General features: G+C 68.4%; 47 protein-coding genes, 8 pseudogenes and 1 riboswitch (1 of these 56 only partly in view). Of the genes and pseudogenes, 27 read left to right on the top strand and 28 right to left on the bottom strand.

Features of this window, described 5'->3' with window-relative positions; translation table 11 throughout:
* Positions 1-1779, top strand: partial view of an ATP-binding cassette domain-containing protein gene (locus tag ACFWSK_RS25825; protein ID WP_383790625.1) — the 3' portion only. The gene continues 495 nt to the left of window position 1, outside the view; the window shows 1779 of its 2274 coding nt (coding positions 496-2274); its start codon lies beyond the left edge, outside the window; its stop codon occupies positions 1777-1779.
* A gap of 113 nt (positions 1780-1892) precedes the next feature.
* Positions 1893-2114, top strand: a complete 222-nt coding sequence (locus ACFWSK_RS25820; protein ID WP_383790622.1) for a DUF6480 family protein — start codon at positions 1893-1895, stop codon at positions 2112-2114.
* Positions 2115-2218: 104 nt separating this feature from the next.
* Here the strand turns inward: ACFWSK_RS25820 and ACFWSK_RS25815 are convergent, their stop codons facing one another.
* Positions 2219-2605, bottom strand: a complete 387-nt coding sequence (locus ACFWSK_RS25815) for a VOC family protein (protein ID WP_383790620.1) — start codon at positions 2603-2605, stop codon at positions 2219-2221.
* A 234-nt stretch (positions 2606-2839) separates the two neighbouring features.
* Between ACFWSK_RS25815 and ACFWSK_RS25810 the strand changes: the two genes are divergently transcribed.
* Both ACFWSK_RS25810 and ACFWSK_RS25805 read left to right on the top strand, forming a co-directional pair.
* The gene (locus ACFWSK_RS25810; protein WP_383790617.1) at positions 2840-3796 is read left to right on the top strand and encodes a metallophosphoesterase family protein; all 957 of its coding nucleotides are present in this window, start codon (positions 2840-2842) and stop codon (positions 3794-3796) included.
* Entirely contained in the window at positions 3793-4488 is a 696-nt protein-coding gene (locus ACFWSK_RS25805) for a 4'-phosphopantetheinyl transferase (protein WP_383790614.1), read from the top strand. The genes ACFWSK_RS25810 and ACFWSK_RS25805 overlap by 4 nt, the downstream gene beginning before the upstream one ends.
* A gap of 28 nt (positions 4489-4516) precedes the next feature.
* Here the strand turns inward: ACFWSK_RS25805 and ACFWSK_RS25800 are convergent, their stop codons facing one another.
* Positions 4517-5104 carry a histidine phosphatase family protein gene (locus ACFWSK_RS25800; protein WP_383790611.1) on the bottom strand — a complete coding sequence of 196 codons (588 nt, stop codon included), beginning with the start codon at positions 5102-5104 and terminating at the stop codon, positions 4517-4519.
* Between the two features lie 86 nt (positions 5105-5190).
* A riboswitch (adenosylcobalamin (AdoCbl) riboswitch) is annotated at positions 5191-5338 on the top strand.
* A 3-nt stretch (positions 5339-5341) separates the two neighbouring features.
* Between ACFWSK_RS25800 and ACFWSK_RS25795 the strand changes: the two genes are divergently transcribed.
* Entirely contained in the window at positions 5342-5557 is a 216-nt protein-coding gene (locus tag ACFWSK_RS25795; RefSeq protein ID WP_383790608.1) for a CbtB-domain containing protein, read from the top strand.
* Positions 5558-5583: 26 nt separating this feature from the next.
* A complete protein-coding gene (locus ACFWSK_RS25790) occupies positions 5584-6357 on the top strand; it encodes a CbtA family protein (RefSeq protein ID WP_383790605.1) in 774 nt (257 codons plus the stop codon).
* Between the two features lie 142 nt (positions 6358-6499).
* Here ACFWSK_RS25790 and ACFWSK_RS25785 read toward each other — a convergent pair whose 3' ends face one another.
* Entirely contained in the window at positions 6500-7003 is a 504-nt protein-coding gene (locus tag ACFWSK_RS25785) for a GNAT family N-acetyltransferase (RefSeq protein WP_383790602.1), read from the bottom strand.
* Positions 7004-7193: 190 nt separating this feature from the next.
* Here ACFWSK_RS25785 and ACFWSK_RS25780 point away from each other — a divergent pair, with 190 nt between their 5' ends.
* The 3 genes from ACFWSK_RS25780 to ACFWSK_RS25770 all read left to right on the top strand — a co-directional run bounded on the left by ACFWSK_RS25780 (position 7194) and on the right by ACFWSK_RS25770 (position 8970).
* Positions 7194-7943, top strand: coding sequence for an SDR family oxidoreductase (locus ACFWSK_RS25780; RefSeq protein WP_383790599.1), 750 nt, complete (start codon positions 7194-7196; stop codon positions 7941-7943).
* 99 nt (positions 7944-8042) lie between these two features.
* The gene (locus ACFWSK_RS25775) at positions 8043-8201 is read left to right on the top strand and encodes a short-chain dehydrogenase/reductase (RefSeq protein ID WP_383790596.1); all 159 of its coding nucleotides are present in this window, start codon (positions 8043-8045) and stop codon (positions 8199-8201) included.
* Between the two features lie 34 nt (positions 8202-8235).
* On the top strand, positions 8236-8970 hold the full coding sequence (locus ACFWSK_RS25770) for a TetR/AcrR family transcriptional regulator (protein ID WP_383790594.1): 735 nt from the start codon (positions 8236-8238) through the stop codon (positions 8968-8970).
* Positions 8971-9026: 56 nt separating this feature from the next.
* Here the strand turns inward: ACFWSK_RS25770 and ACFWSK_RS25765 are convergent, their stop codons facing one another.
* Entirely contained in the window at positions 9027-9380 is a 354-nt protein-coding gene (locus tag ACFWSK_RS25765; RefSeq protein ID WP_383790591.1) for a tetratricopeptide repeat protein, read from the bottom strand.
* Between the two features lie 153 nt (positions 9381-9533).
* On the opposite strand from ACFWSK_RS25765, the gene ACFWSK_RS25760 reads away from it, so the two are divergent.
* The gene (locus ACFWSK_RS25760; protein ID WP_383790588.1) at positions 9534-10499 is read left to right on the top strand and encodes a pirin family protein; all 966 of its coding nucleotides are present in this window, start codon (positions 9534-9536) and stop codon (positions 10497-10499) included.
* 494 nt (positions 10500-10993) lie between these two features.
* Here the strand turns inward: ACFWSK_RS25760 and ACFWSK_RS25755 are convergent, their stop codons facing one another.
* The 3 genes and pseudogenes from ACFWSK_RS25755 to ACFWSK_RS25745 form a co-directional block, all read right to left on the bottom strand.
* Positions 10994-11785, bottom strand: a complete 792-nt coding sequence (locus ACFWSK_RS25755) for an ABC transporter permease (RefSeq protein WP_383790584.1) — start codon at positions 11783-11785, stop codon at positions 10994-10996.
* A pseudogene (locus ACFWSK_RS25750) lies at positions 11782-12342 on the bottom strand (ATP-binding cassette domain-containing protein); the annotation flags it as partial. The gene ACFWSK_RS25755 and the pseudogene ACFWSK_RS25750, both read right to left, overlap by 4 nt.
* 120 nt (positions 12343-12462) lie before the next feature.
* A complete protein-coding gene (locus tag ACFWSK_RS25745; RefSeq protein ID WP_383790581.1) occupies positions 12463-12786 on the bottom strand; it encodes an ATP-binding cassette domain-containing protein in 324 nt (107 codons plus the stop codon).
* 105 nt (positions 12787-12891) lie between these two features.
* Here ACFWSK_RS25745 and ACFWSK_RS25740 point away from each other — a divergent pair, with 105 nt between their 5' ends.
* Entirely contained in the window at positions 12892-13044 is a 153-nt protein-coding gene (locus ACFWSK_RS25740) for a hypothetical protein (RefSeq protein ID WP_383790578.1), read from the top strand.
* A gap of 54 nt (positions 13045-13098) precedes the next feature.
* Here ACFWSK_RS25740 and ACFWSK_RS25735 read toward each other — a convergent pair.
* The 3 genes and pseudogenes from ACFWSK_RS25735 to ACFWSK_RS25725 all read right to left on the bottom strand — a co-directional run bounded on the left by ACFWSK_RS25735 (position 13099) and on the right by ACFWSK_RS25725 (position 14104).
* Positions 13099-13424 (bottom strand): annotated as a pseudogene (locus tag ACFWSK_RS25735) (DUF1048 domain-containing protein).
* 1 nt (position 13425) lies between these two features.
* Positions 13426-13781, bottom strand: a pseudogene (locus ACFWSK_RS25730) (DUF1048 domain-containing protein).
* Positions 13778-14104, bottom strand: a complete 327-nt coding sequence (locus tag ACFWSK_RS25725) for a PadR family transcriptional regulator (protein WP_383790575.1) — start codon at positions 14102-14104, stop codon at positions 13778-13780. Before ACFWSK_RS25725 ends, ACFWSK_RS25730 begins: the two are co-directional and overlap by 4 nt.
* Before the next feature lie 239 nt (positions 14105-14343).
* Between ACFWSK_RS25725 and ACFWSK_RS25720 the strand changes: the two are divergent.
* Positions 14344-14460, top strand: a pseudogene (locus ACFWSK_RS25720) (hypothetical protein); the annotation flags it as partial.
* A 10-nt stretch (positions 14461-14470) separates the two neighbouring features.
* Here ACFWSK_RS25720 and ACFWSK_RS25715 read toward each other — a convergent pair.
* Positions 14471-15202 (bottom strand): MerR family transcriptional regulator, encoded by a 732-nt coding sequence (locus ACFWSK_RS25715; RefSeq protein ID WP_383790573.1) that lies wholly within the window; start codon positions 15200-15202, stop codon positions 14471-14473.
* Positions 15203-15256: 54 nt separating this feature from the next.
* Here ACFWSK_RS25715 and ACFWSK_RS25710 point away from each other — a divergent pair, with 54 nt between their 5' ends.
* From ACFWSK_RS25710 to ACFWSK_RS25695, 4 genes are all read left to right on the top strand, one after another.
* Entirely contained in the window at positions 15257-15547 is a 291-nt protein-coding gene (locus ACFWSK_RS25710) for a hypothetical protein (RefSeq protein ID WP_383790571.1), read from the top strand.
* 357 nt (positions 15548-15904) lie between these two features.
* Positions 15905-16240: an ArsR/SmtB family transcription factor gene (locus tag ACFWSK_RS25705; RefSeq protein ID WP_383790568.1), complete on the top strand. Its 336-nt coding sequence runs from the start codon at positions 15905-15907 to the stop codon at positions 16238-16240.
* Positions 16240-16962 (top strand): cation transporter, encoded by a 723-nt coding sequence (locus ACFWSK_RS25700; RefSeq protein ID WP_383790565.1) that lies wholly within the window; start codon positions 16240-16242, stop codon positions 16960-16962. The genes ACFWSK_RS25705 and ACFWSK_RS25700 overlap by 1 nt, the downstream gene beginning before the upstream one ends.
* A 560-nt stretch (positions 16963-17522) precedes the next feature.
* The gene (locus ACFWSK_RS25695) at positions 17523-19478 is read left to right on the top strand and encodes an amino acid transporter (RefSeq protein ID WP_383790562.1); all 1956 of its coding nucleotides are present in this window, start codon (positions 17523-17525) and stop codon (positions 19476-19478) included.
* Between the two features lie 486 nt (positions 19479-19964).
* Here ACFWSK_RS25695 and ACFWSK_RS25690 read toward each other — a convergent pair whose 3' ends face one another.
* The 8 genes from ACFWSK_RS25690 to ACFWSK_RS25655 form a co-directional block, all read right to left on the bottom strand.
* On the bottom strand, positions 19965-22478 hold the full coding sequence (locus tag ACFWSK_RS25690) for a DUF4118 domain-containing protein (RefSeq protein ID WP_383790559.1): 2514 nt from the start codon (positions 22476-22478) through the stop codon (positions 19965-19967).
* A 34-nt stretch (positions 22479-22512) separates the two neighbouring features.
* Entirely contained in the window at positions 22513-23196 is a 684-nt protein-coding gene (locus ACFWSK_RS25685) for a response regulator (protein ID WP_383790697.1), read from the bottom strand.
* 98 nt (positions 23197-23294) lie between these two features.
* A complete protein-coding gene (locus tag ACFWSK_RS25680) occupies positions 23295-23975 on the bottom strand; it encodes a potassium-transporting ATPase subunit C (RefSeq protein WP_383790556.1) in 681 nt (226 codons plus the stop codon).
* Between the two features lie 6 nt (positions 23976-23981).
* Positions 23982-26090: a potassium-transporting ATPase subunit KdpB gene (kdpB, locus tag ACFWSK_RS25675; RefSeq protein ID WP_383790553.1), complete on the bottom strand. Its 2109-nt coding sequence runs from the start codon at positions 26088-26090 to the stop codon at positions 23982-23984.
* Complete coding sequence (gene kdpA / locus ACFWSK_RS25670; RefSeq protein ID WP_383790550.1) at positions 26087-27751, bottom strand: potassium-transporting ATPase subunit KdpA; 1665 nt, start codon at positions 27749-27751, stop codon at positions 26087-26089. Before kdpA ends, kdpB begins: the two co-directional genes overlap by 4 nt.
* 8 nt (positions 27752-27759) lie before the next feature.
* Positions 27760-27849 carry a K(+)-transporting ATPase subunit F gene (gene kdpF / locus ACFWSK_RS25665; protein ID WP_010058599.1) on the bottom strand — a complete coding sequence of 30 codons (90 nt, stop codon included), beginning with the start codon at positions 27847-27849 and terminating at the stop codon, positions 27760-27762.
* A complete protein-coding gene (locus ACFWSK_RS25660) occupies positions 27846-28103 on the bottom strand; it encodes a hypothetical protein (protein ID WP_383790547.1) in 258 nt (85 codons plus the stop codon). Before ACFWSK_RS25660 ends, kdpF begins: the two co-directional genes overlap by 4 nt.
* A gap of 95 nt (positions 28104-28198) precedes the next feature.
* Positions 28199-28303 (bottom strand): K(+)-transporting ATPase subunit F, encoded by a 105-nt coding sequence (locus ACFWSK_RS25655; protein ID WP_383790544.1) that lies wholly within the window; start codon positions 28301-28303, stop codon positions 28199-28201.
* 240 nt (positions 28304-28543) lie between these two features.
* Between ACFWSK_RS25655 and ACFWSK_RS25650 the strand changes: the two genes are divergently transcribed.
* Complete coding sequence (locus ACFWSK_RS25650; protein ID WP_383790541.1) at positions 28544-30427, top strand: APC family permease; 1884 nt, start codon at positions 28544-28546, stop codon at positions 30425-30427.
* A 1819-nt stretch (positions 30428-32246) separates the two neighbouring features.
* On the opposite strand, the gene lysA is transcribed toward ACFWSK_RS25650, so the two are convergent.
* Together lysA and ACFWSK_RS25640 are read right to left on the bottom strand one after the other, a co-directional pair.
* The gene (gene lysA, locus ACFWSK_RS25645; protein ID WP_383790538.1) at positions 32247-33581 is read right to left on the bottom strand and encodes a diaminopimelate decarboxylase; all 1335 of its coding nucleotides are present in this window, start codon (positions 33579-33581) and stop codon (positions 32247-32249) included.
* A gap of 38 nt (positions 33582-33619) precedes the next feature.
* Positions 33620-33955 (bottom strand): SAV_915 family protein, encoded by a 336-nt coding sequence (locus tag ACFWSK_RS25640; protein WP_383790535.1) that lies wholly within the window; start codon positions 33953-33955, stop codon positions 33620-33622.
* A 198-nt stretch (positions 33956-34153) separates the two neighbouring features.
* On the opposite strand from ACFWSK_RS25640, the pseudogene ACFWSK_RS25635 reads away from it, so the two are divergent.
* Both ACFWSK_RS25635 and ACFWSK_RS25630 read left to right on the top strand, forming a co-directional pair.
* Positions 34154-34576 (top strand): annotated as a pseudogene (locus ACFWSK_RS25635) (universal stress protein); the annotation flags it as partial.
* Positions 34577-34854, top strand: a pseudogene (locus tag ACFWSK_RS25630) (transposase); the annotation flags it as partial. It lies immediately after the preceding pseudogene.
* Positions 34855-35877: 1023 nt separating this feature from the next.
* Here ACFWSK_RS25630 and ACFWSK_RS25625 read toward each other — a convergent pair.
* The 3 genes from ACFWSK_RS25625 to ACFWSK_RS25615 form a co-directional block, all read right to left on the bottom strand.
* Positions 35878-36459 (bottom strand): suppressor of fused domain protein, encoded by a 582-nt coding sequence (locus ACFWSK_RS25625; protein ID WP_383790532.1) that lies wholly within the window; start codon positions 36457-36459, stop codon positions 35878-35880.
* Between the two features lie 644 nt (positions 36460-37103).
* Positions 37104-37946 carry a fumarylacetoacetate hydrolase family protein gene (locus tag ACFWSK_RS25620; protein WP_383790529.1) on the bottom strand — a complete coding sequence of 281 codons (843 nt, stop codon included), beginning with the start codon at positions 37944-37946 and terminating at the stop codon, positions 37104-37106.
* Positions 37943-39088, bottom strand: coding sequence for a VOC family protein (locus tag ACFWSK_RS25615; RefSeq protein ID WP_383790527.1), 1146 nt, complete (start codon positions 39086-39088; stop codon positions 37943-37945). The genes ACFWSK_RS25620 and ACFWSK_RS25615 overlap by 4 nt, the downstream gene beginning before the upstream one ends.
* Positions 39089-39224: 136 nt before the next feature.
* Here ACFWSK_RS25615 and ACFWSK_RS25610 point away from each other — a divergent pair, with 136 nt between their 5' ends.
* Positions 39225-39863 (top strand): TetR/AcrR family transcriptional regulator, encoded by a 639-nt coding sequence (locus tag ACFWSK_RS25610; protein ID WP_383790524.1) that lies wholly within the window; start codon positions 39225-39227, stop codon positions 39861-39863.
* Positions 39864-40180: 317 nt separating this feature from the next.
* On the opposite strand, the gene ACFWSK_RS25605 is transcribed toward ACFWSK_RS25610, so the two are convergent.
* Both ACFWSK_RS25605 and ACFWSK_RS25600 read right to left on the bottom strand, forming a co-directional pair.
* Positions 40181-41227, bottom strand: coding sequence for a zinc-binding dehydrogenase (locus ACFWSK_RS25605; protein ID WP_383790521.1), 1047 nt, complete (start codon positions 41225-41227; stop codon positions 40181-40183).
* Positions 41228-41360: 133 nt separating this feature from the next.
* Complete coding sequence (locus ACFWSK_RS25600) at positions 41361-44582, bottom strand: bifunctional cytochrome P450/NADPH--P450 reductase (RefSeq protein ID WP_383790518.1); 3222 nt, start codon at positions 44580-44582, stop codon at positions 41361-41363.
* Between the two features lie 174 nt (positions 44583-44756).
* Between ACFWSK_RS25600 and ACFWSK_RS25595 the strand changes: the two genes are divergently transcribed.
* Positions 44757-45392: a TetR/AcrR family transcriptional regulator gene (locus ACFWSK_RS25595; protein WP_383790515.1), complete on the top strand. Its 636-nt coding sequence runs from the start codon at positions 44757-44759 to the stop codon at positions 45390-45392.
* Between the two features lie 48 nt (positions 45393-45440).
* Positions 45441-45572: pseudogene (locus tag ACFWSK_RS25590) on the top strand (IS5/IS1182 family transposase); the annotation flags it as partial.
* On the opposite strand, the gene ACFWSK_RS25585 reads toward ACFWSK_RS25590, so the two are convergent.
* On the bottom strand, positions 45532-45654 hold the full coding sequence (locus tag ACFWSK_RS25585) for a hypothetical protein (protein WP_383790702.1): 123 nt from the start codon (positions 45652-45654) through the stop codon (positions 45532-45534). The pseudogene ACFWSK_RS25590 and the gene ACFWSK_RS25585 sit on opposite strands and share 41 nt — an antisense overlap.
* Positions 45655-45881: 227 nt before the next feature.
* On the opposite strand from ACFWSK_RS25585, the pseudogene ACFWSK_RS25580 reads away from it, so the two are divergent.
* A pseudogene (locus tag ACFWSK_RS25580) lies at positions 45882-47699 on the top strand (S8 family serine peptidase); the annotation flags it as partial.
* 720 nt (positions 47700-48419) lie between these two features.
* Positions 48420-50174, top strand: coding sequence for a beta-galactosidase family protein (locus ACFWSK_RS25575; protein ID WP_383790513.1), 1755 nt, complete (start codon positions 48420-48422; stop codon positions 50172-50174).
* Between the two features lie 278 nt (positions 50175-50452).
* On the opposite strand, the gene ACFWSK_RS25570 is transcribed toward ACFWSK_RS25575, so the two are convergent.
* Positions 50453-51454: a LacI family DNA-binding transcriptional regulator gene (locus ACFWSK_RS25570; RefSeq protein WP_383790694.1), complete on the bottom strand. Its 1002-nt coding sequence runs from the start codon at positions 51452-51454 to the stop codon at positions 50453-50455.
* 272 nt (positions 51455-51726) lie between these two features.
* On the opposite strand from ACFWSK_RS25570, the gene ACFWSK_RS25565 reads away from it, so the two are divergent.
* The 3 genes from ACFWSK_RS25565 to ACFWSK_RS25555 all read left to right on the top strand — a co-directional run bounded on the left by ACFWSK_RS25565 (position 51727) and on the right by ACFWSK_RS25555 (position 55038).
* Positions 51727-52653: a carbohydrate ABC transporter permease gene (locus tag ACFWSK_RS25565; protein ID WP_383790510.1), complete on the top strand. Its 927-nt coding sequence runs from the start codon at positions 51727-51729 to the stop codon at positions 52651-52653.
* A 3-nt stretch (positions 52654-52656) separates the two neighbouring features.
* Positions 52657-53628: a carbohydrate ABC transporter permease gene (locus ACFWSK_RS25560; protein ID WP_383790508.1), complete on the top strand. Its 972-nt coding sequence runs from the start codon at positions 52657-52659 to the stop codon at positions 53626-53628.
* A gap of 75 nt (positions 53629-53703) precedes the next feature.
* A complete protein-coding gene (locus tag ACFWSK_RS25555) occupies positions 53704-55038 on the top strand; it encodes an ABC transporter substrate-binding protein (protein WP_383790505.1) in 1335 nt (444 codons plus the stop codon).
* Positions 55039-55107 lie beyond the last annotated feature (69 nt).

Raw genomic sequence — 55107 nt, 5'->3', positions numbered from 1 at the left:
CGGGAGAAGTCGCTGAACGAGGGGGCCATCACCGTTCCCAACTTCGCGGTGGACTCCTGGTACTGGCAGATCATGGCCCACTCCGGTTTCTACGACCCGGACAAGAAGCTCAAGGACTTCACCGAGCAGGAGTGGGCGGACTTCCTCCACAAGCCGCAGGTCAAGGTGAAGGTGGGCAGCAACAACTTCACGTACGAGGGCCTGCTCCTGAAGGTTCAGCGGACCATGCTCAGCAAGGACCGCGACGCCATGCAGTCCCACATCCGGGCCTTCGTCGACCGCGCGGTGGTCTTTTGCGACTGCCCCGACTGCGGAGGCACCAGGCTGACGGCCGCGGCTCTGTCGTCGACGATCGACGGGGTGAACATCGCGGAGTGCTCCGCCATGCAGATCAGCGATCTGGCCCTGTTCGTGCGGGAGATCGACGACCCGGGTGTGGCCCCGCTGCTGGCCGGTCTGCGGGATCTGCTGGATTCCCTCGTCGAGATCGGCCTCGGCTACCTCAGTCTGGACCGGCCCTCCGGCACGCTCTCCGGCGGTGAGGCCCAGCGGGTGAAGATGGTGCGGCACCTCGGCTCCAGCCTGACGGATGTCACCTACGTGTTCGACGAGCCGACCATCGGCCTCCACCCCCACGACATCCAGCGGATGAACGCGTTGCTGCTGCGGCTGCGCGACAAGGGCAACACCGTGCTCGTCGTCGAGCACAAGCCCGAGGTGATCGCCATAGCGGACCATGTGGTCGATCTGGGACCGGGCGCGGGCACGGACGGCGGACACATCTGCTTCAGCGGAGACGTACCGGGGCTGCGCGCCTCCGGCACCCTGACCGGGCGGCATCTGGAACACCGGGCGGGCCTCCGGGACGCCGTGCGGAGACCGCACGGGCAGCTGTCCATCAAAGGCGCCGACAAGCACAACCTCCAGGACGTGAGCGTCGACATCCCGCTCGGTGTCCTGACCGTGGTCACTGGGGTCGCCGGATCGGGCAAGAGCTCACTGATCCACGGCAGCCTGCCCGCCGGGCAGGGCGTCGTGGTCGCCGACCAGTCGCCCATCCGTGGCTCGCGGCGCTCGAACCCGGCGACGTACACGGGACTGCTCAATCCGATCCGCACGGCCTTCGCCAAGGCCAACGGCGTCAAGCCGGCTCTCTTCAGCGCCAATTCGGAGGGTGCCTGCCCCAAGTGCAACGGCCTCGGGCTCATCTACACCGACCTCGCCATGATGGCGGGCGTGGCATCGGTGTGCGAGGAGTGCGAAGGCAAGCGGTTCACCCCCGAGGTCCTCACCTACACGCTGGACGGCAGGAACATCAGCGAGGTGCTGGGAATGTCGGTGGCGGAGGCCCGCGACTTCTTCCCTTCCGGCCAGGCGCACACCATCCTCGGGCGGCTGCGTGACGTCGGGCTCGGATACATCAGGCTCGGGCAGCCGCTCAACACGCTCTCGGGCGGGGAGCGCCAGCGCCTCAAGCTGGCCATCCACATGGCCGAGAAGGCGGCGACGTACGTACTCGACGAGCCGACCACCGGTCTGCACATGGCCGACGTGGACCAGTTGCTCGCGCTGCTCGACCGGCTGGTGGACGCGGGCAACACCGTGATCGTCATCGAGCACCACCAGGCGGTGATGGCCCATGCGGACTGGCTCATCGACCTCGGACCCGGGGCCGGGCACGACGGCGGCCGCGTGGTGTTCGAAGGGACGCCGGCAGACCTCGTCGCGACGGGGGACACCCTCACCGCCCGGCATCTGCGGGATTACGTCGCGGCCTGAGCCGTACGCCGGCGGCCCACACGCGGCCGCGCGGGCCCCGTTCTCCGTGCGGCCGCTCAAGGAAGATACCGGATATTCGGTGTATTCCCGTCCATATGGGTACGTGAAGAGGTATGAGCATTGGAAATCCCGACCCGGACCCGCGCAACACGCCCGGCCTGGAGCCCGGAGGGGGTGTCCCTACGGGCGACACGCCCCCGGGCGAAAGCAGCACGTCGGAGGCGGGGCCGTGGAACGAACCACCCAGGGGATGGGCGATGGGACCTCTCATCGCCATCCTTGCCCTCGCGGTGGTGGTGGCGGCCTTCTTCCTCGTCTACGCCATCCTCATATGACCTGTGCCGAACACCCGCCGTGTCCGTACGCTTGACCGTGTGTAGCGGGTGGACGACGGCGGGGCGGGTGCCGCAGGAGCACGATGGCCGGCGTGCGGCCGACGTCAGGGCCGGTAGCGCAACGGGTGGTCGTCGGGCACCTCGGTGAGTGCGATGCGGTGACCGTCCGGATCGGCGATCCACATCTCGATCAGACCCCAGGGCTCCCGCAGCGGTGCGCGAAGGACGTGGACGCCACGGCTCGCGAGTTCCTGGTACGCGGCCTCGCAGTCGGCCACCTGCATCCAGAGGCGGATGCTCGCGGTCGGCGGTTCGTCCGATCTTCCGGACAGCTCCAGGAAGCCACCGCCGAGAAAGTAGACCGTGCCGCGCTCCGGCCCGGTGCCGAACTCGCGGTACACGGCGAGACCGAGAGCTTCCCCGTAGAAATCCCGCGAGATCTGAGGGTCACGAGGTCGCAGCAACACCCGGCTGCTCAGTACATGCACCATGAACGTGACCCTACGCCGGTACCCGGCCGCCCCGACGGCTCTCCGCGCCGAGTTGTCCGTCGGCAACCCGGGCCGGTGGTCCGCACGCGGCCCGCTCGGCCGGAGGCCCGCCGACCCGACGAACCGGGAAGATCGAAAGCGTGGTCACGGTCACCCGTGAGACGGTAAATTCGAACGAACGCCGTACCTGTGGAACAGGCTCACGTATCCGCCGCGAGATCGGGAAACGCGTCCATGAGCTCTCCGAGCGACCCCGCCCAGTATCCGGTCCCGCACCCCGCGCACGGAGCGGGCCGGCTCCTCGCCGTCAGCGATCTGCATGTCGGAATCGCCGACAACCGGCCGATCGTCGAGTCGCTGCACCCGATGTCGGATGCGGACTGGCTCATCGTCGCGGGTGACGTGGCCGAGCAGGTGAAGGACGTGGCGTGGGCGCTGGAACTGCTCGCGAGCCGATTCGCCCACGTCGTGTGGACGCCGGGAAACCACGAACTTTGGACGATCGACAGGGACGCCGTGGCGCTTCGAGGCCAGGCGCGGTACGACCACCTCGTCGAGGTGTGCCGAGCGCTCGGCGTCTCCACACCCGAGGACCCCTTCCCCCGCTGGCCGGGGCCGGACGGGCCGGTGGCGGTCGCACCCGTCTTCGTTCTCTACGACTACACCTTCCGCGCCCCGGGCACGACGACCAAGGAGGAGTCCCTGGCTCGCGCCCACGAAGTGGGCGTCGTATGCACCGACGAGTTCGTGCTGCACCCCGACCCGTACGCCACCCGCGACGACTGGTGCCGGGCCCGGGTCGCGCAGACCGAGCAGCGGCTGGCCGCACACGACCCGGACATCCCCCTCGTGCTCGCCGGCCACTGGCCACTGGTGCGGGAACCCACATCCGTCATGTGGCACCCGGAGTTCGCCCAGTGGTGCGGCACCGAACTCACAGCCGACTGGCACCGCAGGTTCAACGTGGCGGCCGTTGTGTACGGCCATCTCCACATTCCCCGTACGACCTGGTACGACGGGGTGCGCTTCGAGGAAGTCTCGATCGGCTATCCCAGGGAGTGGCGCGAACTGGGCCACCCCCGTGGGCTGTTGCGGCAGATCCTGCCGTACGAGGACGGGGCCGGCACGCAGACCGGGACGCCGCCCGACGCGGACGGACCGGCGCCCGCCGGGCAGGGAGAGGCATCGTGATCGACCGGCTCCTCCCTCCGTACGTGGCCAGCGCGGCGACCTGTGAGGAGGACGCACCCGCCGGAACCCTGTTCCCGGAGGAAGAGGCACTGGTCGCCACGAGTGTGGCGAAACGGCGCCACGAATTCGCCGCGGCCCGCGCCTGCGCCCGCAGGGCGATGGCCGCTCTGGGCCTGCCGCCCGCTCCCGTACTGCGTGGTCACCGAGGAATGCCGCTGTGGCCCACCGGGTTCGTCGGCAGCATGACGCACTGCGACGGCTACCGTGCGGCAGCGCTGGCGAGGGCGGAGGACCTCCGTGGCCTGGGGGTCGATGCCGAACCCAACGCGCCGCTGCCCTCCGGCATATGGGAGATCGTCTCGCTCCCCTCGGAGCGGGAGCGGCTCCTGTCGCACGACGACTTGACGGGACGGAGAACCGGCACGGAGCCCGACGGGACCGGGGCCGTTCACTGGGACCGGCTGCTGTTCAGCGCCAAGGAGAGCGTGTTCAAGACGTGGTTCCCCCTCACCCGGACCGAACTCGACTTCACCGAAGCGGACATCACGTTCGTCCGTACGTCCGCGACCGCGGCCGGAGGAACATTCACCGCGACGCTGTTGCGGACCGCGCCCGGAATGCCTCCGGTGCTCACGGGCAGATGGCTGGTTCACGACGGCATCGCGGCCACGGCCATCACACTTCCCGCCTGACGGTCGTCCGGCTCAACACGTATCGGCCTCAAAGAGCCTGACCACACATCAGGTTCCAGCGCCCCTGGCGTCCGCTGAGTTCGGTGCGGGTCAAAGGAGGCACGTCGAGGCGCCAGAACGCCGACGAGGGCAGACCGAGTCCATGAACGATCGCGGCGCGTACGACGGCGGGCTCGACGACGGCGAGGACCCGGCCGCTGCCCTCCTCCAGACCGTCGAGCCAGCCGCCGACCCGGGCGGACAGGTTCGACAGCGACTCACCACCGTGGGGGGCCGCGTCCGGGTCGGCCAGCCAGGACGCCACGGCCTCGGGTTCGCTGTCGCTCACGTCGGACAGCCGCTTCCCGCGCCAGCGCCCCATGGCCCAGTCGGCGAGGGCGAGTTCGGACACGGGCTGAAGGCCGAGGACCTCGGCGGTCCGAAGGCAGCGCTCGGAGCCGCCGCTCAGGCACAGGTCCGCATCCGGTACGCCACCCGCGGCGGCACGCGCCCGACGTGTTCCGGCCTCGTCGAGGGGCGCGTCACCCTCGAACCGGGCCTCTCGCAGACCGGGATTCATCGCAGGCGAGATCAATATCACCCGTACCGTCAACGCGCTCTCCACTCCGTGAACCATGGCCTGTTCCGTACGTGACGTGTGGCCGTCGGGGCCCGTCGCCCTGCCGATTGCACCATGGCGGTGCCCAGCCGCAAGCGGTATGGTCACGACGACCATGACGACGGTGTGACGGAAGCCGGTGAGAATCCGGCACGGTCGCGCCACTGTGAACTCGTACCTGTACGGGAAGTCAGACCCGGCACTGTCGTCTGAGGCACCACGATCGGGACGCGTGTTCCCACAGGAGGTTCTGCCATGGCACAGTCTGCTGCCCCCGCCACCGGCGCACCCGCCATCACCCCCATCTCGCTGAAGGCCCTTGCCCCTTGGGCGGCGTTCTTCGGCATTCTCATGCTCGTCCTGCTGTACTTCGTCGGCGCCGAGCAGGGGGCCATCTCGGTCATCGCCGGTGAAGGCGTCCACGAGTGGGTCCACGACGGCCGGCACCTGCTCGGTTTCCCCTGCCACTGAGAACCCGATACGCAGGGGACAACCTCGTGAACTCCATCTCTGTCAGAGCTCTGCTCGTCCGCGGGATGCTGGCCGGCCTCGTGGCGGGCGCGCTCGCCCTCGTCGTCGCCTACTTCCTCGGTGAGTCCCAGGTGGACGCCGCCATCGCGCTGGAAGCGGCTCACCACCACGACCACGGCGGCGGCGAGGAACTCGTCAGCCGCACCATGCAGGCCACCGGCGGCCTCGCCACCGGCATCCTGGTGTTCGGCGTGGCGGTCGGCGGCATCGCCGCACTCGTCTTCTGCTACGCGCTCGGCCGCATCGGCGACTTCGGCCCCCGGGCCACAGCCGCTTTCGTCGCCGGTGCCGCGCTGCTGACGGTGTACGTCGTGCCGTTCCTGAAGTACCCGGCAAACCCGCCGGCCGTAGGTGATCCCGGCACCATCGGACAGCGCACGGCCCTCTTCTTCTTGATGGTCGCGCTGAGCGTGCTGCTGGCCGTCGCCGCCGTCATCATCGGCAAGCGGCTCGCACCCCGTCTGGGCAACTGGAACGCGTCGATCGCCGCGTTCGCCGGCTTCGTCCTTCTCATCGGACTCGCCTACGCCTTCCTGCCCTCGTTCAACGAGGTCGGCAAGGACTTCCCGGCCACGCTGCTCTGGCAGTTCCGGCTGTCCACGCTCGCCATCCAGGCGACGCTGTGGGGCTGCTTCGGTCTCGTCTTCGGATATCTGACCGAACGACTGCTGGAGCCTGAGGCGGACAGCTCGCGCGCGGGCACCGGAGCGGCGTCCCGGACTGCGGGGGCGGTGACCTGAGCGGTGGCAGGTGACCGGCCCACCGGTCCCTCGACACCCCTGACTGAGCCGTATCCGTTCGCTACGCAACCCGCCGGGCGCTGCCCGGCGGGTTGCGCGGTTCGTGGCGCCGGACGCCGGCAGGACGGCGGGCCGACGTGCCCTATGCGTCCTTGCCGGTCCAGTCGACCAGGTAGTGATGCAGTTGATCGTCCACCCCGACGAGCCGCATCCCGGCCGCTGTCATGACGCGGTGGGATCCGATGTTGTCGAGGTTCGCGTCGCCCCGCACGGATGCGACGCCTTGCGAGCGGGCGAACTCCAGCAGGGCGCGCAGCGCCTCGGAGGCGTACCCCTTCCCCCGGGCGCCGGGGGCCAGACCGTAGCCGATGGTCACCTGACCGTTCTCATCGGGTACGCCGTGAAATCCCAGCCCACCGATCACCTGTTCGTCCTCCCGCCGCCTGATCTCGAAGGAGCCGAACGGCCGGGGGTCCCCGGACGTCTCGCACGTGCTGAGGTAGCGGCGCGCACCGCCTTTGTCCCCGTCGGTGGGGTACCCCGGGGCCCACCGGGCGTCGGCCCCCGGTTCGCCCGCAACTATGTCCGCTGCTTCGGCGGGACTCATCAGGCGGAGCGTGAGGCGTGTCGTCACAAGGTCATCCATGACTGGCGGAGTATCACGGCGTGAGGGCTGAGCGCATCCGAATATGCGCGGCGGAGGACGGATGCCGGTGGGTTATCGCTGCTGGATAACATCGCTACCGACAGGAGGGTAGCGACGCTACGTTATTGGTGTTAGCGTTGATTACCCGGGGTGGCGCAGGCAGCCGTCCCCTCCAGCAGGGAGCAGCGTGATGAGTGAGCAGGCCACCCCCACCCGCCGCAGGGTCGCCGTCGTCACCGGCGGCTCGCGCGGCATCGGCCGCCAGAGCGCCGAACGGCTCGCGGCGGACGGCTTCGCCGTCGTCGTCAACTACGCGGGCAATCTCACCGAGGCCGAAGCCGCAGTCGCTGCCATCGTCGCCGAAGGCGGCGAGGCCTTCGCGTACCGGGCCGACGTGGCCGACGAAGTCGCTGTCACCGCCCTCTTCGACGCCGCCGAGGAAGCGTTCGGGGGAGTCGACGTGGTCGTCCACGCCGCAGGTGTGATGACGCTGGCCCCGCTGGTCGACACGGACCTGGACGCCCTGGACCGGATGCACCGAACCAACATCCGCGGCACCTTCGTCGTCGATCAGCAGGCAGCGCGGCGCCTGCGCGAGGGCGGGGCGATCATCAACTTCTCCAGCTCCGTGCTGTCCCTGTCCCTTCCCGGCTACAGCGCCTACGCAGCCACGAAGGGTGCCGTCGAGGCCATGACGCTGATCCTGGCCCGCGAGCTGCGCGGCCGGGACATCACTGTCAACGCGGTCGCGCCCGGACCGACCGCGACCGCCCTGTTCCTGGACGGCAAGGACGAGGAGACGGTGGCGCGGCTGGCAGCCCAGGCGCCGCTGGAGCGCTTGGGGACGCCGGAGGACATCGCCGAAGTCGTCTCCTTCCTCGCCGGCCCTGCCCGCTGGGTCAACGGCCAGGTCGTGCGTGCCAACGGCGGCATAGTCTGAGTCGACCGGCCCTGCTACCCACCCCCTCGACCGGGAGCACTGCCATGCATGGGACCTCCATGAACCGCCGACCTCGCTCCCGCCGATGCCGTCGTGAGGGTGGTCACCACCGAACACGGCAAGCGGCCCTTTCGGGTGGATGCCGACCCGGCGGGCGACCGCAGCGAGGAGGTCAGTGTCGTCGTCGGCCCTATCCGCGCGGAGTTCCTCACCCGCATCGGCATCGACGACCGGCTGACCCTCCGTTCCGGCGTCTGAATTGCGCCGGGCGCCGCTTGATAGCGTCCGTCCGATGAGTACACGAGCGCGCATTCTCGAGGTGGCGGCCGAGTTGGTCGCGGAGTCCCCGGACGGCGATGTCTCCACGCGTGCCGTGTGTGAGGCCGCCCAGGTGGGGCCCCCCGCCCTGTACCGGCATTTCGGCGACAAGGAAGGCCTGCTGTCGGCCGTCGTCGACCACGGCTTCGACGCGTACCTGGCGACCAAGCGGGAGCGCGGCGAGTCCACGGACCCGGTGGAGGATCTCCGTCATGGCTGGGACAGTCATGTGGACTTCGCCCTGCGCAATCCGAACCTGTACCGGCTGATGAACTCGCCCGCGATGCGCACCCCGCCGGCCTCGGCGCTGGAGTCGCACCGGATTCTCACTCGTGACCTGGAGCGGGCGGCGGAGCGGGGCAGGCTGCTGGTCGCTCCCGAACTGGCGGCCCAGGTGATCATGTCTGCCAACGTGGGCGTGGCGCTGATGCTGGTGGCCCGCCCGGGGACCTTCTCCGACCCCACGGCATCGCGGCGAGTGCGCGACGCGGTACACGCCGCGGTCCTGACGCCGGACGAAGCCGGCGGTGCGCCGGTGGGTGCGGCGGCCCCTACCGCCGCAGTCCCTTCCACCGCCGCCACCTTGAGTGCTCTGCTGCGGCAGTCCCACGGGGCAGGGCTCAGTACGGCGGAGGCGGCCTTGATGACGGAATGGCTGGACCGTGTCTCCAACACACAGGGCGGCCCGGAGCCGAAGCCCCGGGCCTGAGCGGGCGGACCCCGAGCGCCGTCACCGACGACCCGGGGTCGCTTCGCGGTACGGCGTTACGACGCTTCCGGCCCGAAATCCCCGGTCAGCGCCGCCGCCATCCGCAGATGGGGCACGGCCTCCGCATGCCGGCCCTGCCGCTCCAGGGTCCGGCCCAGCATCAGCTGCGCGTAGTCCTCGACGGGGTCGCGCTCCAGCACGGCACGCAGCTCCGCCTCGGCCTTGCCGAGGCGCGCCGAGTGGTAGTAGGCGCGGGCCAGCAGCAGTCGCGGAGCGACCTGCTCCGGTACCTCATCGACCAGCCCGCCCAGGATGCGGGCGGCGGTCAGGTACTCCTTCGCGTCGAAGAACATCTGCGCACGGTCCCAGCGTTCGGCGGCTGTGCCGAACTCGTAGTAGGTGTCGTTCACTGGTCCTCCTTGGCGGGGCCGTTGGCGGATCCGGTCCGCGGTCTCCGCGGTGTCCGTTCGGGTGCGTCAACACAGCATAATGATTGAATATTCCACTAAACTTTCGGCGTGGGGGTGGGCACTACGGGTCCCTGCGGGAATAGGTTGAGCGCCATGAGTAATCTCGATCGCCAGGCCACACCCTCCGTCTGCGGAGGACGGGGCTTCGTCGTCGCCGAGCCGGTACGCGAACTACTCGCTCCGCGCCGTGTCCAGTTGGGCGAATCCACCGAGGTCCGCAGGCTGCTGCCGAATCTGGGCCGCCGGATGGTCGGCGCCTGGGCTTTCGTGGACCACTACGGCCCCGACGACATCGCCGACGAGCCCGGGATGCAGGTGCCGCCGCACCCGCACATGGGTCTGCAGACGGTCAGTTGGCTGCATGACGGCGAGGTCCTGCACCGCGACAGCGTGGGCAGCCTCCAGGCGATCCGCCCCCGCGAGCTGGGCCTGATGACCTCGGGCAAGGCGATCAGCCACTCCGAGGAGAGCCCGAAGCCCCACGCCAGGTACCTCCACGGCGCGCAGCTCTGGGTCGCACTGCCCGAAGCGCATCGGAACGTCGATCCGCACTTCCAGCACCACACCAACCTTCCCACGGTCACCGCGCCGGGCCTCGTCGCGACCGTGATCCTCGGAGAACTCGACGGCGCCGCCTCGCCCGGCACCACGTACACCCCGATCATCGGCGCCGACCTGGCCCTGACGAGCGGCGCCGAGGCCCGCGTACCCCTCGACCCCGACTTCGAGTACGCCGTCCTGTCGATGTCCGGCGAGGCGGAGGTCGACGGGGTCCCCGTACTGCCGGGCTCCATGCTCTACCTAGGCTGCGGCCGCACCGAACTGCCCCTGCGCGCCCTCTCGGACGCCGGGCTCATGCTGCTCGGCGGCGAGCCCTTCGCCGAGGAGATCGTGATGTGGTGGAACTTCATCGGGCGGTCCCACGAGGAAATCGCACAGGCACGTGCAGACTGGGCGGCCGGTGCCCGGTTCGGGGAAGTGCATGGCTACGACGGAGGCCGGCTCCCCGCTCCTGAACTGCCACCTGTGGCGCTGAAACCGCGGGGAAGGGTGCGCTGAGCTGCGCTGATGTGGCCGGGTCCGGGCGGGCCCTGGTCGCGGCAGCTCGGTCCCATACTCAGAAGCGGAATCGGTCCAGCGCTTCTCCGGAAGCCTCCGCCGCACGTGCCCAGGATTCCAAAGTGTGGTCGTGCGCGAGCAGCTTTAGTAGACCTAATGCTGACCCAATGCTGACTCTACTGACGGGGTGTCAGGCGAGAGTGTCAGGCTGTCGCGTCATGGTCTGGCTGTCTGCTGTCTGTGATGAGCGGACTGGGCACCTGGGGCTGGAGCTTTTCCTGACTCGTGGCATGGAAGTAAGGAACGCGCGGGTTCGCGGAAGCTCGGACAGCTAGGGCAAAACCCGCAGGCGAGGTAGACGTGGGACGCCCTCTGGGAGCGGGTTCGAGAGATCTGAAGCCCAGCTGCTACTCGTTGAGTAGGCAGTACGCGCCGGTGCGCCGGAGGGGGCCGCCGTCGGGCGGGGCGAGGGGCGCCCGCGCGCTTATGCCGGGTTACCTGGGGTCGCGGTTGAACTGCGCAGTCGCCCAGCGGTAGCCGAGCGCGATCAGGCCGACGCACCAGGCGATCGCGAGCCACCCGTTGTTGCCGATCTCGGTGCCGAGGAGAAGGCCGCGCAGGGTCTCGATGGCCGGGGTGAAAGGTTGGTACTCGGCGATCGGCTGAAACCAGCCCGGCATGGTGTCGGCCGGGATGAAAGCGCTGGAGATGAGGGGGAGAAGGATCAGCGGCATGGCCATGTTGCTGGCCGCCTCGGGGTTCGGGCTGGCCAGGCCCATGCCGACCGCGATCCAGGTCAGCGCCAGGGCGAAGAGCACGATGAGCCCGAATGCTGCCAGCCACTCCAGGGCGGTTGCGTCCGCGGAGCGGAAGCCGATGGCCACGCCGACGGCGCCGACGAGGACCACGCTCATGACGGATTGCAGCACGCTGCCGACGACGTGCCCGATGAGTACCGAAGGGCGGTAGACCGCCATCGTACGGAAGCGGGCGATGAGGCCCTCAGTCATATCCATGGAGACGTACACCGCGGCCCCGATCACGGTGCTGCCGATGGTCATCAGCAGCAGGCCGGGGACGATGTAGGCGATGTAGTCGGAGCGGTCCGCGCCGCCGCCGCCGATGCCCGCGCTCATTACGTCTCCGAAGATGTAGACGAAGAGCAGCAGCATCATGATCGGCGTGAGCAGCAGGTTCAGGGTCCCTGACGGGTAGCGCCGGGCGTGCAGCAGGTTGCGGCGCAGCATTGTGTTCGAGTCGCGTACAGCGAGAGAGAGGGAGCTCATCGGACGGTCTCCTTGGGCTGGTTCGGGACGTTGGCCGGGCCGGTCAGGGCGAAGAACACGTCGTCGAGGTCGGGGGTATGGACGGTCAGTTCGTCCGCCTCGATGCCGGCGGAGTCGAGCCAGTCGAGAATGGAGCGCAGTTCGCGCTGACTGCCGTCGCTGGGGATGGACAGCGACAGTGCCTCGTCGTCCCGGGTGACCTCGCGCAGGGCGCCGGCGGCGGACTGGTACGTGACCGGGTCGGTGAAGCGGAGCCGGATGTGCCCGCCCGGGATGAGCCGCTTGAGCTTCTCGGGGGTGCCCTCGGCGGCGATCTTGCCGTCGTTCAACACAGCGATGCGGTCTGCGAGTTCGTCGGCCTCTTCCAGGTACTGGGTGGTAAGGAAGACGGTTACGCCGTCGGATACGAGACTGCGGATGATGCCCCACATGTGGTGGCGTGAACGCGGGTCGAGCCCTGTCGTCGGCTCGTCGAGGAAGATGATCCGCGGGCTGCCCACCAGCGTCATCGCGAGGTCGAGGCGGCGCTTCATGCCGCCGGAATAGGTCGAGGCGGGCTTCCTGGCGGGCCTCCACCAGGTCGAAGCGCTCCAGGAGTTCGGCGGCGACCCGCCGTCCCTCGCTCTTGGGCAGGTGGTGCAGGTCCGCCATGAGGAGCATGTTCTCCTCGCCGGTGATCAGACCGTCCACGGCGGAGAACTGCCCGGTGACACCGAGCGCGGCACGTACCGCCTGCGGGTCGGCGGCCAGGTCGTGCGCCCGCCGACGTGCAGGTCCCCGGCGTCCGCAGTGATGAGGGTGGAGAGGATTTTCACGGCGGTGGTCTTGCCGGCACCGTTCGGTCCGAGCAGCGCGAACACGGACCCGCCCGGGATGCGCAGATCGATGCCGTCGAGGACGAGCTTTTCGCCGTACGACTTGCGTAGCCCGACGGCGGAGACGGCGGTCGGCGACGGGTGACCGTCATCTTGCCTGGATGTGGGCATGACAGATGGAGCCATGGCGACTTCCTTTCGGAGGCTGGAGACGCAGGGAGAGTGGAAGCTGTTTCGGAATTCGGATCGGAGTGACTGTCCGTGACTACACGTCAGTCGTATCGTCTTGGGATGGTGTCGAGCGGCCCGCGGCCGGAGACCTGCTCGCCGGGTGGTGTTGGCAGTGCTGACCAGGTCTCGCCGGCCTGCTCGACCATTTCGGTGGACAGGATCTGCGGCGGCTTCTGGTGGCCGGTCGGCCCGCGCCTGTTCGCGCTGCGCTGAGGCGAACGAACCGCGCGTGAGCGCCACGCCCACTGGCATGAGGCGACGGGCGTGTTACCTCTCGGCCGTACCGGGTTCCCGCCGATGGACTCCTGGTAGACGTCCGCATAGGTGCGTGAGTCCTTGACCAGGTCGTCGCAGAACGCGGCGACGTCGCTGCCGATGAGTTCCAAGACCCCCTTGCCCGCGGCGGCGCCCTCCTCGAAGAAGTCGACGATCCCGGGGAGCAGGGGCCCGTCAGGCAGGTCGATCGGTCCGACCTTGAACAGGTACTTCTGCATCTCCTTGTAGACGATCTGGTAGTCCGGCGGGAGCGCCTTGACCCGGGCCGTGTGCGCCCGCCACTGCTTCTTGCCCTCGATGATGTCCTGGATGCTCACGTCAGCCTCCCAGCCGGCTCAGTTTCCGTGCGACGTTCCTGTTCAACTGCTCGCGCCACCGGTCGCGAAAGGTCCGGGCCCCTTCTCCACCGGCCAGTGCAGTGCAGAAGCCTCCGATGTCGTCGCCGAGCACCTCGTGGACGCTCTGTCCGTCCGCCGCGCTACTTCGAGCAGCCCCAGGGCCGAGTCGAGGATCGGCATCAGGTTGCGGCCGGTGAAGTCCCCGTAAGGGAAGAGGCAGGCGATGATCTGTCCCCACGCCGCCCGGTAGTCGTCCGGCAGGGCCTCGGCCCGAGCTTCGAACGCCTTCCAATCCCTGGTGAGATCGCTGCCTGTGATGGTCTCCCAGAAGTTCATCTCCCGGCCTCCTTCAGCCTGTCGATGCGTGATGAGACGTACTGCCATTTCGTCCAGAACTTCGCGAGTTCCTCGCGGCCGGCGTCGTTGAGCGCGTAGAACTTGCGCGGCGGACCGACCCCGGATGGTCGCTTCGTCACCTGGACGAGTCCGTTCCTCTCCAGCCGCAGCAGGATGGTGTACACCGTCCCCTCGACGACGTCGGCGAAGCCGAGCTCGTTCAGCCGGCGGGTGATGGCGTACCCGTAGGTTTCCTCGCTGCCGATGATTTCGAGCACACACCCTTCGAGGGTGCCCTTCAACATCTCCGTCAGGTCGTCCATCGCTAGTCCTCCTCGGCCCTATCGGTACTGCGTACTACCGAATACCACTACACGGTATCACCGAGTAGTGGAGGTTGCTAGGGATCGGTGAACACGGACCGGACTCTGCGATCCGCGAAGCGAAGGAAGAGATCCTTCGGGACGCCCCCGAGCTGGCATGTGAACGATTCCGTGCTCGATGGCCCGACCCCGGCCCCGATCTCTCGGAGCAAGGGCACTTCGCCATGCTCAGAATCCAGTCCCGGATCACCCGCATGGTTGCCGACGGCTACCGTCCCGACCGCTGGGACGTGAGCGGCGGCCTTGTCTGCCTGGCTGGGATGGCGGTCATCGTCAGCGCCCCACGCGCTGACTGACCACCTCGCGTCACAGGTCCAGTTGTGTGCGAATGAGCGTGTCGAGTCGCTGCCATGCCGGGGACGAGGCGTTGACCGTGCCCTGGATGAGAGCGGGGATTTGGGAGCCTGTATCCAGCTGGGGCAGTTCGTCGGCTCCGTAGCGTTCCATGGTTGCCGCAGTGATCCGCCGGGCGAGGTCGTAGACGCGGGGGTCGCCGGGGTCGAGGTCGTGTGCGTGGTCGTAGTCGAGGAAGAGCTGTCGGAGCGCAGGGTCGGCCAGGCTCTGGGCCTGGTCGTGGAACAGGGCGGTCGCACTGTCCGGGTGGGTGGCGAACACGAGGATCCACAGGTCGCGTTGCAGGTCCACCCATCGAGGCGTGAATCCCCAGCTGGCCAGGTGCTCCAGATGGGCGCCGACCTCGGTGGGCAGCGGGGACAGATGCCCGGCGGCGAGCTGCCGCAGACGCCCCCGCGTTGCCTGCATGCTGCGGATGCGGGCGGTGAGTTCGCCGTCGATCTCGCGCAGCGCGTGCTGGAATTCCTCGTCGGTCGCTGATCTCAGCGTCCGGATGCGGGCTAGGGGGACGCCGACTTCGGCGAGCGTCCGGATCTTGATCAGGTCGATGGCGTCCTTCGCGTCGTAGCGTCGGTAGCCGGACGCATCGCGGTCGGGCTCGGGCAGCAGCCCCTTGTCGTGGTAGACGCGAATGGTCTTGATCGACACACCGATGTACCTGGCCAGCTGCCCGATGGTGATCATCCGGCCATCCTTCCACTTGACCTTTCCCCAAGGGCAGGGTTGCACGATGGCGTCATGGAGAACGTGAACATGGATGTTGACCGGGAGACCCTGCGCGAGCTTGCCGACGCGGGTAATGAGCTTGCTTTGGATCGGCTGGCCGACCTCGCGGACGCAGCCGGCGACCTCGATGAGCTGAGCGAATTGCTGGACGAGGGTTCCATGCGCGCCGGATTCCTGCTCACCCGACGCGCGGTCTCGGCTGGTGACCCGCGCGAGCTGCAGCGGATCTCCGACGCTGGGTACGACGAGGCCAGCGACGAGCTGGACCGACTGCTGAAGGCAGCCCAGCGGCATCGTCCCTGAAGATCCGAAGCAGGGGTCGTGAGTGCTTGGCGCAGCTGGTGAGCGCCGGGAGCTCTGGCCAAGCCGTTGGGTGGGCGGTAGGTCCGGCGCTCCAATCCTTGGTGATCGGCCGGGGTCTGCGAACGGGTAGCGTCCACAGTCGGGCAATCGGTGAAGTCATGCTGCTCGGCTCTGGGCCGGCTGGACAAACTGTGTGGAGACGAGGGCCCCGCAGGCCGACGTCGGCCTGCGGGGCCCGCCGAAGCCGCTTGTGACCGCGAGCTTCTCGTTCGGGCAGTCCGGGACGACCCCGGGCGGACCGGGTGGGAGCATCTGTCCATGCTTTCCTGAATTCAGGAATGACTGTACCGTCATGGGGTGCTGACTGTTGCCTCCGACATCGAGGTGCTGGCCAGGTTCGGCCGCGCGCTCGCCGACCCGATTCGCTGCCGCATCCTGCTCGCTCTGCGCGACGCCCCCGCCTACCCCGCCGATCTCGCCGACGCGTTCGATATCTCCCGCACCCGGCTGTCGAACCACCTTGCGTGCCTGCGCGACTGTGGCCTCGTCGTCACCGTGCCCGATGGCCGCCGCACCCGCTACGAGCTGGCCGACGAACGTCTCGGCCACGCGCTCGACGCTCTGCGCACCGCCGTGGTGGCCGTCGAAACCGACCGTACCTGTGTGAACGCCGAGGAGATGGGCTGCTGCTGATGGCCGCGGACCTCTCCATACCTCTCGGGCCCAGCCCGGCTCGCCGCGACGCGCTCGCCAGGCGCATACGCCAGCTGGTCGCCGCGACGATCGTCTACAACGTCGTCGAGGCCGTTGTCGCCATCACCGCCGGCACCCTCGCCTCCTCCACCGCGCTCATCGGCTTCGGTCTGGATTCTGTTATCGAGGTCTCCTCTGCCGCCGCGGTGGCCTGGCAATTCTCCGCCAGCGATCACGCCGTACGGGAAGCCCGGGAGACGATCACACTGCGGATCATCGCCATCTCCTTCTTCGCCCTCGCCGCATATGTCGGCGTCGACGCCGTCCGTGCGCTGACCGGCACCGGCGAGGCGGACCGCTCCGTCCCCGGCATCGTCATCGCCGCCCTGTCCCTGATGGTGATGCCGTTCCTGTCCGCCGCGCAGCGCAGAGCCGGGCGCGAGCTCGGTTCCGCCAGCGCGGTCGCGGACTCCAAACAGACCCTGCTGTGCACCTACCTGTCCGCAGTGCTCCTCGTGGGCCTCGTCCTCAACGCCATCCTTGGCTGGTCCTGGGCCGACCCGATCGCCGCTCTCGCCATCGCCGTCATCGCAGCCAAGGAAGGCCGCGACGCCTGGCAGGGCAAAAGCTGCTGCGCACCCACCACGGCCACAGCGGTCCCTGTCCCCACTGCCGAAGGGGACGGGTGCGGCTGCCGTCCCGGCTGCACGTGCTGCACCTGACCGCTGGGCGTGGCACGCTCCCGGGAAGCGACTGGCATTCCCCTCCTTACGTACGCCCGCCGTTCGGGCTCACGATTCTCTGGGCGCGTCGGAACATGCCTGTTCTTTGCGACCTTTTCTGACCGTACTGAGGGCCTTCCCGCCCCCCGACCCACCAGTCGGGGGGGCGGGTCGTCCCTCCTCGTCCTCCCCGCGGGGAGCTGCGAAACGGAATGTCCGGGCCGCCGGCCACGGCCGGGGGTGGACCAACCGCGCCAAAGACTCACGCGGGGTGGCCGGCCCTGCGGCGGACTCGTCCTCATGGCCGCCGCCCCCGTGCCGTCACACCGGACCAGCCGGTCCCCTCGGTGGACGTTCGAGCGGGTGCGATATCCGTGCCCGAAGGCGCGCGACGCGCGGGAGTGCTCGTCCGGTGAGCTGCGGCAGTGAAGCATTGGGTGCATCTTGACGCTTTCCTGACGTGCCCGCCCCGATAGGGCATTTAGGCGTTGCTTACGCTGGCCGGGCCGTCCGCCCGGCGGTCGGAATCCCTCACCAAGCAGCAGCCCAGGAGCCCCTCCATGTCCACGACGAACGCCCCGCGCACCGGCCGAGTGCGCACGTGGATGCTGGAGGGGCTCTCCGACATGGGCAAAGGCAAACCGTCCCGGCCCGTGGCGTCATCCCCTGAGGCCGGCCACAAAGGGCAACGGTGGTGGCGGGTGATGTGCCTGACCGGTGTCGACTACTTCTCCACCCTTGGTTACCAGCCTGGCATCGCCGCGCTCGCGGCCGGACTGCTGTCTCCTGTCGCCACCGTCGTGCTGGTGATCGTCACCCTGGCCGGCGCGCTGCCCGTCTACCGGCGTGTGGCGGAAGAGAGCCCGCACGGCGAGGGCTCGATCGCGATGCTGTCACGCCTGCTGTCCTTCTGGAAGGGCAAGCTGTTCGTCCTCACCCTGCTCGGCTTCGCGGCCACCGACTTCCTGATCACCATCACGCTCTCAGCCGCGGACGCCTCCACTCACCTCGTGGAGAACCCGCATCTGGCCGAGGCCCTGCACGACAAGCAGGTCCTCATCACGATGATCCTCATCGCGCTGCTCGGAGCGGTGTTCCTCAAGGGCTTCCTGGAGGCGATCGGCGTCGCGGTCGTCCTCGTGGGCGTCTATCTGGCACTCAACGTGGTCGTTGTGGTCACCGGCCTGTGGCACGTGGCCACCGAGGGCCACGTCGTCACCGACTGGTCCACCGCCCTGACCGCCGAACACGGCAACGTCTTCGCCATGATCGGCGTCGCACTGATCGTCTTCCCCAAGCTCGCGCTCGGCCTGTCGGGATTCGAGACCGGCGTAGCCGTCATGCCGCACGTCGAGGGCGACCCGGGCGACTCCGAGGAGAAGCCCACGGGACGGATCCGGGGCACGAAGAAGCTGCTGACCACGGCCGCGCTGATCATGAGTGTCTTTTTGATCTGTACCAGCTTCATCACCACCGTCCTCATCCCCCACGAGGAGTTCGAGTCCGGCGGCGAGGCGAACGGCCGCGCGCTCGCTTACCTCGCCCACGAGTACCTCGGCAACGCCTTCGGCACGATCTACGACGTCTCAACCATCGCCATCCTGTGGTTCGCCGGCGCTTCTGCCATGGCCGGTCTGCTGAACCTGATGCCTCGCTACCTGCCCAAGTACGGTATGGCCCCGCACTGGGCGCGCGCCGTACGCCCGATGGTCATCGTCTTCACCCTGGTCGCCTTCCTGGTGACCTGGATCTTCGACGCGGACGTCGACGCGCAGGGTGGCGCGTACGCGACCGGTGTCCTCGTCCTGATCTGCTCCGCGGCCATCGCCGTGACCATCGCCGCCCGCAAGGCCGGCCAGCGCGGCTGGACCATCGGGTTCGGCGTCATCTCCGCCGTGTTCCTCTACACCACGGTCGTCAACGTCATTGAGCGCCCGGACGGGGTGAAGATCGGTGCCTGCTTCATCGTCGGCATCATCCTCATTTCCCTCCTCTCCCGTCTCGGCCGCGCTTTCGAGCTGCGCGTCACGCACATAGAGCTGGACGAGATGGCCGAACGATTCATCCAGGACATCTCCCGCCGAACCGCGCGGTTCATCGCCAACGAACCCGACAACCGTGACGTCGCCGAGTACCGCAACAAGATCGAGCAGATTCGCGCCGACAACGACCTCCCCACCGGCGAGGACTTCGTCTTCGTCGAGGTCACCGTCACCGACCCCTCCGAGTTCGAAGCCGGGTTGACCGTCCGCGGCGAAGTCCTCCACGATCGCTACCGCGTCCTCACGATCGAGTCGTCCTCGGTTCCGAACGCCCTCGCGGCCCTCCTCCTCCACGTCCGCGACACCACCGGCGCCCGCCCCCACATCTACTTCGAGTGGACCGAGGGCAACCCCTTTACCAACTTCCTCCGCTTCTTCCTCCTGGGCCAGGGCGAAGTCGCCCCGGTCACGCGGGAGGTGCTTCGCGAGGCGGAGGCGGACCGGAACCGCCGTCCCCGCGTCCACGTTGGCTGAGAGGCAGGCAGGGGGAAGAGATCGGCGCAGTAGCAAAGGCAGTCTTTCACCACCGAGCACTGGGCGCCGGATGAGTCAGCGGGTCAAAGCACACACCCTGCTCGACCCGCTTCTGGTGGCCTCACCCGGCGCCCCTCAAGCCCTGCCCCACGTCCTCCGGGGTGTCGGACCGGCGAACCGGGGCCCGGCACCCCTGATCCTCCTGACCGTGTGAACCTGGGTATGGCACAGCCCGCCCATTCGGCGGCCATCGCCCCGTCCTTCCCTTACGGGGCCGCCCACGCCGACGCCCTTGCGGCCAAGCCGCAGCAATAACCGAGAGCAGATGCCGGGTCCGACTGCATCCCTGCGGCATATCACCCCGCTTCGCACACGGTGGACGCCATCAACGTCGACACCACGCACCCGTGCCTCCGCAAGGACACGAGGGGCGCGCCTATGCCGGCGGCGGAGGGATACCGCGGAGGGGTGCCCCTCGTGGCGGGATCAAGCAGGTTGGCCGGTGGGGGCGGTGGGAAGCGAAAGGACCATCGTGAGTCCGCCGCCGGGAGTGTCCTCGGCGCTGAGCGTGGCGTGGATCACTTCGGTGAAGCCACGTGCGACCGCGAGGCCGAGTCCGACTCCGGCGCCTCGCGGGGCATCACCGAGACGCTGGAAGGGTTCGAACATCTGACCCTTCACTGCATCCGGGACGCCTGGACCACAGTCGACGACGCGCAGTTCCACCCGGTCGCGCAGACTGCTGGCGGAGATGAGGACGGGTCTGCCCTCCGGGTTGTACTTGACGGCGTTCTCGACGATGTTGGCCACGACGCGTTCCAGCAGGCCGCGATCTACGGCGACCATCGGCAAGGTCTCCGGAATGTCCAGTTCGACGCTGCCCTCGGGAACCCCGCCCAGTGCCATCGGGACGACTTCGTCCAGATCTGTTTCCCGGATCAGCGGTACGACGGTGCCTGTGTTGAGGCGGGACATGTCCAGCAGGTTGCCTATCAGTGCGGCCAGCCGGTCGGCGCCCTCCTCGATTCCTTCGAGCAGGGCGTCACGGTCGGTCTCGGACCAATCGACGTCGTCGGCACGCAGGGAGGTGACGGATGCCTTGATGCCGGCCAGTGGGGTCCGGAGATCGTGGCTGACGGCGGCGAGCAGCGCGGTGCGGAAGCGGTCGCTTTCGGCGAGTTTGCGCGCCTCCTCGGCCTGGCCGACCAGACGTTGCCGGTCCAGTGCCACGACCGCCTGGGCGGCGAATGCGCCGAGGACCCGTCGGTCCTCGGCCGGCAGTGCCCGGCCGGTAAGGACGAGGGCCAGATTTTCCCCGACAGGTATGTCGACGTCGGCATCTTCAGGACGGCCGACCGGGTGGACACCGACAGCCGCCGCACAGGACCAGGGATCGACGTCGCTCGCCCGCTCCAGGAGTGCGACGGACTCCATGGCGAAGGTCTCACGGAGCCGTTTCAGCAGTGCGTCCAGGGAATTCTCGCCCCGCAGGATGCTGCCGGCCAGGAAGGAGAGGATTTCCGACTCCGCGCGTAGGCGCGCCGCCTGGTGGGTACGGCGAGCCGCCAGGTCGACGACCGAGGCGACGGACACGGCCACACCGATGAAGATCACGATGGCGACGATGTTCTTGGGGTCGGAGATCGTCAGCTGGTGCAGCGGCGGTGTGAAGAAGTAGTTCAGCAGCAGAGAGCCGAACGCCGCTGAAGCGAGGGCCGGCAGCATGCCGCCCAGCAGGGCAGCGGTGACGGTGGCGGTGAGGAACAGCAGCATGTCGTTGGCGAGCCCGAGGTCGGGGACGACGCTGCTGAGGAGCAGGGTGAGGAGGGCGGGCCCGGCGACCCCGGCCAGCCATCCCCAGATGATCCGGGCCCGTCCCAGCCGTGCGCTGCGGGCGATCGGCAGGCCGCGCCCTTTGGCTGCCGCGTCGTGGGTGACGATGTGGACGTCCAGGTCCGGACCGGATTCCCGGGCGACGGTGCCGCTGACGCCGGGTCCGAGTACGTACTGCCAGGCTTTGCGGCGGCTGACGCCGAGGACGATCTGGGTGGCGTTGATCCCTCGGGCGAATTCGAGGAGGGCCGAGGGTACGTCGTCGCCGATGACGTGGTGGAAGGTGCCGCCGAGGTCCTCGACGAGGGTGCGCTGGAGGGCCAGCTCCTTGGGTGACACGGCCTTGAGCCCGTCGCTCGCGGCGATGTAGACGGCCAGGACCTCACCGCCGGCGCCCTTCTCCGCGAGACGGGTGGCGCGGCGGATGAGAGTGCGTCCTTCGGGTCCGCCGGTCAGCCCGACGACGATGCGTTCGCGGGCCTGCCAGGTGGTGCGTATGTCGTGCTCGCCCCGGTACTGCTGAAGGTATTCGTCGACCCGGTCCGCCACCCAGAGAAGGGCCAGTTCGCGCAGGGCGGTGAGGTTGCCGGGGCGGAAGTAGTTGGACAGGGCGGCATCCATCTTGTCCGGCTTGTAGATGTTGCCGTGCGCCATCCGGCGGCGCAGTGCCTGGGGCGACATGTCGACCAGCTCGATCTGGTCGGCCCGGCGGACCACCTCGTCCGGGACGGTCTCGCGCTGCCGCACGCCGGTGATGGACTCCACGACGTCGCCCAGCGACTCCAGGTGCTGGATGTTGACCGTCGATACGACGTCGATCCCTGCCTTGAGGAGCTCCTCGATGTCCTGCCAGCGCTTGGCGTTGCGGGAGCCGGGCACGTTGGTGTGGGCCAGCTCGTCCACCAGGGCCACTGCCGGGGCCCGTTGCAGCACGGCGTCGACGTCCATCTCGGTGAACGCCGTGTCCCGGTAGTCCACTTCCGTGCGTGGCACGAGCTCCAGCCCGTGCAGCATCACCTCGGTGCGGGGTCGGTTGTGGTGCTCCACGAACCCGATGACGACATCGGTGCCCCGCTCGACCCTCCGGTGTGCCTCGGAGAGCATCGCGTACGTCTTGCCGACGCCCGGCGCCGCGCCGAGGTAGATCCGAAGCTTTCCGCGTCCCATAGTGACTTCTCGTTCTTCCGTGGTGGAGGCGGTATCAGGGTTCGAAGCGGTAGCCCATGCCCGGCTCGGTGATCAGGTACCGGGGATGGGCGGGATCAGCTTCGAGTTTGCGCCGCAGTTGGGCCATGTAGACCCGCAGGTAGTTGGTGTTCTCCGCGTGGGTGGGACCCCATACCTCCCGCAGGAGCGCGCGCTGGGACACCAGGTGGCCGGGGTTGCTGACGAGTATTTCGAGCAGATGCCACTCGGTCGGGGTCAGGCGGACGGTTTCGGCTTCGCGCCGCACCTTCTTCGCCACCAGGTCGATGGTGAACGTGTCCGTCGTGACGACGAGCGGTACTGCGGTCTCAGCGGTCGGCTGCTGTCGCCGGGTGGCCGCCCGCAGTCGGGCCAGCAACTCGTCCATGCTGAACGGCTTGGTCACGTAGTCGTCCGCACCGGCGTCCAGGGCCCGTACTTTGTCCTCGGACAGGTGGCGCGCGGACAGGACCAGGATCGGCACGAGGCTCCAGCCCCGGATCGCCTTGATCAGTTCGACGCCGTCCATGTCCGGCAGACCGAGATCCAGCAGAATGGCGTCCGGCCGGTGGGCTGCGGCGAGCCGCAGGGCCGAACCACCGTCTGAGGCTTCCTCGACTTCGAAGGCACGCGCCTGAAGGTTGATTTTGAGGGCGCGCACAAGCTGCGCATCGTCTTCCACCACGAGCACCCGGGGCATGGGCAGTGCACTCATTCCTTGGTTGTGGGCGGCTAAGGAACCGGTGGGATGCGGAGCCTCTGCACCCCACCGGTTTCCGGTCCCTCGCCTCAGGTCCATCAGCCCTGGATCAGATCCCTGAGCGCGGTGTTCAGCTCGAGGACGTTCACCCGGGGCTCGCCCATGAAGCCCAGGAGCCGTCCCGTCGTGTGATCGGCGACGAGGCCCTCGATCTCCTTGACGGGAAGGTCGTTCTTCTCCGCGACCCGGTGGACCTGGAGCTTCGCGTATGCGGGGGAAATGTCCGGGTCCAGGCCGGAGCCGGAGGAGGTGACTGCGTCTGCCGGTACGTCAGCCGGCTTCACCTTGTGGGAGGTTGTGGAGTTGTCCTTGACCACGGCCGCCTTGGCGTCCGTCACCCACTGGATCAGTTCCTCGTTGTCGCCGGAGCGGTTGGTGGCGCCGGAGAGGATCAGGGAGTACTGGGTGTTGACGCTGTTGCTGCCGAGACCGTTGGAGGGTCGCGGCTGGAACCACTTCAGGTCCGGTCGCACCGCCTCCTCGGCGTCGTCGGGATTCTGCTTCGGCAGGTTGTACGTCTGGCCGATGAGGGAGGAGCCGACCACTGTGCCGTCCCTGTCCTTGATCTCGGAGCCGTTCGCCTGGTCGCTGAACATGGCCTGCGCGACGCCGGTGACGGCGAGCGGGTAGATGACCCCGCACACCAGGGTGAGGACGAGCAGGGCCCTCAGCCCGGCTCCGAACAGGCGCACGGTGTTGCTGACGGAGGTGTTGGTCATGGCGGATCAGCCGATTCCGGGGATGAGGGAGATGAGCAGGTCGATGATCTTGATGCCGATGAACGGGGCGATCAGGCCGCCGAGTCCGTAGATTCCGAGGTTGCGGCGCAGCATCCGGTCAGCACTGGCGGGTCGGTAGCGCACTCCCTTGAGGGCCAGCGGTACCAGGGCGACGATGATCAGTGCGTTGAAGATGACGGCGGACAGGATCGCCGACTCGGGTGAGGTGAGCCCCATGATGTTGAGCTTGTCCAGCGACGGGTACGCCACGGCGAACATGGCGGGGATGATCGCGAAGTACTTCGCGACGTCGTTGGCTATGGAGAACGTGGTGAGGGCGCCGCGGGTGATGAGGAGCTGTTTGCCGATTTCGACGATCTCGATGAGCTTGGTGGGGTTGGAGTCGAGGTCCACCATGTTCCCGGCCTCCTTGGCGGCCGAAGTACCGGTGTTCATCGCGACACCGACGTCCGCCTGGGCGAGGGCCGGGGCGTCGTTGGTGCCGTCACCGGTCATGGCGACGAGCTTGCCCCCGGCCTGCTCCCGCTTGATGAGGGCCATCTTGTCCTCGGGCGTCGCCTCGGCCAGGAAGTCGTCGACCCCCGCCTCTTCGGCGATCGCCTTCGCGGTCAGCGGGTTGTCCCCGGTAATCATGACCGTACGGATGCCCATCCGGCGCAGCTCGTCGAACCGTTCCCGCATGCCCTCCTTCACCACGTCCTTGAGGTGGATGACCCCGAGGACCCGCGGACCGCGAGCGTCTTCCACAGCCACCAGCAGCGGCGTGCCACCAGCCTGGGAAATCCGGTCCGTGAGTGCTTGTGCGTCCTCGGCGACAACCCCGCCCCGCTCCTTCACCCACGCGACGACGGAACCGGTCGCGCCCTTGCGGACCTTGCGCCCGTCCAGGTCGACGCCCGACATCCGGGTCTGCGCGGTGAAGACGACCCATTCAGCGCCAGTCAGCTCGCCCTGGTCCCGTTCCCGCAGCCCGTACTTCTCCTTGGCCAGGACGACGATCGACCGGCCTTCGGGAGTCTCGTCGGCGAGCGAGGACAGCTGCGCGGCATCCGCGAGTTCGCCCTCCGCCACGCCTTCGACCGCCAGGAATTCGGCTGCCTGCCGGTTGCCCAGGGTGATGGTTCCGGTCTTGTCGAGGAGCAGGGTGGACACGTCCCCCGCCGCTTCCACCGCACGCCCCGACATGGCCAGGACGTTGCGCTGGACGAGCCGGTCCATACCTGCGATGCCGATGGCGGAGAGCAGCGCACCAATGGTGGTCGGGATCAGGCAGACCAGAAGCGCGGCGAGCACGATCATGGAGGTCTGCTCGTCGGCGCCCGCGTAGACGGCGAACGGCTTCAAGGTGACCACGGCCAGCAGGAAGACGATGGTGAGGGACGCCAGGAGGATGTTCAGGGCGATCTCGTTGGGTGTCTTCTGCCGGGCCGCGCCCTCCACCAGGCTGATCATCCGGTCGATGAATGTCTCGCCCGGCTTCGTCGTGATCTTGATGACGATGCGGTCGGACAGCACCTTCGTACCGCCGGTCACTGCGCTGCGGTCCCCGCCGGACTCGCGGATGACCGGAGCTGATTCTCCGGTGATCGCGGATTCGTCGACGGAGGCGACGCCTTCCACGACATCGCCATCGCCGGGAATGGTGTCGCCGGCCTCGCAGACCACCAGGTCCCCGATGCGCAGCTCCGTCCCGGCGACCCGCTCCTCGCTCGGACCGATGACACGGCGGGCGATGGTTCCGGTCTTGGCCTTGCGCAAGGTGTCGGCCTGGGCCTTGCCCCGGCCCTCGGCCACCGCTTCCGCGAGGTTCGCGAAGACGGTGGTCAGCCAGAGCCAGCCGGCGATGGCCCAGCCGAACCAGTCGGTCGGATCCAGCGCCGCGAGCACGGTGGTGACCACCGAGCCGACCAGGACGACGAACATGACCGGCGACTTGATCATCTCGCGCGGATCGAGCTTGCGCACCGCGTCCGGGAAGGACTTCAGCAACTGCGCCGGATCGAACAGGCCGCTGCCGACGCGGCCGGTGACCGCGTGATTGCCGGAGGGCGGCAGGTCTCCGTGCGGAGCGTGAGTGGGGGAGACGGTGCTCATGAGGCGAGCCCTTCCGCGAGCGGACCCAGCGCAAGGGCGGGGAAGTAGGTCAGACCGGTGATGATCAGGATGGTGCCGACGAGCAGACCCGCGTAGAGGGGCTTGTCGGTGCGCAGTGTGCCCGCGGTCACGGGTACCGGCTTCTGCTCGGCGAGCGACCCGGCGAGCGCCAGGACGAAGACGATCGGGAGGAACCGGCCGAGCAGCATCGCGATGCCGATGGTGGTGTTGAACCACTGGGTGTCCGCGTTGAGCCCTGCGAAGGCGGAGCCGTTGTTGTTGGCCCCGGAGGTATAGGCGTAAAGGATCTCCGAGAAGCCGTGCGCCCCACTGTTGGTCATCGAGTTGCCCGGGGTGGGCAGCGCCATCGCCACAGCGGTGAAACCGAGCACGAGTGCCGGGGTGATCAGGATGTAGCACGCGGCGAGCTTGATCTGGCGGGTGCCGATCTTCTTGCCCAGGTACTCCGGGGTGCGCCCGACCATGAGCCCGGCGAGGAACACCGCGATGATCGCCATGACCAGCATGCCGTACAGGCCGGATCCGACACCGCCGGGCGCGATCTCGCCCAGCTGCATGCCCAGCATCGTGATGCCGCCGCCGAAGCCGGTGTAGGAGGAGTGGAAGGAGTTGACCGCACCGGTCGAGGTCAGCGTGGTGGCAACCGCGAAGATCGAGGAGCCGGCGATCCCGAAGCGGGTCTCCTTGCCCTCCATCGCCCCGCCCGCGATCTCGAACGCAGGTCCGTGGTGGGCGAACTCGGTCCACATCATCAGCGCGGTGAAGCCGAGCCAGATGGTGGCCATCGTGCCGAGGAGTGCGTACCCCTGCCTGAGCGAGCCGACCATGCGGCCGAAGGTGCGGGTCAGCGCGAACGGGATCAGCAGGATGAGGAAGATCTCGAACAGGTTGGAGAGCGGATTGGGGTTCTCGAAGGGGTGGGCGGAGTTGGCGTTGAAGTAGCCGCCGCCGTTGGTGCCCAGCTCCTTGATGACCTCCTGGGAGGCGACTGCGCCCCCGTTCCACTCCTGCGTGCCGCCCACGAACTGGCCGACTTCATGGATGCCGGAGAAGTTCTGGATGGCGCCGCAGGCGACCAGGACGAGCGCACCGATCACAGAGATCGGCACCAGGATGCGGACAGTGCCGCGCACCAGGTCGGCCCAGAAGTTGCCCAGCTCACCGGTACGCACCCGTGCGAAGCCCCGCACGAGCGCCACCGCGACGGCCATGCCGACCGCGGCGGAGAGGAAGTTCTGCACCGCGAGGCCGCCGGTCTGCACGACGTGGCCCATGGCCTGCTCGCCGTAGTACGACTGCCAGTTGGTGTTGGCGACGAACGACGCGGCCGTGTTGAACGCCTGGTCCGGGTCGATGGAGGCGAAGCCGAGCGAGCCGGGCAGCGAGCCCTGTACCCGTTGCATGAGGTACAGGAAGAGAACACTCACCGCCGAGAAGGCGAGCACGCCCCGTAGGTAGGCCGGCCACCTCATCTCGGCGGCCGGGCTGGCACCGATGGCCTTGTATATCCACTTCTCCGGTCTGTAGTGCTTCTCGGAGGAGTAGACCCTGGCCATGTAGTCGCCCAACGGACGGTACGCGAGCGAGAGGGCGGCGATCAGGGCAAGCAGCTGGAGCACACCAGCGGTCTGGGAACTCATAGCGGCGCTCAGAACCTCTCCGGGTAGAGGAGGGCGAGCACGAGGTAGCCCAGCAGGGAGACGGCCACGACGAGGCCGACGATGTTCTCGGCGGTCACAGCTTGGTCACCCCCCGGGCGATAAGAGCCACCAGCGCGAAGACCGCGACCGTGGTGACGACGAAGGCCAGGTCGGCCATCGTGAGCTCCTGATTGAAGTGAGGAATGGAATCGGCCGTGCGGCCAAGATGAGCAAACCCCGGCCCGAGCCCGGTGGAGAGCCACCTTGACGTGGTCCTTACGGCAATTGAGGGCCCTTTGACGCCGGTCTGACGCGTCCACCGCCACCGGCCACGAAGCGTTTCCTGCCGCATACGGATGGTTACGTGATCGTGTCCCGGGGCGGAGCCGGCCCACGAGTTGTGGAGAGCCGTCGCGTCAGGTGGTCCGTGATGCGCCCACGGACCACCTACCGCCGGTCCACGTAGAACTTGTCCGGCTTGGCCCAGGCTGCCACCAGGTAGCCGCCCAGGCAGAGGGCGACGATCAGCCCCACCACGTTCTCCACGGTCATCGGTTTCGTTCCTCTCGGGCGAGTCGGGCCGAAGGGGCCCACCGCGCATGGTCGTCCACCGCCATTCCCGCCGGCCGCGGCCTGGCGGACTCCTGGCACGCCTCATACGCGACCCGTTCGGCCGCGTACAGAAGGCGTGAAAAGAGCCGGGGCGAGCGTACGGATCACGCCAAGAGCGTCCTCGGCACCCCGGAACAGCCCGACGCTGTCCTCACCCGCCCACTCGGAGGAATGATCCGCATGTCCCTGCACCCGAGAGAACCGCTCACGACCGGTCAGCCAGCGCTTCTCCCCACGGATGAGCCACCTGATACCCGCCCCGGGGAACCAGGGGAGCGCTATAAGCTGACGGCGCTGCAAGGTCTGGCTGCTCTATCGCTGGATGCGATGGCGTCGGTTGCCTACGGCCCGGAGTCGATAGTGCTCGTGCTCGCCGCGGCCGGCGCGTACGGCCTGGGTTTCACGCTTCCCGTCACTCTGGCGATCGCGGTCCTGCTGGCGGTCCTCGTCGCTTCCTACCGGCAGGTGATCGCCGCTTTCCCCGACGGCGGCGGCTCCTACGCCGTCGCCAAACGACACCTGGGCCGACGAACCAGCCTCGTGGCGGCCGCCTCACTGATCCTCGACTACGTCCTGAACGTGGCGGTCTCCGTGACGGCCGGTGTAGCCGCCCTGACGTCAGCGTTCCCGGGCCTGTACGAGGAACGGGCCTGGATCTGCCTCGGCGTCCTGTCCTTGGTCACGGCGGTGAACCTGCGCGGCGTGGTGAACTCCGCCAAAGCGTTCCTTGTGCCCACCGCCGTCTTCATCGGCTCGATTCTCGTGATGATCACGGTCGGCCTGTTCCGTTACGGGCCCGTCAGCACGGCATCCGCCACCGGCCACGCCTCGGCGCTCGGGGAGGGCGCCACCACGGTCGGCGCCCTGCTGCTGCTCAAAGCGTTCGCAGCCGGCTGCTCGGCACTGACGGGAGTGGAGGCTGTTGCCAACGCGGTGCCGTCCTTCCGGGCTCCAGCCGCACGCCGGGCCCAGCGCACCGAGATAGCGCTCGGCGTTCTGCTCGGGGTGATGCTGATCGGGCTCTCCGTACTGATAGGCCGTTTCCACCTCCAGCCGGTCGAGGGTGTCACGGTGCTGGCCCAGCTCGCCGACGCCTCCTTCGGGCACAACGCCGCCTTCTACGTGGTCCAATTCGCCACCATGGTGCTGCTCGCGCTCGCTGCGAACACATCGTTCGGAGGTCTGCCCGTGCTGATGAGCCTGCTGGCCCGCGACAACTACCTGCCGCACTTCTTCGCCCTCAAGGGCGACCGTCAGGTGCACCGGCACGGTGTGGTGTGGCTGGCCGTGGTCTCCGGCGTTCTGCTCGTGTTCTCCGGCGGCGACACGAACACCCTCGTACCGCTCTTCGCCATCGGAGTCTTCGTGGGCTTCACCATCTGCCAGGTCGGCATGGTGCGCCACTGGAACGAGCTGAAGCCCAGCGGCTGGCAGAGCAAGGCGGCTCTCAACGGCCTCGGGGCGCTGCTCACCGGTGTCTCCGCCGCCGTGGTCACCGCCACCAAGTTCACCGAGGGCGCCTGGCTGATCATCCTCGCCCTTCCCCTCCTCGTCGTCGCCTTCGACAGGATTCACCGCGCCTATGCCCAGATCGGCGCTCGCCTGGAACTCGGGCGGGTCCCACCGGCGCCGCACCGGTCTCCGTCGCTGGTGGTGGTCCCCGTGTCCGGTCTGTCGAAGCTCACTTGCCGGGCGCTGGCCGCTGCCCGGTCCCTCGGGGACGACGTCGTCGCGGTCACTGTCACCCACCCGGGGCCTGACGACCGGCAGGCCGCGGAAGCTCTGCGGCGCGATTGGGAACTGTGGAAGCCCGGCGTCGAACTCGTCGAAGTCCACTCGGAGCGACGTGCGCTGGGCCGCCCGCTTTCTCAGTACGTGAGAAAGCTCGCCGCGACTCACCCGGGCGCCCAGGTCACCGTGCTCATCCCCGAGACGGAACCGGCCCACGTGTGGCAGCGGCTGCTGCAGAACCAGCGCGGCTCCATCGTCGCCCACGCAGTGCGCCGGGACACCGACGCGGTGATCTGCCGACTTCGTTTCCGCATCACCGCCGACTCGCACTGAAACGTCCTCGGCGGCACCCTGGCCGAGCTTGCGCAATCGCAGGAAGAACGCCAGCTCCACGCGCAAGGCAACGCCATGGTATGACGGAGACTCCCCCTTCCGCCACAGGCGGCTCACGCCCCGCTGAACGACGGGGCCGCTACAAGCCCTGCCCTCTACCTGCCATTTGCCGGCATCAACGCGTCAGTTCTCGTCGCCTGCACCCCTTCTCAACTTCGAACGACTTCCGTCAAAGGGCCATCAGAGCCGCGTACAGGCCCTTCAGATGTACGACCCTGCGTCATTGCATCACTGTTGTGACAGCGGCCGGTCTGCCAGCCACCAACCCCGATCGCCGCTGCCCTCGGAGCTGCATCCAACCATCCCTGACGCCAACTGCGTTGCACCCTGCTATCGACCGGGGCCACTCCATCCGGCAGTGGCCCCCAGGCCGCCGGCGCTGTCTCCCCGGCCGATGGTTTCCCCCGCGGGGGCGGGCTTCCTCCCTGGACCGCCCACGCCCTTCCGCCTCCCGCCTCAGAGGAGATTCGCCCGTGATCGAACTCAAGCCATCGTGCATTCCGCCCCCTTGCTCACTCGTCCCCTGTCGGGACCTTCGGCGTCTCCGCTTTGGTCGAACACGCTCTCGTCGCGGGGACCGGTCGCTGGTGGGCCGACCGGCCCCTCGAGCCACGGGTGATGGCGGTCGAGTGCGGCGGTCGCGTTCTGCTCCGGGGGACCCGCAGGCGCTACACCCGAGCGATCTCGACAGTTTTCCCACCCCCTGTCTCGGCGCACCCGTGAACTTCCTCCCGTCGCTGAGAGCGTCCTTCCCGCAAATGGCCCTCGCGCATGAGCATGGTCTACGTCTACGGAGCACCCGCCCCCCCGTGCACCGGCCGCGCGGTGTCGTCGCGCGTCGGCTTACGCCGGCAGACGTGGCGGTGCTGGCAGACCTCCCCGCGGAAGCTCCTGGATCCGTGCGACCTGGGGAGGCCCGGGTGGACTTGCCGCCTCGGGCACGGTCTGGGGTGCTGCTCGCCGCGGAAGGCTACTCGGGCTGGCCTGCACACATCCTCGGCAGCCGCTACAGGAACTCGCAGTCGTAACCGAACCCGGACTCCGTGGCGAGCACCTGACGCTGGCCTGCGTTGCCGCACTGTGCAGGGACATCACCGGCCGAGAGTGAACGCCGAGCTGGTCCTGCCGCCGTGAGGACAGGACGGTGCGCCTCCTCGCGTGGCAAGCCGGTTTCCGAGTGGCACGAGAATGCACCCACTACGCCACCGGACGGATCGTCATTGAAGACGCGATAGCACGCGCTCCCCTGCGGGCATGAAGAACCGGGCTGCGACGCCGGTCCAGCCATCGGAACCGGTGGCTGGGCCGTACCCGTGCGGCAGGAGCTTTGACGACGGCCACCCCTGCTCCACGTCGCGCCTGTGCGTGGTGGAAGACTTGACCGGCCCTGGCCAGCAGCAGCCATACACCGAGTCGGCACATGAGGGTCGACCTGGTGGTGTCGCCTGCACCTGGCTAGGCTTGACGACTTCTCCACGCTCGGCAACCAGCTCGGCATCGCAGCTTCGCTCACGACCGGACTGACCGACCAGCGCTGGCACATCTACCTCGAGCCCCTGACCAACTTTTCCGCTTCTTCCTCTGCGGCCAGGGCGAGTGGCTCCCCTCACCACCGAGGTTATGCACGAGGTGGAACCCAACCACGCACGGCGCCCCCACGTCCACGCGGGCTGACGCAGACCTCGGACTCCACGCCGAAGGGACTCGGGCTCCGGTGGCAAGCCCTCTGCAGCTCAGGGGGCTGCGCGGATCCTGGCGATCAAGCGCCGATATCGCGCCGGCGGAAGTCTTCCTGGGTCTCGCGTCGCACCAACAGGCGCGCCGAGCCGTCGTGCACCGCTACGACTGGGGGCCGGCCGACCAGGTTGTAGGCGGAAGCCATGGACAGCTGGTAGGCGCCGGACACTGGCACGGCGAGCAGATCGCCGGGGTGGACATCGCCGGGCAGCAGGACATCAGCCGCGAGGATGTCACCCGCCTCGCAGTGCCGGCCTACGACTGTGGCCGTAACCGGCTCGGCCGTCGCGAAGCGGCCGATCAGGCGCGGTGCGTAGCGTGCTCCGTACAGTGCGGGCCTGGGGTTGTCGCTCATACCGCCGTCGACGGCCACGAACATCGTCGACCCGGTGTGCTTGACGGCGAGTACGCGGTACAGCGCCACTCCGGCCGGGGCCGCGATCGCCCGGCCGGGTTCGATGGCGAGTCTCGGCACGGGCAGCCCCGCTGCCGTGCAGCTCGCGGAGAGTTCCCCGCCCAGGCGGCGTGCGAGTGCGGTCAGGTCCAGCGCGGTTTCCCCCGGCCGGTACGCCACGCCGTGCCCGCCGCCCATGTCGAGTTCGGGGAACGTGACGCCATGGCTCTCCTTGATCCGGGCCATCAGCCCGACCATCCGGCGCACGGCCACCAGGTAGGGCTTGACGTCGGTGATCTGGGAGCCTATGTGGCAGTGCAGGCCGCTCAGTTCGAGCTGCGGCTGGCCGAGGACCCGGGCGATGGCGTGTTGGGCGGACCCGTCGGTGAGGGACAGGCCGAACTTCTGCCCGTCCGTGCCGGTACGGATCTTCTCGTGCCCGCCGGCGGAGACCCCCGGCACCACCCGCACCATAACTTTCTGTCGACCGCCGGAGCCGACCAGTGCGGCGATGCGAGCGATCTCCGAGGGGCTGTCGACGACGATCCGCCCGACCCCGAGCCGCAGCGCGGTCTCGATGTCCCGCGGGCTCTTCGCGTTTCCGTGCAGCACCATCCGCGCCGCCGGAAACCCGGCCATGACGGCGAGTTCGAGTTCACCGGCGGAGCACACGTCCAGCCCCAGGCCCTCCTCATCCACCCACCGAACCATCGCCCGGGACAAGAACGCCTTGGCCGCGTACAGCACATCGGCGTCGGGGAAGGCGGCCCGGTACGTCCGGCACCGCGCCCGCACCTCGTCCTCGTCCAGCACATAGGCAGGGGTGTCGAACCGGTCGGCAACGTCGGCGAGCGAGACCCCGCCGACACTCAGGTGCCCGTCCGGGAGGCGGGCAGTGGAGGCTGGCCAGACGGACAGATCATCCAGTCCGGTCGGAGGCTCGGTGAGAACGGGAGCGGACATGTCTGCATCTCCTCGGGAGGCGGGTATCGAAGCGTGGGTCACAGAGCGCGGAGAGGTTCTTCGGCTGCGTGTACCGGCTGCGCAGCGACAGCAGGAGCAGAAAGCACGGGGTCGAGGACGAGCCGGCCGACGCCGAGAGGAGCCGCGAGAGAGCGAAGCGCAGGCTCGGCGAGCCTGATGGAGGACTGACCGGCCCCGAGGGTCGCGGTCAGCAGGTCCTGGCGGGTGAAGCCGACGGCGGTCCGCTCCCCCAGGGGAGTACGGAACATCCGCAGCGTGGGTCCCGCTGCTCCAGGCCGGACGGGCACGTACAACAGCCCGGCCGGGAGCTGTTCTTCGGGGTCGGGGTCGTCGTCGTACTGGAAGAGGCACATAGATCTTCTCCGAAGAAATTTGCGTAAGGCCGTTGCCCGGCGCGTCACGTCGAAGCTATGTCCGCCCCCGCCCGCAGCGCCCTACCACCTGACGCAACTTTGACGGCTGCCAACCGGTTCATACGGATCACTGACGCCCGGAGCCCTCGGACCGCCGTTCAATGGAAGCCCGGAACAGGACGCCCAGGAGGACATACGGTGCGGCGGAGAATTGTCGTCGGTGTGAGCGGTTCCTTGGGGAGCCTCGCGGCCCTGCACCGGGCCACCGCCGAGGCCCAGGAGCGCAATGCGGAGCTGTGCGCGGTCCTGGCGTGGCAACTGCCGGGCGGAGGGCTGGGCAGCCGTGCCACTTACGGCACCGCTGTCCTGAAGGAGTGCCGGGAAGCGGCGGTCGAAAACCTGTGCACGGTTCTGGACACAGCGTTCGTCGCCGGAAGGCCGGGAGACACACTGATCGGACTGACCGTGCGCGGCCATACCGGGGCGGTACTCGTCGATGCCGTTCGGTCCGACGACGACCTCTTGGTCGTCGGCACGGGCACGCGCGGCAGGTGGCTCCCTGGGCTGCGGGCGTCGGTGGCCCGGCATTGCCTGGCACATGCACCGTGCCCCGTGCTCGCGGCATCGTTTGCCGCGCTGTGCGGGGTCAGCCCGTCGAGCGTTCCTCGGGCGCGAGGCAGTACCGTCGCCTCAACCGCGGCGGCGACCGTCAGGCAAATGCCGCGCTCCACCGGATCGTGCTCACTCGCCTGCGGGTCGACCCGCGCACTCAGGACTACCACAAGCGCCGGATCAAGGAGGACAAGACCCGACGCGAAATCGTCCGGTGCCTCAAACGCTACGCGGCCCGCGAGGTCTTCCACCTCGTCGGACAGGTACAGCCAGGCCCTCGCTCATAGGGCCGGTGTTGTGAGGGGTGGTGGGCCCTCGTCGGATTGTGCCGACGGGGGGCTCTAGGGTTGGCGGCGGGCCGTGGGGAGCTCCGGTCTCTGGGTCGTCCAGGTCGCTCCTGCTGCGGGGCTTGTGCGGATGGGGAGGACGCTCGGGGCCACGACGGTGCCGTCGTCGTGGAACGAGACCGGCCCGTTCCATCTGCCGGTTGCAGGGGTGTTGTGCGGGGCCGAACGGCTCTGGAAGGCGGTACTCCTCCACCCGGCCTTCTTGATTAGTTCGTGAATGTGCTCGGACATGCCGGAGAATGCCTCGATGCGTACGGACCTGTCGTCGCTGGGTAGCTTCGAGGGCCGTCGTGCAGGTACTCCGTAGCCATGGGCTACGGACCGGCGATGTGTCCCCACCCCCCCCTCAACTTCGCGCACCGGTCCCAGGCACTCTCGTGATTGGCGCAGATGCCTAGGAATTCCGCCAGTTGACGAAGTATGTCCCCCCTTCCAGGGGCCATGCCGATCTTCCCCTGCCGGAACGCCGCATCGCCCAGGATCTTGAGGAGGAACTCGGCCTTTCCGAGGTGGTGCAGCTGCAACTTGGGGTGCGTGTGCCTCCCGCATATCAGGACGGGCCAGCGATCCGGGGTCGTCGTCGGTGGTCACCCAGCAGTAGATTTCCGCGCCGACGTTACACCTCACGCCACGATGGTTTCGGGGTCGACGTCGAAGTCGGCTTCGTCGCGGCACATCTCCCAGGTCTCCCGAGCGGTCTCCGCCTTGTCCAGCAGACCCGGCTCTTCTCTGTACGGATACCCGTCGGCCCGACCCGCAGTGCAGGCAGGCCGTTCGGGCCGGCCCTCCGAGCCCTCGCCAGCTGCCCCAATCCCAACGACCAGGGATCATGCGTGTTTTGGATCAGTGTCACGCAATCCGAGACCCGTGATGGGCCGCCGGAGAATCCGACGGCCCATCACGAGAGATCGAGGTCAGCCCTCGGGGAAGAGTTCGCCGCACGCAGCAACAGTCACCGCGGCGTCAGACCACTGCCTGACGTACGGGATCAAACGGATCCCAACCGGACTTCCATAGTTCTTCGGCTCCCTGGGCGTGGATGAAATTCCTCTCCGAGGCATAGATGGGGTAAGCGCCGACGATCTCCACAAGATCCACGGGGTGCGCGTCGGAGGTTGCGAGATCGATCCGGTCCGCGAGGGCGAGCTCCGACGGAGGGGTCCCCAGGAGCAGGCTACTCAATCCCGATGCTGGAACATACGGCTTCATGTAGCCGATCACCATTTCCGGGTCGAAGGGACACATCCCCCGTAGGGCGGCCACCGTGACGGCAGGAATTCTTGCCCATGCGGGATCGCTCGAACGCATCGTGATGCAGAGTTCGCGCGCATGCGGCACGGAGCCTGCCTGCCGCCCCAGGGACAGGCCGTAGGTGAACCCGGACACCCAGCCCGGTTCCGGAGCGTTCGCATAGACGAGCGCGAGAACCGGACCGTCGTCAGGCACGCGAGGCGGGACTTCCTGGATGTCCGGCTCGGCACCGATCATTGAATTCAGGCGGCTCACAAATCGAGTGAACCGGTCGGAAGTGTCGGGATGAACCACCCGATCCTCACCTTCGGTCTTTCAGTCGGGTTCGGGGGGTGCCCCTTTCGCAGGGACACCCCCCGAAGAGCGTTACCGGCCGTGCCTCGAACCGGCAGACGGGAAGAAGTGCCCGTCGGCAGCATCCCGCCACTCGGTCAGATCGTGATCGATGAATGAGTTGAACTCATTGAACCGATCAGCCGGAATTCTCCACTCCGTGAGCCCCCTCCGTCAGCCCCATGCGGCCGGGATCGCTTGTCAGCATCCACAGCTGTTGGCCGGGGCCGGCGTATCCCGTCGGCGTTTCCTCCGGCGCTGGTACGGCACCGTCGAGGATCATGCCGCACCGCCGACGCAAGGGCGAGGAACTGCCCGAGCAAGCACGGCGGCGAGGAAGGCGACAGTGCCGGCGCGGACCTCGGGAGACCGTCCGTCGGGTCCCGCGACCGCCCGCTTCGACCGGTGGCGCTCGTCATCTCACTCGCCTCGAAGGCAGGCTTGCTGTCACGAGATCGACCTTCGCCCGTATGAAGACCTGGAAGATCCTGCGCGACTGCCGCCTGAGAGGGCGCTCGGGCAGGGCACCGACGCCGACGAGGACTTGGCGCAGCGCGCCAGGGCGTCACGCAGCAGGCGTTCCAGCTCGGGCTGGTTGAACATGCTCAACTGCGGTTCTTGGCCTGGCCCTTGAAGAACGCCTTCCACTTCAGTGCGGGCGGCAGCAGGGCGGCGATCTTCTCGGCCGGCTTGGGCGGGGCCTTCAGGGCCGTGCCGCCGGGAGTGCCGGTCAGCAGCAGGTCGCCCGGGTCGAGGGTCTGGAAGCGGGCGAGCAGGGTGAGTGCCTCTGCGGGCCGTACGATCATGTCGGCCAGCGTGCGGTCCTGGCGCGACACACCGTTGACCGACAGCCGCAGGCGCAGGTTCAGCAGATGGGCGAAGTCCTCGGGCTCCAGCAGGGCCAGGTACGGCCCCGTCGGCGTGAAGGTCGGATAGGACTTGCTCTCGTAGAACTGGGTCTTGGTCAGCTGGACGTCGCGGGCGCTGACGTCGTTGGTCAGGACAAGGCCGGCGACGTGGCGCGGCAGGTCCTGCTCCTCGACGACGGTGCCCACGGGCAGCGTCGCACCCATGACGAGGCCGAGTTCCACCTCGTAGTCGAGGAACTTCACGTGCGCGGGGCGCACGATCTTCTCGTGCGGTCCGCTCACCGAGCCGGACGCCTTGCGGAAGAAGGTGGCCGGAATGTCTCCGGTGAAGCCCGAATCCTTGGCGTGGCTGCGGTAGTTGACCATCTGGGCGACCACCCGGCAGGGGGTGGTGACCGGAGGCAGTGCCACCAGATCGGCTACGGGCGTGCCGCTCTCCGCGGAGGCAGCGGCCTCGCGGACCGCGTCCCGGTCGGCGAGCAGCTGCGCGGTGGTGACCGCCTTGGTCTCGACGCGGACGGCGCGTTCGTCGCGTACGACCCACCACCCGTCGGAGGTGCGCAGAACGTTGGTGCTCATGAGCTCATCGCTTTCATCAGGCCCAGCAGGCGTGCGGGGTCGAGTTCGTTGTCGCCACGCAGGGCCGCCATGACCTCGCGCAGCTTGGCGGGGGACGGGCTGGCGCCCAGGAAGTCGCGGGTGACCGGCGGGCCCCACTGGGCCAGGCCGCTCGCCGACATCGGCGCCCAGCCGGGCTCCAGGTCGCAGGAGAAGAGGTCGCCGTCGGCGAAGTGCTCCAGCATGAAGTGGTCGGGGTCGCGCCAGTAGTCGAACAGCTGGCTGCCCTGGATGTGCCGGCCGATGCCCCAGCTGCGCCGGTAACCGCGCTCGGCCAGGTACTCCCCGCCGGCGCCGATCGCGTCGAGGTCGGTGACCTGGTAGGCGGAGTGGACGTAGCCGGTTCCGGGCCCCAAGTGCAGGGCCAGCGTGTGGTGATCGACGGCCACACTGCCCTGATCGCAGCGGATGAACGCCATGGTCGGACCGCGATCGCGCTGCCCGTCTAGGAACAGGAAGTCGGACACGATCAGGCCCAGCGTGTCCAGGTACCAGTCCAGGGTGCGGGAGAACACCCGGGTCTCCAGCACCACATGGCCCAGCCGCTGGATTCGGGACGGCTCACGGGGCGGACGCTGGGTGACGTTCGTACGACGGTGATCGGTGCCGAAGTTGAGCAGCAACGGCTCCTGCTCGGGCAGCGCGGGCAACTGCTCGGCGCAGTGCACGACCCGGACCGGCAGGCCCGAGGGATCGAGCAGGGCGACCGACTGCCCGCCTCCGGGTACACCGATGTCACGGACGGTACTGCCGGTGGCGCGGCCCAGCCGGTCCAGGTCGGCCCGTTCGGCCGCGCGGAACGCCGGCCCGATGAAGCGGGACGTACGGCCCTTCCGGATCACCATGCAGGGCGGTCCGGCGAAGGTACCTCGCAGCCACAGCTCGCCATCGGTGCGGGCTGCGATCGCGAAACCGAAGTCACGGGCGAAGACCTCGGCCCGGTCCAGGTCGGGCTTCTCGAACTCCAGCCACGCCAGGTCGGCCGCCTTGATCACGGGATTCCGGGACCGTCCCGGATGCTCACCGCGCAAGGAGCCCTGCTCACTGTGGAGGTCTTGGTGGGGCGTCTGGGGAGCGGTTCTGTTAACGGGGGTGCGGGACATGGTGTCCTCCAGGCAACACTGCTGTAATGACAAAATCATCAACTCTGTGGGAACTGTCGTCAATAGCGTGAGAGAAGAAAATTGATGATTCCATCAGTAATGGCAGACTCATCGTGATGGTTGTTACACTCGCCGTATGTCGACGTCGTCAGCCCCGCCCAAGAACCGCTTCGAGCGGCGCCGCGCCGAGACACGTCAGGCGTTCGTTCGCGCGGCCCGGCAGATCCTCGCGGAGACCGGCGACACCAGCGTCAGCATCCAGGCCATCGCCGAGCGCGCGGACGTGGGTTTCGGCTCCTTCTACAACCACTTCGAGTCCAAGACGGAGCTGTTCGACGCCGCCGTGACGGACGCTCTGGAGGAGTTCGGCCGAGTCATCGACGACCGCGTACAAGGAATCGACGACCCGGCCGAGCTCGTCGCCGTGGGCTTCCGGCTCACCGCCCGCATGGCCGACTCCCACCCCGAACTCATGCGGATCCTGCGTGACCGCGGTCTCGCCTACATCCGCTCCGACCGCGGACTCGCCCCGCGAGCCCTGCGCGACCTGGAGAACGGCATCGCCTCGGGCCGCTTCACCTGCCGCAACGCGACCACCGGCCTGTCCGCCTTGGGGGGGACCCTGCTGTCCCTCGTGGCGCTGCGGCTGGCCCGCCCCGACCTCGACGGCGACGAGGCCGCCTCGGACCTGGCCGAGATGGTCCTGCGCATGCTCGGCGTCCTGCCGGACGACGCCCACGAGGTGACCCGGCGGCCGCTGCCCGACCTCGGTTGACCCGGAGCACCGGCTGCGCCAGGCCCCATGCACACCGGGAAGCCGTGGGCGCCACCCCGTCCGCCGGTGACCTCGCGGCCCTCGTCCTCGTCCACGGCCAGCTGGTGAGACCGGGCTCCCTCCCGGACGCCGCGCAGCCGGAAGCAGCCCGACGCAGCCAGCTGAGGCTCCGCGCTATGCCCGGCTTCACCTGCCCCCGGAGCCCGGTATGCCGCGGACCCGGAGACCCGGGAAGTCGTGGGCGCCGGTGCTCCCTCAAGCACCGGCGCCCGCGCACCCCTGCCCGAGGTGGTCTTGATGCGTCCTCTGTTCAGTTGTCAGGGGACGAGGATGAGGCGGATCGGGTCGCCGATCTTGTTCTCCAGCCGGTTGACCGCGTCGGCGGCGTCGGCGAGCGGGATGTGGTCGGTGATGGAGGGGGCCAGGTCGAGACGGCCGACCTCGGCCAGCCGGACCAGCTCGGTGACGGACTCGGGGCTGCCGCCGTAGTGGCCGCGCACCTGCTTGCCCATGTAGTTGAAAAGCATGCCCTCGCTGATGGTGAGAGGCCTGGGCGTGATGCCGACCAGGATGAGGATGCCGCCCAGGCCGAGTGCGGCGGCGGCCTGCTCGCGGACGGCGGGCACGCCGGCGCAGTCGAAGGCGAAGTCGAGACCTCGTCCGGCGGTGGCCGCGCGGACCTGGTCGGCGAAGTCGGGGGCGGTCGGGTCGAGGGCGAAGTCCGCGCCGTAGGCCAGGGCACGCTCGCGGGCGCCGGGCAGCGGGTCGACGGCGATGATCGGCGCGGCCCCGGCCAGGCGGGCGATGCGGACGTTGTGAGCGCCGACTCCGCCCACGCCCCAGATGCCGACGGACTGGGCGGGGCGTACGCCCGCGGTGGTGACGACGGCGGCGTAGGGGGTGGAGACCGCGTCGGGGATGATCGCGGCCTGGTCGAAGGGGAGGTTGTCGGGGATGGGGATGAGGGTGTCCTCGGGGGTGACCATGTACTGGGCCCAGCCGCCGTCGTAGTCGATGCCGGCGGTGCGCATCTGGGTGCAGGGGCGGCGGCGTGCGCAGTCGGCGCACTGGCCGCAGGTCTTGCCGGCCTCCAGGGTGACGCGGGTGCCGACGGTCAGGCCGCGCTTGAGGCCGGGGCCGAGGGTGTGGATCACACCGGAGACCTCGTGGCCGACGGTGACCACGTCGGAAGTGGCGAACAGCGGAACTAGGGAGCCGTCGATCAGGTGGACGTCCGAGAGACAGACGCCGGCGGCCTTGACCTCGATGAGGACCTCGCCCGGGCCGGGTACGGGGACGGGGACCTCCTCCACGGCGAACTTCTTGCTGTCCAGGTGGAAGCGTCCGGCGAGCATGGTGTCCATGGTGCTCTGCTTTCTGTGTGCGGCACTCCCGGCGGTTCGGGCCGATGGGTGCCATGTGGTGCTCGTGTTGGGTGAGTGGTGGCCGGGAGGGTGCGGGGTGTCAGGACCGCCGCACCCTCCCGGCGTCCGGAGGTCAGGCGAAGACGTCCTGCTGGTAGCGCTCGTCGGCTTCGAGCTGTGCGAGCCACTGCTGGGCGGTCTCGTCGTCGCTGCCGGTGTGCTTCCGGTAGATGGCGGCGAGCGCCTCGCGCACGGCGGGCGCCATGCGGCGGCCGTCACCGCATACGTAGACGTACGCCCCGTCCTCGATGGCCTGCCACACGGTGTCGGCGGCGTTGGCGATGGCGTTCTGGACGAACCGGGCCGGGTGGCCGGTCACCGCGGAGAAGGCGGTGTGCACCTGCGCGATCCCTGACTGCTCCCAGGCATGCATCTCCTGGCCGTAGAAGTAGTCGTGCTCCGGGTGGCGGCAGCCGACGAAGACCTGCGACAGGCCCACCTTGATGCCGTTCTCCTGCTGCGAGGCGCGCTCCTCCAGGAATCCGCGCAGCGGCGCGATGCCGGTGCCCGGGCCGATGAGGACCAGCGGCGTGGCCGGGTCGGGCGGCGGGGCGAAGGTCGGGGAGGGCACGCGCACGTAGCCGTAGAAGACGTCCCCGGGCTCGAGGCCGCCGAGGTAGGAGGAGCAGGTGCCGCGGTACTGGCCGTCGCCGGACAGGGCCGGGCCCTCCAGCAGGCCCACGGTCAGGCGCACGTGGCGCGGGTTGGCCAGCGGAGCGGAGGAGATGGAGTAGAACCGCGGGCGGATCGGGCCCATCATGTCCAGGAAGACCGCCAGCGGCAGCTCGACCGCAGGCAAGCGCTCCAGCAGGCCCAGCACGGAGATGCGCTTGTTGAGGATTTCCTTCTGGTAGCGCTCCTGGGCCTCTTCGGTGTCGGCCGTGTACGCCTCCAGCTGGGGCCGGGTCCACGGGCACGGGGTGTGTTCGGCCAGGGTCTGGATCTGGGAGCGGGTGGCGATGTCCTGCAGTTCCAGGAACTCGGTGAGCAGCAGGCCGGCGGTGACGGGCGTGCCGACCGGCAGATGGGTGCGCCCGCCCACGGGCTGGTCGAGCCGAAGCACCTGGTCGCGGTTGATCCCGAGCCGTGCGAGTGCGCGGTCGACCAGGGCGGGTTCGTTCTTGGCGAAGACGGCCAGGTGGTTGCCGGTGTCGTAGGTGACACCGGCGGGGAGCTCGATGGTGAGGGACTTCGCGGACGGGCGCGGCGGCTCGATGCTGAAGTCCCACAGGCCGGTGGCGTCGGCCACGAGTTCCTCGTTGGCCACGACCGTGAGGGGGTGGGCCTGGTCGGAGACGATCGCCGGGCGCACGTCGGCCTCGGTGAGCAGCTGGACCTGGAAGCGCGGTCCGCTCGCCTCGGAGGTGTCGGCGGCGTACTCCTCGGCCAGGGTGGCCCACAAGGTGTCCATCCAGCGGGCGGCCATGCCGTCGAAGTCACCGGCCGCATCCGCGATGCCGCGCTCGATGACGGGGTTGGCCCCGGCCGCCAGCAGGCCTTGCTCGATCCGCTTGGGGAAGCCCTGGTAGGTGGCCACCCACTGGGTGTTGCCGGCACCCAGCAGCGCGAACCGTACTTGGGACAGCGAACCCTCCGGGAGTCCGGCGGTGAGCAGCTCGTCGAAACGCTGCGCGTTGTCCGGGGCCTTGCCGTTGTAGCTGGAGGCCACGACCACGAGCAGTCCCTCGGTGGGCAGACTGTCGCCCAGCTCGTCCAGGCCGACCAAGGTGGTGCCGAACCCGGAGCGCTCTCCGCGGTCGGCGATGGCACGCGCCAGATCCTCGCTGCTGCCCAGGCTGGAGCCGTAGGCGACGGTCAGGTTCACCCCGACACCACTGACCGCGGCCTGCGCCCGCGGGTCGTCGGTCTGCCGGTCCACGGCGCCGAAGACGGTCCGCTCGTGCTCCTGACGGGCTCGCACGTTCAGTTCGAAGCCGCCGGGCTTGCGCGTCAGCGCCTCCTTGACGTCCATCCTGTAGTCGGCCATGTCGGAGAACTTGAATTTCTGCAGCACCAGCGCGAGTGCCAGACGGGCCTCGGTGAGTGCGAACTGCCGGCCGATGCAGGCACGCACGCCGTTGCCGAACGGCTTGTAGGCGTGCGGGTGGTGGTTGACCCGGTTCTCCGGCAGCCACCGGTTGATGTCGAACTCCTCCGGCCGGTCCCACGCCTTGGGGTGGGTGTGCAGCGGACCCTCGAGGAGGTTGACCCGCGCTCCCTTCTTCAGCTCGTAGCAGCCGCCGATGACGGTGTCCTCCAGCGGCGACTTGCCGATCATCGGGATGGGAGCCCACAGGCGCAGGGTCTCCTCCAGGATCCGCGGGATCACGTCCATCTGCATGATCGTGTCGTAGTCCGGGACCGTGTCGCCCGGCAGCAGCCGGTCCACCTCGGCGTAGGCCTGAGCCAGGATGTGCGGGTTGCGCATCAACGAATACGTGGCGAACGACAGCAGACCACTGGTGGTCTCGTGACCGGCGATCAGGAACGTCACCACCTGGTCACGGACGTTGTCGTCGGCCAGCCGCTTGCCGGTCTCCGGGTCGGTGGCCTCCAGCATCAGACCCAGCAGGTCCTCTTCACCCGTGCCCTTCCCCTGACGGCGCTCCTTGATCACGCTCTCGACCAGGTCGCGCATCAGCTGGATGTTCTCGTGGTAATTCTTGCCGTCGGCCCTGCGGAGCCTGGTCATCATCGGCAGCTCCTGCGAGCGCCGCAGCGACTCCACCAGCGCTTCCAGCAGCGCGTTGAGGAAGGGGTGCAGCTGCTCCTTGGAGAAGGAGTCGAACCGGTAGCCGAACCCCGACAGGGCGATGGTGTCCAGGGTCAGCCGGGTGTAGTCGTCGGTGATGTTGACCGGCCGGCCCTCCTTGCGCTCCCACTTGCCCACCAGGTTCTGGGCGACCTCCAGCATCTGCCTGTAGTAGGCCTTCATGGCCCGCTGGCTGAACGCCGGCAGGAGGATCCGGTGCGCCATGCCCCATTCCTCCTCGTGCTGGTGGGCCGTGAACAGTCCCGCCCCCGCGTAGTCCCGGACATGGCTCAGCGGCGTCTTCTCGATCTGCTTGAAGAACCGCGTCTCGTCGCAGACCTCGGCCACCAGGTCCGGGTCATAGACGAAGACCTGCTCGATGCCGGCGATGTCCATCCCGTAGATGCCCTCGGGGAACTGCTTGGACAGCTCGCCGAAGTACGCGACCGGGTTGGTGTCGGGGATCTGCGGCGTGTGGCCGAGCAGAGGGATCCCCCGCGGGGACCGGATGGGACGCAGATCGGACACGGGATGCGTGGCCATGGCTTGCTCCTTTGTGCGGAGAGAGGAGGGGGCAAGGGCACTGTGCGATGCGGGAAGGGCCGTCGACCGGCAGCAAGCCCTCATTTCCATACACCGTATGGAACTCTTTTCAGTGGTACCATACGTCGTATGGAAACTCCAAAAACGACTCCCCGGGGCACGAGGAAGAGGGACGTGCCGCTCACGCAGGACGGCATCTACGCCATGGCGCTGCGACTCATCGACGCCGACGGGGTCGAGGCGCTGACCATGCGCAAACTCGCGACCGCGTTGGATGCGAACCCGATGTCGCTGTACCACCACGTGCCGAACAAGGACGCCCTGCTGCGCGGCGTGGCGAGAACGGTCGGCGCCCAGTTCCGCACCGCGACCCGGGAAGGCGCGGCCTGGCAGGACCGTCTCCGCCAACTTGCCGTGGACTTCCGCACGCTGGCGCACCGTCACCCCGAGCTCATGACCTACTCGTTCGGGCAGCCGGAATTCATTCAGCCCGAAGACCCCTTTTGGCTCGGGCTCACCGCCGCGCTGGAGGATGCGGGCGTACCGCGGGAAGAGGTCCCGCGGGTGGCCGCTCCTGTCTGCGCCGCCGTACTCGGCGTGGTGATCGCCGAAGTCAGCGGTGCGCTTCAGCGATGGTCAACTCTCCTGCCGGCTGCCACCGCCACCGGCGATGGCGATGGCGATGGCGAGCGCGCGGATGCAGGCCCCGATGAGAGCCGGATGTTCCACCTGGCGCTGGTGATGATCATCACGGGACTGGAGAGTCGACTCACAGCCGAAGGGGTCGGCCGGGACGGCGGTGAGAGCTGATGAACCCGGGGCACTTTCGAGCCGTGGAGGTGCCTCCGGCGAGTGGTGGTGTCCTGGCTGGCCGGCTGTCGCCGCCTCCAGCCCCGCTACAAACGCAAGGCCGAGCACTTCCTCGCCTTCGTCGGCATCACAGCAACCCTCATCTGTCACCGGCAGCTCGTTCAGGTCTCAGGGACCTGAGCAGACGTTCCTGGGGATCGAAGCGGATGAGGCCCATGGACGAGGCGATCCGGGCGGCGTAGGCGGAGGCTTCCTCGGCCATGCGCCGACCTGCGCGCCCATGTATCCGTATCCGCATGTGCCGGGAATCCGGGGCCCGTACGCCCTCCTGAGTAAGCCCGATCATCCCGGACGGCTGTTACACAACGATCATTGAGTGCGTCCGAGCGACCCCGGAATACTTCAGGGCCCCGGGGCCGTACGTATCGAACACGTCCCCGTGCGGGCCGGGCCTTCGCCCGCCCGATTCACTCCTGAGCAGGGACAATCTTGCGTAAACGATCAAAGAAGGCGTACGCCGTCGTCGCTGCGGCCGCCGTCGCCCTGACGGCGGGCATGACCGGCCCGGCATCGGCGAAGACCAGCAGCCCGGACGTGGCATCTCCGGTCACCGCCAAGGACTTAGGGACAACCGGCAGGACCGTGCACACCGTCGCCCTGATCACCGGCGACCGGGTACTCGTGGACTCCCGTGGCCGGGTCGGCGGCATCCAGCGGGCGAAGGGCCGGGAGGACATACCGTTCTTCACTCAGACCCACAACGGGCGGACCTATGTGGTGCCGCGTGACGCCCGGCGGCTGATCGCCGACGGCACGCTGGACCAGCGGCTGTTCGACATCACCGGACTCGCCAAACCGGAGAGCCGCAAGGCCCACCGGGCCGGTCTCAAGGTGATCGTCGGCTACCGGGGACCGGCGGCCAAGTCCGCCCGCGCCGAGGTGCGGTCCTCCGACGGCACCACCGTCCGCCGGACTCTGTCGGCCCTCGACGCCGATGCCGTCACCGGCGCACGTGCCGGCACCACCGACAGCACGGGCACACTGTGGGACGCCCTGACCCGACAGCAGGGTGACGGTTCGGCGGCCACGACCTCCGGCATCGCCCGGGTCTGGCTGGACGGCGTACGGAAGGCGTCGCTCGACCGCAGCACCGGCCAGATCGGCGCACCGGCGGCCTGGGCCCGCTCGTACGACGGCGCCGGTGTGAAGATCGCCGTCGTGGACACCGGGATCGACGCCACCCACCCGGACCTGACGGGCCGGGTGGTGGCGGAGGGGAACTTCAGCAGCTCCCCGGACGCCCGGGACCGGGTCGGACACGGCACGCATGTGGCCTCTGTCGCGGCCGGTACGGGGGCGAAGGACGCCCGGTTCAAGGGCGTGGCGCCCGCGGCCCAGCTGATCAACGCCAAGGTGCTGGACGACCGGGGCGTCGGTGACGACTCCGGCATCCTCGCGGGGGTCGACTGGGCCGTCGCCCAAGGTGCCGACATCATCAACATGAGCCTGGGCAGCCCCGACACCCTTGGGATCGACCCCCTGGAAGCCCAGGTCAACAAGGTCTCTGCGGAGAAGGGCATCCTGTTCGCGGTAGCCGCGGGCAACAGCGGGCCGGGGCGGGGCACGGTCGCATCGCCGGGCAGCGCCGACGCGGCCCTGACGGTCGGCGCCGTCGACGACGACGACCTGATCGCCGACTTCTCCAGCGTCGGGCCCCGTACCGGGGACGGCGCCGTCAAGCCCGACGTCACCGCGCCGGGCGTGGAGATCACGGCGGCCGCGGCGGCCGGCATCCCGGGACAGAACCCTCCCGGATACGTCAGCCAGAGCGGCACGTCGATGGCGACCCCGCACGTCGCGGGCGCCGCGGCGATCCTCAAGCAGAAGAACCCCACCTGGACAGGTGCACAGATCAAGGCCGTCCTGACGGGCTCAGCCAAGGGCGGCTCCCACTCGGTCTTCCAACAGGGCGCGGGCCGGCTCGCCGTCGACAAGGCGATCGACCAGACGCTCGTCTCCGAACCGGGCTCGGTCGGCCTGGGCACCCAGCAGTGGCCCCACACCGACGACACACCCGTCACCAAGCAGGTGAGTTACCGGAACAACGGCACCGCCGACGTGACGCTGGACCTGTCGCTGGCGGCGCCCACCGGCGGAGACGGACAGCCCGCCCCGGCCGGGTTCTTCACCCTCGGGGCGCAGCGGATCACGGTCCCGGCGGGCGGCGACGCCGCCGTGGATCTGACGGCCGACACCCGGCTCGGCGGTACGGTCGACGGCTCGTACTCGGCCACGGTTGCACGGTCCGCGTCATCGAACCGGTCGAGGGCGGGGCTGTCGCCAGGACTGAGGCCGAGCCGGTCTGCCAGGACGTGAGAGACCGGTGGGAACAGTCCTTCCTTCCGTCATTCCTCGTACGGAGGCGGGCGCCGCGGCGTGCACGGTGGTCGTCGGCGGGGCAGCCGGCAGCGCGGCGGCCAGCACTGCCGATGGCCGCTTTGCACTTCGGGTGAACCACCTTCCGGGGGTCGGGCCCGGACACGTTGCACTTCTCCGCCGGAGCGGAACTGCGGTCGCCAGGGCCCCCAGTGGGCGGCCTGGGCCAAGACGTCTCCGTAACTGGGCCACCGGCGGTGCCGGTTCCGGTGCATCGGCATCATGACGACTGAGGGGCGGCTGGTAACGAGGGGTGTCGCGCATGCACTCCTCCAGGCTGCAGAGGGACAGGGTGGGAGATCACCCTATGGCCTGAGAACCGAACGCCCTGGTGGCGGCCTGCGCTTCCGCCCTGGACATGCGCGCGCCCGGCGGCCTCACCCGCCGTCCCGGAGCGGCGTCCCTCGGGTGCTGCCGCGGACGTCGGTCGCGGCACTCCGCGCCGGCATCTGGGTGGAGGCGTTACTTCGTCGCCGGGCGAGAGAAGGCGGCTGACTCGGCAGGGGCTTGCCATTACTTCATGTTTACGTAAACATGTGCGGTGAGCGCCGACTGGCCGCGTTCCCCTTTCCAGTCCAGGAGCAGCAACCCATGTCCGTTCTGCAGATAGACAACGCAGGATTCTTGCTCGACGGCCAACCCTTCCGGATCCTCTCCGGTGGGCTGCACTACTTCCGGGTCCATCCTGAGCAGTGGGCGGACCGTCTGCGCAAGGCCCGGCTCATGGGTCTCAACACCATCGAGACATACGTCCCCTGGAATCTTCATCAGCCGCGGCCGGATCAGTTCCGTATGGACGGCTCGCTGGACCTGCCCCGGTTCCTCCAACTGGCCGCCGACGAAGGACTGCACGTTCTCCTGCGCCCAGGCCCGTACATCTGCGCCGAGTGGGAAGGGGGCGGTGTGCCGTCCTGGCTGCTGGCTGAGCCCGGCATCCGGCTCCGCTCGCGGGATCCCCGGTTCCTTACAGCGGTCGACGACTACTTCGCCCGCCTCCTCACCCCCCTCCGCCCCTACCTCGCCTCGAACGGCGGACCGGTTCTCGCGGTACAGGTGGAGAACGAGTACGGGGCCTACGGCGACGACACCGCTTATCTGGAGCACCTGGCCGGCACCCTGCGCGGCTGCGGCGTCGATGTCCCTCTGTTCACCTGCGATCAGCCCGCCGACCTCGAGCGCGGTTCGCTGCCCGGTGTCCTCGCCACTGCCAACTTCGGCAGTCGCTCTTCGTGGAACCTCGCCGAGTTGCGCGCGCAGCGGCCGGAGGGGCCGCTGATGACGGCCGAGTTCTGGATCGGCTGGTTCGACCGCTGGGGCGGTTACCACATCGTCCGGGACGCGGCCCAGGCCGCGTCCGAACTGGACGAACTGCTCGCCTCCGGGGCATCGGTCAACTTCTACATGTTCCATGGCGGCACGAACTTCGGCTTCACCAACGGCGCCAACGACAAGCACACGTACCGGCCCACCGTCACGTCCTACGACTACGACGCCCCTCTCGACGAGGCAGGCGACCCCACCGAGAAGTACACGGCGTTCCGTGAGGTGATCTCCAAGTACGCGCCCGTCCCCGGCGACACCGTGCCGGAGCGCGCCCCCAAGCTCTCCGTACCCGGCGTCGTGCTGACCGAGCGCGCCGCGCTGCTCACGAACGCCGCCGCTCTCGCCCCTGCCGTCGAGTCACGGCGTCCTCTCACCATGGAGGAGATGGAGCAGGACTTCGGCTTCGTCCTCTACGAAACCAGGCTGCCCCTGAAGGGTCCCGCGCTCCTCGAACTGGAGCAGGTACGCGACCGTGCTCAGGTGTTCGTCGACGGGCAGCCGGTGGGCGTCCTGGAGCGCGAGAACCACGAGTTCGCGCTCGCCTTCGCCGTGCCGCGGCCCGGCAGCGTCCTGAGCGTCCTCGTCGAGAACCAGGGCCGTGTGAACTACGGCCAGGGCATCCACGACCGCAAGGGGCTGCTCGGTACGGTCCTCCTGGACGGCGTGGAGCTCGCGGGCTGGACCAACCGGTCGCTGCCGATGGCGACGCTCGACGGAATTCCGTTCACCGCCGCCACGTCGTCGACGACGACCGGGCCCACGTTCCACCGCGGAACATTCGAGCTGACGGAGACCGCCGATTCCTTCCTGCACCTGGATGGCTGGACCAAGGGCAATGCGTGGATCAACGGCTTCGCGCTTGGACGGTACTGGTCACGCGGCCCCCAGCGGTCTCTCTACGTCCCCGCTCCCGTGCTGCGCGCCGGCGTGAACGAGGTCGTGGTCCTCGAACTGCAGGCGTCCCCCCGTACCCGGACCGTCGACCTGCGCGAGACGGCCGATCTGGGGCCCACCGACGAGTAGTTGGTCTCCCTGAGCCGCGCGTGTCTACGTGAACATGAAAGGTGGTTCCGAGACGTGACGCAGCGGTTGCTCTCGTCCAGAGGGGTTCCGGGAGCCGTCCTCGTCGTGCCGTCCGCACGAACACGGGCCGTAGGGTAGGACGTGAGCAGGGCCGTTGAGCGGAATCGGGAAGCGGGACCGGGCCGTGGAGCGAGGCCCGGTCAGGTGCGTCGCGATCCGGTGCCGCTCGACCCTGGAAGCAGTGCCTGGCCGGCCACCCCCGTGGTGGCCCGGACCGCTCACCCCTCCTGCGGCGAAGCCTCCGCATACCGCGCCGTACTTCTGCGCACCACCAGATCGGTCGGCACCAGCGTGGTGCCCATCAGAGTCTCGCCTCGCAGCTCACGCAGAATCGCATCGACGCACAACTGACCGACTCTCGCGAAGTCCTGACGAACCGTCGTGAGGGGCGGAATGAACGAGCCCGCATCAGGAATGTCGTCGAAGCCGACGACGCTCACATCTTCCGGTACCCGTCGGCCGCTCTCGTGCATGGCCCGCAGGACGCCGAGCGCCATCTGGTCGTTGGCCACGAACACCGCGGTGCAGTCCGGCTCGTCGGCGAGCCGGAGACCGGCCTCGTAGCCGGCGTCCGGGGTCCAGTCGCCCCTCAGCAGCGGGGGAACCGTGCGGCCCTCCTGGAGCAGCAACTCCTCCCAGGCCGCGGCGCGATGGCCGGCGGCGAACGACTCCTTCGGCCCCGCGACGTGCCATACGGTGCGGTGGTCGAGGTCCAGCAGATGCCGCACCGCCGTACGGGCGCCCTGGCGCTGATCGGTGTCCACCACGGGGAAGCGGCCCGAGGAGTCCGAGTCCACCACGACCACCTTCACGTGCGGCGGCAGCGTCAGGGATGCGGTGTCGAGCAGGTGCACCTCCATGATCAGCGCCACCGCGTCGACGGCGAGCTCGTCGAGCCTGGTGAACGCACCCTTGACGTTGTCCTGGGTCGGCGCGTCCAGCGGTATCAGCGTGACGGCGTACCCCTCGCGGGCGGCACAACTGGCGATGGCCTCCAGGGTCCGCACGTTGCCGGTGCTGGACAGCCCCATGGTGATCACACCCATGGCGCGGAAGTCGCCCCGCTTCAGAGCTCGCGCGGCACTGTTGGGCCGGTAGCCGAGCTCTTTCATCGCGGCCAGCACCCTTTCCCGCGTGCTGTCGACGACGGCCGCGTCACCGTTCGAGACACGCGAGACCGTCTGCGACGAGACGCCTGCGAGCTGGGCGACATCGGCCATCGAGACGCGGCGCGGCCCGCCTTTCGACCCACGTCGACCACCGCCGCCGGCCACCGCCGCCGACCCGCTCGTGTTGTTGTCCGCCACCGGAATCCCTCCCATTGACCACCGTAACGTGCTTGACGCCCCCCACCGGGAATGTCACCATCACGCTACCGATGATTACGTAAACATTACTCGTCGGCCAGCCCCAGTCCCGGCCTCTCCCGGCCCAGGCCTCATCAAAGTTCCCCGTCTTCGGACCGATCGGTCACCGACGCTAGGACCCATCCATGACGCTCCTGTCGACGCGCGCTACGGCAGCCCCACCGACCCGCCCGCGGCCCCGCTTCCGCCCACGCAAGCAGGCTCTCGTGGGCTGGGGCTTCGTCGGCCCGTTCGTCGCGGTCTTCGCGCTCGTCTTCCTCGCGCCGATCGGTTACGCCCTCTACTTGAGCGTCTTCCGGGACCGGCTCGTCGGCGGCACGTCCTTCGTCGGCCTCGACAACTACGGCGACGCGCTCAGCGACCCCCGGTTCTGGGAGGGCCTGCTCAGAGTCGGTCTCTTCCTGGCCGTGCAAGTGCCGGTCATGCTGGGCATCGCGCTGCTCGCGGCCCTCGCCATCGACAGCGGCAGGCTCTACGGCACGTCCTTCTTCCGTGTGGCGATCTTTCTCCCGTACGCGGTTCCCGCCGTCGTCGCGAGCCTCATCTGGGGCTTCATATACGGCACTCAGTTCGGCCTCGTCGGCAACGTCAACGATGCCCTTGGCGTCACACTGCCCGACCCACTGTCTCCCTCCCTGGTGCTGGCCTCCATCGGCAACATCGTGACCTGGGAGTTCGTCGGGTACAACATGCTGATCTTCTACTCGGCGCTCAAGGTCGTCCCCCGCTCGCTCTACGAGGCGGCGGCGATCGACGGTGCCGGAGAGTGGCGCGTCGTGACGTCCGTGAAACTCCCGGCCATCCGCGGCGCCCTGGTGATCGCCACGATCTTCTCGATCATCGGCAGCTTCCAGCTGTTCAACGAGCCGAGCATCCTGCAGAAGCTCGCGCCCAATGCGATCACCAGCGACTTCACTCCCAACCTGTACACCTACTCGCTGTCCTTCTCGGGTCAGCAGCACAACTACGCGGCGACCGTGGCGATCGTGATGGGTGTCATCACCGCGATCATCGCCTACGCGGTCCAGCTGCGCGGCATGAGGAAGGGCTGAGGGATGACCACCCCCATCACGACCGGCGTCACCGACTCGAGGGCTTCGGCGGCCGCTCCCCCCGACGCCCCCAAGACGGCCGGGGCCCGAACCTCCTTCGGGCGCCGCGACAGTCGCCTGCGCAGTCCCTCGAATCCGCGCCCGAGCGTGTCGCTCACCCTGCTGGCCGGCCTGGTTCTCGTATACACACTGCTTCCACTCGCCTGGCTCTTCATCAACGCCACCAAGGACCAACAAGGGCTGCTCGACTCCTTCGGCCTGTGGTTCAGTGACGACTTCGACCTCTGGAGCAATGTCAGCCGGACCCTGTCCTACCAGGACGGTGTGTTCGTCCGCTGGCTGCTGAACACACTCCTCTACGTCGTCGCCGGGGCAGGTGGCGCGACCGTACTCGCCGTCCTCGGGGGATACGCACTGGCGAAGTACGACTTCCCCGGGCGCCGCGCGGTGTTCGCGGTCGTCATCGGCGCCGTCGCCGTTCCGGGCACCGCTCTCGCGGTGCCCACCTTCCTCATGTTCAGCAACATGGGTCTGACGAACACGCCTTGGGCCGTCATCATCCCCTCCCTGATCTCGCCCTTCGGGCTCTATCTGATGTGGGTCTTCGCGGCCGAGGCGGTCCCCACCGAGCTGCTCGAAGCCGCCCGCATCGACGGCTCCGGCGAACTGCGCACCTTCTTCCGCATCGCGCTGCCGCTGCTGATGCCGGGAACCGTCACCGTGCTGCTCTTCTCCATGGTCGCGACCTGGAACAACTACTTCCTGCCACTGATCATGATCAAGGACCCGGACTGGTACCCCCTCACCCTCGGCCTCAACGCCTGGAACGCCCAGGCCCAGACCGCCGGCGGGGACGCGGTTTTCGACCTCGTCATCACCGGCTCCCTTCTGACGATCCTCCCCATCGTCGTGGTCTTCCTTCTGCTTCAGCGCTTCTGGCAGTCAGGTCTCGCCGCAGGAAGCGTCAAGGAGTAGCCCGCACCACTGCCGCCCACCCCCTCTCTCACCCTGCTGTTCCCTCGTACCGAACTATCAACAGGAGCACACGTCATGAGAACCCTCACCACCCGCCGCGTCCTCGGCGCACTCGCCGTGGGCTGCGCGCTCACGCTCGGTGCGACAGCATGTGGGTCCTCGCCCGAGGACAGCGCGCAGGGCAGCCCGGAGGACGTCAAGTCCGCGCTGGAGAAGGGCGGCAAGGTGACGGTGTGGGCCTGGGAGCCCACACTGAAGAAGGCAGCCGAGAACTTCGAGAAGAAGTATCCGAAGGTCGACGTCGAACTGGTCAACGCCGGTACCGGGGACAAGCAGTACACGGCGCTGCAGAATGCCGTCGCCGCCGGATCGGGGGCCCCCGATGTGGCCCAGATCGAGTACTACGCCCTCGGACAGTTCGCCATAGGCAAGACCGTCGCGGACCTCTCCGGCTACGGCGCGACCACACACGACGAGGCATTCACCCCCGGCCCGTGGAACGCCGTCACCCAGGACGAGGCCATCTACGCCCTGCCCATGGACTCCGGCCCCATGGCCCTCTTCTACAACAAGAAGGTCTTCGACAAGCACGGCATCAAGGTGCCCACGACGTGGGACGAGTACGTGGAGGCCGCCCGCGCCCTGCACAAGGCGGACCCCAAGATCTCCATCACCAACGACACGGGTGACGCTGGCGCGACCACCAGCCTCATCTGGCAGGCGGGCGGTCGTCCCTACAAGACACAGGGCACCGACGTCGCCATCGACTTCGGCGACGAGGGCACCAAGAAGTACACGGACACCTGGCAGAAGCTCCTCGACGAGGAGTTGGTCGCACCCATCAGCTCCTGGAGCGACGCGTGGTACAAGGGCCTCGCGGACGGTTCCATCGCGACCCTGGCGATCGGTGCCTGGATGCCTGCCAACTTCACCTCCGGTGTGCCATCCGCCTCCGGCGACTGGCGCGTCGCCCCGCTTCCCCAGTGGACGGCGGGCGCCACGGAGAGCGCCGAGAACGGAGGCAGTTCGCTGGCGGTTCCGAAGGCCGCCAGGAACAAGGAACTGGCCTACGCCTTCGCCGAGTACGTCACCACCGGTGAGGGCGCCTCGGCCCGCGTCGCCGAGGGTGCCTTCCCCGCCACGCGCGCCGACCTCCAGTCCAAGAAGTTCCTCGACACCGAGTTCCCGTACTTCGGCGGTCAGAAGGCCAACGAGATCTTCTCCGAGTCCGCCCGCAACGTCGGCACCGACTGGTCCTACCTGCCCTACCAGGTGTACGCGAACTCCGTCTTCAACGACACCGTGGGCAAGGCATACGTCTCACCCGTGACGCTCGCCGAGGGACTGAACTCCTGGCAGCAGGCCGGTGTCAAGTACGGCGCCGACCAGGGCTTCACCGTCAACAAGTAGCCGACCGACGGCCATCGGCCTTTCCCCGGCCCGTCACACGCGCTGCGCCTGAAGGGGCCCGCACCGTCC

The sequence above is a fragment of the Streptomyces sp. NPDC058620 genome, from assembly GCF_042717135.1.
Lineage (GTDB): Bacteria > Actinomycetota > Actinomycetes > Streptomycetales > Streptomycetaceae > Streptomyces.
The sequence above is the reverse complement of the archived record's forward strand: the minus strand, read 5'-3'. Positions and strand labels throughout refer to the sequence as shown.

Bases quoted from the DNA above. Each gene is read 5' to 3' on its own strand.
- ACFWSK_RS25655 (WP_383790544.1), bottom strand. From the start codon at position 28,303: ATGACCGTGGAGAACGTGGTGGGGCTGATCGTCGCCCTCTGCCTGGGC.
- ACFWSK_RS25565 (WP_383790510.1), top strand. From the start codon at position 51,727: ATGACGCTCCTGTCGACGCGCGCTACGGCAGCCCCACCGACCCGCCCG.
- ACFWSK_RS25755 (WP_383790584.1), bottom strand. From the start codon at position 11,785: ATGAGCTCCCTCTCTCTCGCTGTACGCGACTCGAACACAATGCTGCGC.
- ACFWSK_RS25660 (WP_383790547.1), bottom strand. From the start codon at position 28,103: ATGCGGCAGGAAACGCTTCGTGGCCGGTGGCGGTGGACGCGTCAGACC.
- ACFWSK_RS25605 (WP_383790521.1), bottom strand. From the start codon at position 41,227: ATGGACACCATGCTCGCCGGACGCTTCCACCTGGACAGCAAGAAGTTC.
- ACFWSK_RS25560 (WP_383790508.1), top strand. From the start codon at position 52,657: ATGACCACCCCCATCACGACCGGCGTCACCGACTCGAGGGCTTCGGCG.
- ACFWSK_RS25685 (WP_383790697.1), bottom strand. From the start codon at position 23,196: ATGCCCCGGGTGCTCGTGGTGGAAGACGATGCGCAGCTTGTGCGCGCC.
- ACFWSK_RS25815 (WP_383790620.1), bottom strand. From the start codon at position 2,605: ATGGTGCATGTACTGAGCAGCCGGGTGTTGCTGCGACCTCGTGACCCT.
- ACFWSK_RS25650 (WP_383790541.1), top strand. From the start codon at position 28,544: ATGTCCCTGCACCCGAGAGAACCGCTCACGACCGGTCAGCCAGCGCTT.
- ACFWSK_RS25820 (WP_383790622.1), top strand. From the start codon at position 1,893: ATGAGCATTGGAAATCCCGACCCGGACCCGCGCAACACGCCCGGCCTG.
- ACFWSK_RS25715 (WP_383790573.1), bottom strand. From the start codon at position 15,202: ATGATCACCATCGGGCAGCTGGCCAGGTACATCGGTGTGTCGATCAAG.
- ACFWSK_RS25695 (WP_383790562.1), top strand. From the start codon at position 17,523: ATGTCCACGACGAACGCCCCGCGCACCGGCCGAGTGCGCACGTGGATG.
- ACFWSK_RS25800 (WP_383790611.1), bottom strand. From the start codon at position 5,104: ATGGTTCACGGAGTGGAGAGCGCGTTGACGGTACGGGTGATATTGATC.
- ACFWSK_RS25690 (WP_383790559.1), bottom strand. From the start codon at position 22,478: ATGGGACGCGGAAAGCTTCGGATCTACCTCGGCGCGGCGCCGGGCGTC.
- kdpA (WP_383790550.1), bottom strand. From the start codon at position 27,751: ATGAGTTCCCAGACCGCTGGTGTGCTCCAGCTGCTTGCCCTGATCGCC.
- ACFWSK_RS25640 (WP_383790535.1), bottom strand. From the start codon at position 33,955: ATGTGCCTCTTCCAGTACGACGACGACCCCGACCCCGAAGAACAGCTC.
- ACFWSK_RS25810 (WP_383790617.1), top strand. From the start codon at position 2,840: ATGAGCTCTCCGAGCGACCCCGCCCAGTATCCGGTCCCGCACCCCGCG.
- ACFWSK_RS25700 (WP_383790565.1), top strand. From the start codon at position 16,240: ATGGCCGCGGACCTCTCCATACCTCTCGGGCCCAGCCCGGCTCGCCGC.
- ACFWSK_RS25770 (WP_383790594.1), top strand. From the start codon at position 8,236: ATGAGTACACGAGCGCGCATTCTCGAGGTGGCGGCCGAGTTGGTCGCG.
- ACFWSK_RS25585 (WP_383790702.1), bottom strand. From the start codon at position 45,654: ATGGCCGAGGAAGCCTCCGCCTACGCCGCCCGGATCGCCTCGTCCATG.
- ACFWSK_RS25745 (WP_383790581.1), bottom strand. From the start codon at position 12,786: ATGGCTCCATCTGTCATGCCCACATCCAGGCAAGATGACGGTCACCCG.
- ACFWSK_RS25620 (WP_383790529.1), bottom strand. From the start codon at position 37,946: ATGAGCACCAACGTTCTGCGCACCTCCGACGGGTGGTGGGTCGTACGC.
- ACFWSK_RS25785 (WP_383790602.1), bottom strand. From the start codon at position 7,003: ATGGATGACCTTGTGACGACACGCCTCACGCTCCGCCTGATGAGTCCC.
- ACFWSK_RS25575 (WP_383790513.1), top strand. From the start codon at position 48,420: ATGTCCGTTCTGCAGATAGACAACGCAGGATTCTTGCTCGACGGCCAA.
- ACFWSK_RS25795 (WP_383790608.1), top strand. From the start codon at position 5,342: ATGGCACAGTCTGCTGCCCCCGCCACCGGCGCACCCGCCATCACCCCC.
- ACFWSK_RS25740 (WP_383790578.1), top strand. From the start codon at position 12,892: ATGGTGTCGAGCGGCCCGCGGCCGGAGACCTGCTCGCCGGGTGGTGTT.
- ACFWSK_RS25615 (WP_383790527.1), bottom strand. From the start codon at position 39,088: ATGTCCCGCACCCCCGTTAACAGAACCGCTCCCCAGACGCCCCACCAA.
- ACFWSK_RS25760 (WP_383790588.1), top strand. From the start codon at position 9,534: ATGAGTAATCTCGATCGCCAGGCCACACCCTCCGTCTGCGGAGGACGG.
- ACFWSK_RS25570 (WP_383790694.1), bottom strand. From the start codon at position 51,454: ATGGCCGATGTCGCCCAGCTCGCAGGCGTCTCGTCGCAGACGGTCTCG.
- ACFWSK_RS25600 (WP_383790518.1), bottom strand. From the start codon at position 44,582: ATGGCCACGCATCCCGTGTCCGATCTGCGTCCCATCCGGTCCCCGCGG.
- ACFWSK_RS25780 (WP_383790599.1), top strand. From the start codon at position 7,194: ATGAGTGAGCAGGCCACCCCCACCCGCCGCAGGGTCGCCGTCGTCACC.
- ACFWSK_RS25710 (WP_383790571.1), top strand. From the start codon at position 15,257: ATGGAGAACGTGAACATGGATGTTGACCGGGAGACCCTGCGCGAGCTT.
- ACFWSK_RS25725 (WP_383790575.1), bottom strand. From the start codon at position 14,104: ATGGACGACCTGACGGAGATGTTGAAGGGCACCCTCGAAGGGTGTGTG.
- lysA (WP_383790538.1), bottom strand. From the start codon at position 33,581: ATGTCCGCTCCCGTTCTCACCGAGCCTCCGACCGGACTGGATGATCTG.
- ACFWSK_RS25555 (WP_383790505.1), top strand. From the start codon at position 53,704: ATGAGAACCCTCACCACCCGCCGCGTCCTCGGCGCACTCGCCGTGGGC.
- kdpB (WP_383790553.1), bottom strand. From the start codon at position 26,090: ATGAGCACCGTCTCCCCCACTCACGCTCCGCACGGAGACCTGCCGCCC.
- ACFWSK_RS25680 (WP_383790556.1), bottom strand. From the start codon at position 23,975: ATGACCAACACCTCCGTCAGCAACACCGTGCGCCTGTTCGGAGCCGGG.
- ACFWSK_RS25610 (WP_383790524.1), top strand. From the start codon at position 39,225: ATGTCGACGTCGTCAGCCCCGCCCAAGAACCGCTTCGAGCGGCGCCGC.